Origin of the sequence: Streptomyces massasporeus (assembly GCF_014648995.1) — a bacterium.
Lineage (GTDB): Bacteria > Actinomycetota > Actinomycetes > Streptomycetales > Streptomycetaceae > Streptomyces > Streptomyces massasporeus.
Map to the genome: position 1 here is coordinate 171,618 of NZ_BMSE01000004.1, position 56,334 is coordinate 227,951.

Annotated in this window: 51 protein-coding genes, 1 tRNA gene and 1 pseudogene (2 of these 53 running past the window's edge); 28 read left to right on the forward strand and 25 right to left on the reverse strand. The window is 71.6% G+C overall.

Going from position 1 to position 56,334, the window contains the following annotated elements; all coding sequences use genetic code 11:
* Together IE153_RS12335 and IE153_RS12340 are read left to right on the forward strand one after the other, a co-directional pair.
* Positions 1-302, forward strand: the 3' portion of a protein-coding gene (locus tag IE153_RS12335; RefSeq protein WP_189589757.1) for a pyridoxal phosphate-dependent decarboxylase family protein. 1,090 nt of this gene lie to the left of the window's left edge; 302 of the gene's 1,392 nt are visible here — the last part of the coding sequence; its start codon lies off the left edge, out of view; it ends in the stop codon at positions 300-302.
* Entirely contained in the window at positions 299-1,711 is a 1,413-nt protein-coding gene (locus IE153_RS12340) for a lysine N(6)-hydroxylase/L-ornithine N(5)-oxygenase family protein (RefSeq protein ID WP_189589758.1), read from the forward strand. The genes IE153_RS12335 and IE153_RS12340 overlap by 4 nt, the downstream gene beginning before the upstream one ends.
* Before the next feature lie 13 nt (positions 1,712-1,724).
* Here IE153_RS12340 and IE153_RS12345 read toward each other — a convergent pair whose 3' ends face one another.
* Entirely contained in the window at positions 1,725-3,509 is a 1,785-nt protein-coding gene (locus IE153_RS12345) for a bifunctional metallophosphatase/5'-nucleotidase (protein WP_189589759.1), read from the reverse strand.
* 162 nt (positions 3,510-3,671) lie between these two features.
* Between IE153_RS12345 and IE153_RS12350 the strand changes: the two genes are divergently transcribed.
* Together IE153_RS12350 and pyk are read left to right on the forward strand one after the other, a co-directional pair.
* Positions 3,672-4,388, forward strand: coding sequence for an SIMPL domain-containing protein (locus IE153_RS12350; protein ID WP_189589760.1), 717 nt, complete (start codon positions 3,672-3,674; stop codon positions 4,386-4,388).
* Positions 4,389-4,554: 166 nt separating this feature from the next.
* Positions 4,555-5,976 carry a pyruvate kinase gene (gene pyk / locus IE153_RS12355; protein ID WP_189589761.1) on the forward strand — a complete coding sequence of 474 codons (1,422 nt, stop codon included), beginning with the start codon at positions 4,555-4,557 and terminating at the stop codon, positions 5,974-5,976.
* A 5-nt stretch (positions 5,977-5,981) separates the two neighbouring features.
* Here the strand turns inward: pyk and IE153_RS12360 are convergent, their stop codons facing one another.
* Positions 5,982-6,725 (reverse strand): helix-turn-helix domain-containing protein, encoded by a 744-nt coding sequence (locus IE153_RS12360; protein ID WP_189589762.1) that lies wholly within the window; start codon positions 6,723-6,725, stop codon positions 5,982-5,984.
* 106 nt (positions 6,726-6,831) lie between these two features.
* A tRNA-Leu gene (locus IE153_RS12365) sits at positions 6,832-6,906 on the reverse strand.
* 102 nt (positions 6,907-7,008) lie between these two features.
* Between IE153_RS12365 and IE153_RS12370 the strand changes: the two genes are divergently transcribed.
* Positions 7,009-7,665 carry an ANTAR domain-containing response regulator gene (locus tag IE153_RS12370; RefSeq protein WP_189589763.1) on the forward strand — a complete coding sequence of 219 codons (657 nt, stop codon included), beginning with the start codon at positions 7,009-7,011 and terminating at the stop codon, positions 7,663-7,665.
* Between the two features lie 82 nt (positions 7,666-7,747).
* On the opposite strand, the gene IE153_RS12375 is transcribed toward IE153_RS12370, so the two are convergent.
* The 9 genes from IE153_RS12375 to IE153_RS12415 form a co-directional block, all read right to left on the reverse strand.
* Positions 7,748-8,464: an ABC transporter ATP-binding protein gene (locus tag IE153_RS12375; RefSeq protein ID WP_189589764.1), complete on the reverse strand. Its 717-nt coding sequence runs from the start codon at positions 8,462-8,464 to the stop codon at positions 7,748-7,750.
* Positions 8,461-9,324, reverse strand: coding sequence for an ABC transporter ATP-binding protein (locus tag IE153_RS12380; RefSeq protein WP_189589765.1), 864 nt, complete (start codon positions 9,322-9,324; stop codon positions 8,461-8,463). Before IE153_RS12380 ends, IE153_RS12375 begins: the two co-directional genes overlap by 4 nt.
* Positions 9,325-9,328: 4 nt before the next feature.
* Positions 9,329-11,143 carry a branched-chain amino acid ABC transporter permease gene (locus IE153_RS12385; protein WP_189589766.1) on the reverse strand — a complete coding sequence of 605 codons (1,815 nt, stop codon included), beginning with the start codon at positions 11,141-11,143 and terminating at the stop codon, positions 9,329-9,331.
* A gap of 4 nt (positions 11,144-11,147) precedes the next feature.
* Entirely contained in the window at positions 11,148-12,077 is a 930-nt protein-coding gene (locus tag IE153_RS12390) for a branched-chain amino acid ABC transporter permease (protein ID WP_189589767.1), read from the reverse strand.
* A 138-nt stretch (positions 12,078-12,215) separates the two neighbouring features.
* Positions 12,216-13,445, reverse strand: a complete 1,230-nt coding sequence (locus tag IE153_RS12395; protein WP_189589995.1) for a branched-chain amino acid ABC transporter substrate-binding protein — start codon at positions 13,443-13,445, stop codon at positions 12,216-12,218.
* Positions 13,446-13,553: 108 nt separating this feature from the next.
* A complete protein-coding gene (locus IE153_RS12400) occupies positions 13,554-14,378 on the reverse strand; it encodes a hypothetical protein (RefSeq protein ID WP_189589768.1) in 825 nt (274 codons plus the stop codon).
* Between the two features lie 402 nt (positions 14,379-14,780).
* Entirely contained in the window at positions 14,781-15,653 is an 873-nt protein-coding gene (locus IE153_RS12405; protein WP_189589769.1) for a trypsin-like serine protease, read from the reverse strand.
* 132 nt (positions 15,654-15,785) lie between these two features.
* A complete protein-coding gene (locus IE153_RS12410) occupies positions 15,786-16,274 on the reverse strand; it encodes a PaaI family thioesterase (RefSeq protein WP_189589770.1) in 489 nt (162 codons plus the stop codon).
* Positions 16,275-16,330: 56 nt separating this feature from the next.
* Positions 16,331-18,622 (reverse strand): FdhF/YdeP family oxidoreductase, encoded by a 2,292-nt coding sequence (locus tag IE153_RS12415; protein WP_189589771.1) that lies wholly within the window; start codon positions 18,620-18,622, stop codon positions 16,331-16,333.
* 289 nt (positions 18,623-18,911) lie between these two features.
* On the opposite strand from IE153_RS12415, the gene polA reads away from it, so the two are divergent.
* Together polA and IE153_RS12425 are read left to right on the forward strand one after the other, a co-directional pair.
* Positions 18,912-21,638 (forward strand): DNA polymerase I, encoded by a 2,727-nt coding sequence (gene polA, locus IE153_RS12420; protein ID WP_189589772.1) that lies wholly within the window; start codon positions 18,912-18,914, stop codon positions 21,636-21,638.
* A gap of 451 nt (positions 21,639-22,089) precedes the next feature.
* Complete coding sequence (locus IE153_RS12425; protein WP_189589773.1) at positions 22,090-22,791, forward strand: hypothetical protein; 702 nt, start codon at positions 22,090-22,092, stop codon at positions 22,789-22,791.
* On the opposite strand, the gene IE153_RS12430 is transcribed toward IE153_RS12425, so the two are convergent.
* Positions 22,709-23,566, reverse strand: a complete 858-nt coding sequence (locus IE153_RS12430; protein WP_189589774.1) for a DUF4184 family protein — start codon at positions 23,564-23,566, stop codon at positions 22,709-22,711. The two genes, IE153_RS12425 and IE153_RS12430, sit on opposite strands and share 83 nt — an antisense overlap.
* A gap of 341 nt (positions 23,567-23,907) precedes the next feature.
* Here IE153_RS12430 and IE153_RS12435 point away from each other — a divergent pair, with 341 nt between their 5' ends.
* The 3 genes from IE153_RS12435 to pgfA all read left to right on the forward strand — a co-directional run bounded on the left by IE153_RS12435 (position 23,908) and on the right by pgfA (position 26,960).
* Complete coding sequence (locus IE153_RS12435; protein WP_189589775.1) at positions 23,908-25,656, forward strand: lytic transglycosylase domain-containing protein; 1,749 nt, start codon at positions 23,908-23,910, stop codon at positions 25,654-25,656.
* A gap of 150 nt (positions 25,657-25,806) precedes the next feature.
* On the forward strand, positions 25,807-25,941 hold the full coding sequence (locus IE153_RS12440) for an SPW_0924 family protein (protein ID WP_107057886.1): 135 nt from the start codon (positions 25,807-25,809) through the stop codon (positions 25,939-25,941).
* Positions 25,942-25,967: 26 nt separating this feature from the next.
* The gene (gene pgfA, locus IE153_RS12445) at positions 25,968-26,960 is read left to right on the forward strand and encodes a cell envelope lipid trafficking protein PgfA (RefSeq protein WP_189589776.1); all 993 of its coding nucleotides are present in this window, start codon (positions 25,968-25,970) and stop codon (positions 26,958-26,960) included.
* Here the strand turns inward: pgfA and hrpB are convergent.
* The gene (hrpB, locus tag IE153_RS12450) at positions 26,950-29,472 is read right to left on the reverse strand and encodes an ATP-dependent helicase HrpB (protein ID WP_189589777.1); all 2,523 of its coding nucleotides are present in this window, start codon (positions 29,470-29,472) and stop codon (positions 26,950-26,952) included. The genes pgfA and hrpB overlap by 11 nt on opposite strands.
* A 45-nt stretch (positions 29,473-29,517) precedes the next feature.
* Positions 29,518-30,378, reverse strand: a complete 861-nt coding sequence (locus tag IE153_RS12455; protein WP_189589778.1) for a class I SAM-dependent methyltransferase — start codon at positions 30,376-30,378, stop codon at positions 29,518-29,520.
* A 316-nt stretch (positions 30,379-30,694) separates the two neighbouring features.
* Between IE153_RS12455 and rpsA the strand changes: the two genes are divergently transcribed.
* The 4 genes from rpsA to IE153_RS12475 all read left to right on the forward strand — a co-directional run bounded on the left by rpsA (position 30,695) and on the right by IE153_RS12475 (position 34,466).
* The gene (rpsA, locus tag IE153_RS12460) at positions 30,695-32,191 is read left to right on the forward strand and encodes a 30S ribosomal protein S1 (protein ID WP_142164567.1); all 1,497 of its coding nucleotides are present in this window, start codon (positions 30,695-30,697) and stop codon (positions 32,189-32,191) included.
* 227 nt (positions 32,192-32,418) lie between these two features.
* Entirely contained in the window at positions 32,419-33,357 is a 939-nt protein-coding gene (locus tag IE153_RS12465; RefSeq protein ID WP_189589779.1) for a PAC2 family protein, read from the forward strand.
* A gap of 57 nt (positions 33,358-33,414) precedes the next feature.
* Complete coding sequence (gene coaE / locus IE153_RS12470) at positions 33,415-34,035, forward strand: dephospho-CoA kinase (protein ID WP_189589780.1); 621 nt, start codon at positions 33,415-33,417, stop codon at positions 34,033-34,035.
* Positions 34,036-34,085: 50 nt separating this feature from the next.
* Positions 34,086-34,466 (forward strand): tetratricopeptide repeat protein, encoded by a 381-nt coding sequence (locus IE153_RS12475; RefSeq protein ID WP_031105981.1) that lies wholly within the window; start codon positions 34,086-34,088, stop codon positions 34,464-34,466.
* 19 nt (positions 34,467-34,485) lie between these two features.
* Here IE153_RS12475 and IE153_RS12480 read toward each other — a convergent pair whose 3' ends face one another.
* On the reverse strand, positions 34,486-34,749 hold the full coding sequence (locus IE153_RS12480) for a DUF6343 family protein (protein WP_189589781.1): 264 nt from the start codon (positions 34,747-34,749) through the stop codon (positions 34,486-34,488).
* 73 nt (positions 34,750-34,822) lie between these two features.
* Between IE153_RS12480 and IE153_RS12485 the strand changes: the two genes are divergently transcribed.
* The 4 genes and pseudogenes from IE153_RS12485 (at position 34,823) to IE153_RS12500 (ending at position 37,965) form a co-directional block, all read left to right on the forward strand.
* Positions 34,823-35,734: an acyltransferase domain-containing protein gene (locus IE153_RS12485; protein WP_189589782.1), complete on the forward strand. Its 912-nt coding sequence runs from the start codon at positions 34,823-34,825 to the stop codon at positions 35,732-35,734.
* Positions 35,735-35,891: 157 nt separating this feature from the next.
* The gene (locus IE153_RS12490) at positions 35,892-36,569 is read left to right on the forward strand and encodes a class I SAM-dependent methyltransferase (protein WP_229828974.1); all 678 of its coding nucleotides are present in this window, start codon (positions 35,892-35,894) and stop codon (positions 36,567-36,569) included.
* Positions 36,545-37,376, forward strand: a pseudogene (locus IE153_RS12495) (hypothetical protein). Before IE153_RS12490 ends, IE153_RS12495 begins: the two are co-directional and overlap by 25 nt.
* 127 nt (positions 37,377-37,503) lie before the next feature.
* Positions 37,504-37,965: a DoxX family protein gene (locus IE153_RS12500; protein WP_189589784.1), complete on the forward strand. Its 462-nt coding sequence runs from the start codon at positions 37,504-37,506 to the stop codon at positions 37,963-37,965.
* 106 nt (positions 37,966-38,071) lie between these two features.
* Here the strand turns inward: IE153_RS12500 and IE153_RS12505 are convergent, their stop codons facing one another.
* Complete coding sequence (locus IE153_RS12505; RefSeq protein WP_229828975.1) at positions 38,072-38,749, reverse strand: RNA-binding S4 domain-containing protein; 678 nt, start codon at positions 38,747-38,749, stop codon at positions 38,072-38,074.
* Positions 38,750-38,871: 122 nt separating this feature from the next.
* On the opposite strand from IE153_RS12505, the gene IE153_RS12510 reads away from it, so the two are divergent.
* From IE153_RS12510 to IE153_RS12520, 3 genes are all read left to right on the forward strand, one after another.
* Positions 38,872-39,504, forward strand: a complete 633-nt coding sequence (locus IE153_RS12510; RefSeq protein ID WP_189589785.1) for a winged helix-turn-helix domain-containing protein — start codon at positions 38,872-38,874, stop codon at positions 39,502-39,504.
* 8 nt (positions 39,505-39,512) lie between these two features.
* Positions 39,513-40,808: an MFS transporter gene (locus tag IE153_RS12515; RefSeq protein WP_189589997.1), complete on the forward strand. Its 1,296-nt coding sequence runs from the start codon at positions 39,513-39,515 to the stop codon at positions 40,806-40,808.
* Positions 40,809-40,921: 113 nt separating this feature from the next.
* The gene (locus IE153_RS12520) at positions 40,922-41,626 is read left to right on the forward strand and encodes a uracil-DNA glycosylase (protein ID WP_189589786.1); all 705 of its coding nucleotides are present in this window, start codon (positions 40,922-40,924) and stop codon (positions 41,624-41,626) included.
* A 43-nt stretch (positions 41,627-41,669) separates the two neighbouring features.
* On the opposite strand, the gene IE153_RS12525 is transcribed toward IE153_RS12520, so the two are convergent.
* Positions 41,670-42,323: a GntR family transcriptional regulator gene (locus IE153_RS12525; protein ID WP_189589787.1), complete on the reverse strand. Its 654-nt coding sequence runs from the start codon at positions 42,321-42,323 to the stop codon at positions 41,670-41,672.
* A 176-nt stretch (positions 42,324-42,499) separates the two neighbouring features.
* On the opposite strand from IE153_RS12525, the gene IE153_RS12530 reads away from it, so the two are divergent.
* Both IE153_RS12530 and IE153_RS12535 read left to right on the forward strand, forming a co-directional pair.
* Entirely contained in the window at positions 42,500-43,951 is a 1,452-nt protein-coding gene (locus tag IE153_RS12530) for an NCS1 family nucleobase:cation symporter-1 (protein WP_189589788.1), read from the forward strand.
* Between the two features lie 5 nt (positions 43,952-43,956).
* Positions 43,957-44,679, forward strand: a complete 723-nt coding sequence (locus IE153_RS12535; RefSeq protein WP_189589789.1) for an aspartate/glutamate racemase family protein — start codon at positions 43,957-43,959, stop codon at positions 44,677-44,679.
* 1 nt (position 44,680) lies between these two features.
* On the opposite strand, the gene IE153_RS12540 is transcribed toward IE153_RS12535, so the two are convergent.
* Together IE153_RS12540 and IE153_RS12545 are read right to left on the reverse strand one after the other, a co-directional pair.
* Complete coding sequence (locus IE153_RS12540) at positions 44,681-45,286, reverse strand: gamma carbonic anhydrase family protein (protein ID WP_189589790.1); 606 nt, start codon at positions 45,284-45,286, stop codon at positions 44,681-44,683.
* A 9-nt stretch (positions 45,287-45,295) separates the two neighbouring features.
* Positions 45,296-45,724: a RidA family protein gene (locus IE153_RS12545; protein ID WP_189589791.1), complete on the reverse strand. Its 429-nt coding sequence runs from the start codon at positions 45,722-45,724 to the stop codon at positions 45,296-45,298.
* 150 nt (positions 45,725-45,874) lie between these two features.
* Here IE153_RS12545 and IE153_RS12550 point away from each other — a divergent pair, with 150 nt between their 5' ends.
* On the forward strand, positions 45,875-46,639 hold the full coding sequence (locus IE153_RS12550; protein WP_229828976.1) for a nucleotidyltransferase domain-containing protein: 765 nt from the start codon (positions 45,875-45,877) through the stop codon (positions 46,637-46,639).
* Here the strand turns inward: IE153_RS12550 and IE153_RS12555 are convergent.
* A complete protein-coding gene (locus IE153_RS12555; protein WP_189589793.1) occupies positions 46,626-47,585 on the reverse strand; it encodes an expansin EXLX1 family cellulose-binding protein in 960 nt (319 codons plus the stop codon). The two genes, IE153_RS12550 and IE153_RS12555, sit on opposite strands and share 14 nt — an antisense overlap.
* Positions 47,586-47,853: 268 nt before the next feature.
* Here IE153_RS12555 and IE153_RS12560 point away from each other — a divergent pair, with 268 nt between their 5' ends.
* A complete protein-coding gene (locus IE153_RS12560; RefSeq protein ID WP_189589794.1) occupies positions 47,854-49,746 on the forward strand; it encodes an FUSC family protein in 1,893 nt (630 codons plus the stop codon).
* Positions 49,747-49,813: 67 nt separating this feature from the next.
* On the opposite strand, the gene IE153_RS12565 is transcribed toward IE153_RS12560, so the two are convergent.
* Complete coding sequence (locus IE153_RS12565) at positions 49,814-50,767, reverse strand: endonuclease/exonuclease/phosphatase family protein (protein WP_189589795.1); 954 nt, start codon at positions 50,765-50,767, stop codon at positions 49,814-49,816.
* A 134-nt stretch (positions 50,768-50,901) separates the two neighbouring features.
* Between IE153_RS12565 and IE153_RS12570 the strand changes: the two genes are divergently transcribed.
* The 3 genes from IE153_RS12570 to IE153_RS12580 all read left to right on the forward strand — a co-directional run bounded on the left by IE153_RS12570 (position 50,902) and on the right by IE153_RS12580 (position 53,510).
* Positions 50,902-52,266, forward strand: a complete 1,365-nt coding sequence (locus IE153_RS12570) for an amidohydrolase (RefSeq protein WP_189589796.1) — start codon at positions 50,902-50,904, stop codon at positions 52,264-52,266.
* Between the two features lie 216 nt (positions 52,267-52,482).
* Positions 52,483-53,172: a DUF899 domain-containing protein gene (locus IE153_RS12575; protein ID WP_189589797.1), complete on the forward strand. Its 690-nt coding sequence runs from the start codon at positions 52,483-52,485 to the stop codon at positions 53,170-53,172.
* 155 nt (positions 53,173-53,327) lie between these two features.
* The gene (locus IE153_RS12580; RefSeq protein WP_142164584.1) at positions 53,328-53,510 is read left to right on the forward strand and encodes a DUF8839 family protein; all 183 of its coding nucleotides are present in this window, start codon (positions 53,328-53,330) and stop codon (positions 53,508-53,510) included.
* Between the two features lie 9 nt (positions 53,511-53,519).
* On the opposite strand, the gene IE153_RS12585 is transcribed toward IE153_RS12580, so the two are convergent.
* The 3 genes from IE153_RS12585 to IE153_RS12595 form a co-directional block, all read right to left on the reverse strand.
* Positions 53,520-55,475, reverse strand: a complete 1,956-nt coding sequence (locus IE153_RS12585) for an ABC transporter ATP-binding protein (protein WP_189589798.1) — start codon at positions 55,473-55,475, stop codon at positions 53,520-53,522.
* Between the two features lie 257 nt (positions 55,476-55,732).
* Entirely contained in the window at positions 55,733-56,167 is a 435-nt protein-coding gene (locus tag IE153_RS12590; protein ID WP_189589799.1) for a hypothetical protein, read from the reverse strand.
* Positions 56,164-56,334: the final stretch of an ATP-binding protein gene (locus IE153_RS12595; RefSeq protein ID WP_189589800.1), read on the reverse strand. It continues 519 nt past the right edge of the window; the window shows 171 of its 690 coding nt (coding positions 520-690); its start codon lies beyond the right edge, outside the window — the gene reads right to left on this strand; it ends in the stop codon at positions 56,164-56,166. Before IE153_RS12595 ends, IE153_RS12590 begins: the two co-directional genes overlap by 4 nt.

Consider the following 56,334-nt stretch of genomic DNA (forward strand, 5'->3'; position numbering starts at 1 on the left):
CCCACGCCCGGCAGTTCGCCGCCCTCGTCGACGCGCACCCCGACTTCGAACTGCACGCCCCGCCCGTCATCAGCACCGTGCTGTTCCGCCCCACCGGCGCCACCGACACCACCGTCGCCGCCGTACGCCGCGCGCTGCTCACCGACGGCTCCGCCGTCCTCGGCCGGGCCCGCCTCGACGGCCGGCTCTGGCTCAAGGCCACCCTCCTCAACCCCGCCACCGGGCCCGACGACCTGGCCGCCCTGCTGCACCTCGCGGCAACGAGCCGAGCCACCCTCGTGGAAGGACACACCCCCCGATGAACCCCGCCCCGACCCCCGAACCCGACGCCCCCCGCGACCTCGTCGGCATCGGCATCGGCCCCGTCAACCTCTCCCTCGCCGCGCTCGCCCACCCGCTCGACGGCCTCGACACCGTCTTCTACGACCAGCGCCCCGCCTTCGGCTGGCACCCCGGCCTGCTCCTCGAAGGCGCCACCATCCAGGTCCCGTTCCTCGCCGACCTGGTGTCCCTCGCCGACCCCACCAGCCCCTGGACCTTCCTCAACTACCTCAGGTCCCGCGAGCGGCTGTTCCCCTTCTACTTCGCCGAGCGCTTCCACATCCAGCGCGCCGAATACGACGCCTACTGCCGCTGGGTCTGCGAGAACCTCCCCGGCCTGCACTTCGGCCACCAGGTCGACGCCGTCCGCTGGAACCCCGAACGCGACGTCTTCGAGGTCGACTACACCCAGCTCGACACCGACGGAGAAGCCGAGGCCCTCGGCCGCACCTACACCCGCAACATCGTCCTCGGCATCGGCACCGAGCCCTACGTCCCCGACCCCCTCAAGCCCCTCGTCGAGGCCCCCGGAGTACCCGTCGTCCACGCCGCCGACTACCTCGACCACCGCGCCACCCTGCTCGCAGCCGAGCACGTCACCGTCGTGGGCATCGGACAGTCCGGCGCCGAGATCTTCCTCGACCTGCTCCGCAACAGGCCCGCCGGACGCGAGAAACTGCACTGGCTGGGCCGCACGGAGGCCTTCGCCCCCATGGAGTACTCCAAGCTCGGCCTGGAGCACTTCACCCCCGACCACACCCGCTACTTCCACGCCCTGCCCGAATCCACCCGCGACCGGCTCGTCGAGGGCCAGTGGCAGCTGCACAAGGGCATCGACGCCGCCACCATCGCCGCCGTCCACGACGAGCTCTATCGCCGCACCCTGCACGGCGGCTGGCCCGACGCCGTCCTCACCCCCGGCGTCCGCGTCCGCACCGCCGGCCGCGTCGCGACGACCAAGGTCGAACTGCACCTGGAACACACCCTCCAGGACAGCCGCTCCCGCCTCACCACCGACGCCGTCGTCCTCGCCACCGGCTACCGCGAGCGCCCCCTCGACCGGATCCTCGCCGGCCTCGACCCCTACATGCGCCGCGACAACCAGGAACGACCCCGCATCGACGAGGACCACCGGCTCGTCCTCGACCCGTCCGTCACCGGCACGGTGTACGTCCAGAACGCCGAGACCCACACCCACGGCGTCGGCGCACCCGACCTCGGCCTCGCCGCCTGGCGCAGCGCGATCATCCTCAACTCCCTGACGGGCAGCGAGGCCTACGCCCTTCCGGGCCGCACCGCCTTCACCACCTTCGGCCTCACCCAGCGCCGGCACGTCCCGCCGCCCCGTGAGGCACCGGCACTGACCCCGCTGGTCGACGACCGAAGGTGACGAAGCGCGCGGATCAGAAAACGGGCGTGCCGTTACGGGTGAGCTTCCAGTCGACCCCCGCGAACGCGGCCGGGTCGATCGACCCCTTCGCCTTCACCCAGGCGATCATGGTGTTGCGGATCTCTTCCGAGTTCGACCACAGCACCTGGGCCGCGGCGACGTGCGGGAAGTTGCCGCCGCCGTTGGCCCGGTAGTTGTTCACCGCGAACACGAACTTCGCGTCGTCCGCGAGCGGCTGCCCCTCGAAGCGCACGTTCGTCACCCGTGACCCGGCCGGCTTCGCGATGTCGATCTCGTACGACAGACCGCTCACCACGTCGTAGTTGTAGTCCGGCGTGCCGTTCGCGTTCGTCAGCTTCGCCGGATCCACCGCCGCGTCCGGCGCCGTCTGCACGAAGTAGTTCGCCGAGAACTCCAGGTACGCCTTCATCTGCGCCCCCGTCATCAGACGTGCCTCCAGCGTGTTCTCGAACACGTACAGACCCGCCACGTCCCGGATCGTCACCTGGCCCGCCGGGATCCGGGCACTGCGCGAGAAGCACGCCGCCTGCGACAACACCGGCAGCGACGCGTGCTCCGTGCCCGCCAGCGCCTGCTTCACCGTGTCCGCCTGGATGTGGTTGATCAGATCGATGATCGGCACGTCCTTGTACGGCGCCTGGGCCGACGTCATCTCCGCCGCGTTGGTGCCGATGACCTGGTTGACGTACGCCACGACCTTCTCGTGCTCGTCGACGAGCAGCTTCGTGATCTTCGAGTCCTCCTCCACCGTGTTGGAGTTCAGGACCTTCGCGCCCACCTTCTCGACCTTCCAGCAGCCCTTCTCGAAGACCAGCTCGAAGTCGAACAGCGTCAGCCGCTGCCCCCACTTCAGCGGCTCCGACAGCACGACCTGCTTGCCCGTCTTCTTGTTCGTGACGAAGTACTCCGGGATCTCCGTGTGCGCGTGCCCGACCAGGATCGCGTCGATCCCCGGCACCTGCTCCGCCACCAGAGCCGCCGCGTTCTCGATGTACGGCAGCTGGTCACCGTAGGACGACGTCCCCGACGAACCGCTGTGCGCCGACACGATGACCACGTCCGCGCCCATCGACCGCAGCTTCGGCACCCACTTCGCCGCCTGCTCCTCCAGACCCGGGAACGTCATCTTCCCCTGGACGTTCGCCTTGTCCCAGATCGCGATGCCCGGGTTGGTCAGCCCCAGCACCGCCACCTTCACGTCCCGCCCGTGCGGAGTGCGCAGCCGGTGCATGCTGTACGGCGCGAACGCCGGGCGCAGCGTCTTCGCGTCCAGCGCGTTCGCGCCCAGCAGCGGGAAGTCGCACTGCTGCTCGAACTTGCGCAGCACCGGGATGCCGTAGTTGAACTCGTGGTTGCCCAGCGCCGCCGCGTCGTAGCCCATGGCGTTCATCGCCTGCGCCATCGGGTGCACCGGCCCGCCCTTGGCGGTGATCGGGTCCACCTTGGCGTAGTAGTACGACAGCTGGGTGCCCTGGATGGTGTCGCCCGCGTCGATCAGCAGCGTGTTGCGGCGGCCCTTCTCCGCACGGACCTGGTTGACCAGCGTCGAGACCTTCGCGAGGCCGACGTCGTTGTGGTCCTTGTCGTCGAACTCCTTGTCCGTGAAGTAGTCCCAGTTGAAGACGTTGCCGTGCAGGTCCGTCGTCCCCAGCACGGTGAACGCGTACCGCTTCGCCTCCGCCGCCTGCGCACCCGGCGCCGAGACCGCACCGGCCAGCGCCACCCCCGCCCCGGTCACGGCGGACTTCTCCAGGAACTTCCGGCGGTTCAACGGCATGTCTGGCTCCCCTGCGGAATCTGTGAACGACGCGCGTAGATAACGCGCGTAGATTCTGACCCGCCCACGACCGGCCGCAACAGACCCGGCAGGTTGCGATCTGATGACTCGGCCCCCGAACTCCCGGCCGCCAACCAGCCCAGACATGACAGAGTGGGGCGTATGACCGCGGCCACCCCAGACGCCTCCCAGCCCGCCGTCCCCTACGGCACACCCGAGGCCCCCCGCATCGCCGTCCGCGGCGAAGCCCGCCTCGAAGTCGACCCCGAGATCGCCCGCATCGGCATCACCGTCGCAGCCCGCGGCCGCGACCGCCGCTCCGCCCTCGACGACCTCACCCGCCGCAACGCCGGCCTCCTCGACCTCGTCAAGTCCTACGGCGACGCCGTCGAACGCCTGGAGACCGGCGCCTTCTCCATCACCCCCGAACTCACCAAACACGGCCGCGGCGAACGCGTCCGCACCTACCACGGCAGCGTCCGCGTCACCGCCGAACTCACCGACTTCACCGCCCTCGGCGAACTCACCACCCGCCTCGCCGACCTCGAACTCACCCGCGTCGACGGCCCCTGGTGGGCCCTGCGCCCCGACTCGCCCGCCCACCGCGAGGCCAGGAAGAAGGCCGTGCGCGAAGCCGTCCAGCGCGCCCGCGAGTACGCCGAAGCCCTCGGCACCAGCCTCTCCGCCCTCGTCGAACTCGCCGACATCGGCGCCGAGAGCGCCCCGCCGGCCTACCCCCAGGCCCCCGGCCGCATGCGCTCCGCCGCCTTCGCCGGCGCCGCCGAGGACACCCCCGCCCCCCTCGACCTCGAACCCCAGCGTCAACGCGTCCACGCCCAGATCAACGCCCGCTTCACCATGGTGCCGCCGCAGCTCTAGGCATACCCACGGCCTTCTTTCGAAAATCGGACCGAATTCCTCGAAGTGCTCATCGGAGCGCCCCGCCGCACAATTCGGCACTTGTCAATAACGCTTAAACGCAAAGTCTGTTGAGTGGTCACCCTCGGCCAATTCACTACCAGTCGGTAACTCATAGGCTCGATTCATGCGCCGAGCAAAAATCGTCTGCACCCTGGGGCCCGCCACCGACTCGTACGACCGGATCAAACACCTGGTCGACGCCGGAATGGACGTAGCCCGCTTCAACCTCAGCCACGGCGGCCACGCCGAACACGAGGAGCGCTACCACCGGGTCCGCAAAGCCGCCGACGAGACCGGCCGCAGCGTCGGCCTCCTCGCCGACCTCCAAGGCCCGAAAATCAGACTCGGCCACTTCACCGAAGGACCCGTACTCCTCGAACGCGGCGACACCTTCACCATCACCGTCGAAGAAGGCATCGAAGGCGACGGCCGCATCTGCGGCACCACCTACGCCGGCCTCGCCACCGACGTCACCCCCGGCGAACGCATCCTCATCGACGACGGCAAGGTCTGCCTCGAAGTCACCGCCGTCGACGGCCCCCGCGTCCACACCACCGTCCTCGAAGGCGGAGTGATCTCCGACCACAAAGGCCTCAACCTTCCCGGCGTCGCCGTCTCCGTCCCCGCCCTCTCCAAAAAGGACGAGGACGACCTCCGCTGGGCCCTGCGCACCGGATTCGACGTCATCGCCCTTTCCTTCGTCCGCTCCGGCCGCGACATCCAGGACGTCCACCGCATCATGGACGAGGAAGGCCGCCGCCTCCCCGTCATCGCCAAAATCGAAAAACCCCAGGCCGTCGACACCATCGACGACATCGTCGCCGCATTCGACGGCATCATGGTCGCCCGCGGAGACCTCGGCGTCGAAATGCCACTGGAACACGTCCCGATCGTCCAGAAGCGCGCCATCAAACTCGCCAAACGCAACGCCAAACCGGTCATCGTCGCCACCCAGATGCTCGACTCGATGATCGACAACGCCCGGCCCACCCGGGCCGAGGCCTCCGACGTCGCCAACGCGGTCATCGACGGCACCGACGCGGTGATGCTGTCCGGCGAGACCAGCGTCGGCAAGCACCCGATCGAGACCGTCCGCACGATGGCCCGCATCGTCGAAGCGGCGGAGGAAGACGTCCTGGCGAAGGGCCTCCCGCCGCTGACCGAACGCAACAAACCCCGCACCCAGGGCGGCGCGGTCGCCCGCGCGGCGGCGGAGATCGGCGACTTCCTCGGCGCGAAGTTCCTCGTCGCCTTCACCCAGTCGGGCGACACCGCCCGCCGCCTCTCCCGCTACCGCTCCCCGATCCCCCTCCTCGCCTTCACCCCCGACCAGGCGACCCGCTCCCAACTCAGCCTGACCTGGGGCGTCGAAACCTTCCTCGGCCCGTGCGTCGACTCCACGGACGCGATGGTCGACCAGGTCGACGAACTCCTCCTCCGCTACGGCCGCTGCCGCCCCGGCGACACGGTCGTCATCACGGCGGGCTCCCCACCCGGAGTCTCCGGCTCGACGAACATGGTCCGCGTCCACCACATCGCGGAGTAACCACGTCAGTACTTGGGTCCGACGTGGGCGTCCATGAGAGCGACGGAGGCTTTGCGGGCGACGGAGATGTTGCGCGTGTTCGCCTTCTTCCATTCGACGCCCACCTGGTCGAGCGCCGCGGTGAAGAGGCGGATGATGTCGGCCGAGAGATTGGTGAAGAAGTACCGCGGATACTCGTAGCGCTTTCGCTGCCCGCCGACGATCCGGGTCGTCCAGTTGGTGATCCGGCAGCCGTCGGAGTGGATGAGTCCCTGGATGAACTCCCAGGGATGGCCGTCGACGATGGCCTGCTGCCAGGGCTCCAGTGCGATGTGCCGCTCGTGCTTCTTGCCGGGACCATGCTGCGGAAAGAAGAGCGGCCAGTGCTTGCTGTAACCGACCACGGAAACGTAGCCCTCGGCCTGTACGCGATAACACCGCCCGGTGGGGCTGATGGCGCGCATGGCGGCCTCGCATGCGTCGATCAGGCCGGGCCAGGAGTTCGCGCAGGCGATGCGCAGATAGTGTCCGCCCCTGGGGTGAGCGCTGATGCAGCCGTCGCCGAGGTAGAGGCCGAGCAGGTACGCGTATGCGCGCTGATCGGCGGGCGGGCCGGGAGCCGGAGGCGCGATGCGTGGGAGCGGTTCGAGGCGGCTCTGCCAAGAGCGGATGGCGGCTCGTGAAACGCCTGTCTCACGGCTCACCGAGTTCAGGCTGCGGCCCTGGGCCACCAGTGCGAGTGCTCGCTCGCGTGTGCCGACGTCGTACATACGGCCACTGTGAGAGCGCCCTCATGGCGATACGCAGCGAAAAGCGGATGTTCACGAGAACGTGGACATCCGCTTCGAATGAGTGACCTTGGAAAACAAGGAAAAGTGCCCCGGGTCGGACTCGAACCGACACTGTATGGGTTTTGAATCCATTGCCTGCTGCCAATTGGGCTACCGGGGCCCGGTGAATCCAAGGTTGACCTCGACCCACTGCCTGACCACCATACCGCAGCTAGGTACGCTCTTGGGAGCAGTACCGGCCTGCCCCTACCAAGGAGCCCACGTGAGTGCCCCCGAGTCGCCCCAGCCTGTTGACGTGCCTGATGAGGACAAGTCGCACGTGCCTCCGATGACGACGCGGGTCGTCATCGCCGAGGACGAGGCGCTGATCCGGCTCGATCTCAAAGAGATGCTGGAGGAGGAGGGGTACAGCGTCGTCGGTGAGGCCGGTGACGGTGAGCAGGCGGTGGAGCTGGCTCGTGAGCACCGGCCCGATCTGGTGATCCTGGACGTGAAGATGCCGAAGATGGACGGCATCTCCGCGGCGGAGAAGATCGCGGAGGAGAGCATCGCGCCGGTGCTGATGCTGACCGCGTTCTCGCAGCGGGATCTGGTGGAGCGTGCTCGGGACGCCGGCGCGATGGCGTATCTCGTGAAGCCGTTCAGCAAGACCGATGTCGTGCCGGCGATCGAGATGGCCGTGTCGCGGTTCACGGAGCTGAAGGAGCTGGAGAAGGAGGTCGCCGACCTCACCCTCCGGCTGGAGACGCGCAAGCTGGTGGACCGGGCGAAGTCGATTCTGCAGACGGAGTACGGGCTGTCGGAGCCGGCGGCCTTCCGCTGGATCCAGAAGACGTCGATGGACCGTCGGATGTCGATGCAGCAGGTGGCTGAGGCGGTCATTCAGGACGCCGACGAGAAGAAGGCCGACAAGGGCTGAGTCACAGACGTCGCAGACGTAAGAGGCCCGCTCCCCCTTCGACCGAAGGGGGAGCGGGCCTCTCGGCGTACAGGCCGGGACCTCAGTCCTCGCCCAGGTACGCCTTGCGTACCGACTCGTCGTGCAGCAGGTCCTGCCCGGTTCCGGAGAGGACGACGTTGCCGACCTCCATGACGTGGCCTTGGTCGGCGAGGGAGAGCGCGGCCTGGGCGTTCTGTTCGACGAGGAGGATCGTCGTGCCCTGGGACTTGAGCTCCGAGATGGTCGCCATGATCTTCTGCATCATGATCGGGGAGAGGCCCATGGAGGGCTCGTCGAGCATGAGCAGCTTGGGCTGGGACATCAGGGCGCGTCCCATGGCGAGCATCTGCTGTTCGCCGCCCGAGAGGGTTCCGGCGGCCTGCTTGCGGCGTTCCCCGAGGATGGGGAAGAGGTCGTAGGCGCGCTGGATGTCCTTCTCGATGCCGTCCTTGTCCTTGCGGAGGAAGGCTCCGAGCTGGAGGTTCTCGGCGATGGTGAGGCGGGGGAAGATGTGCCGGCCCTCGGGGGAGTGGGCGAGGCCGAGGGCGACGATCTTGTGGGCGGCGACGCCGTTGAGCGGCTTGCCGTCGAAGAGGATCTTCCCGGAGGTGGGCTTGAGCAGGCCCGACAGGGTGCGCAGGGTCGTGGTCTTGCCGGCGCCGTTGGTGCCGATGAGGGTGACGACCTGGCCGGCTTCGACGCTGAAGGAGATGCCTTTGACGGCTTCGATCTTGCCGTAGGAGACCCGGAGGTCCTCGACCTCGAGGAGTGCGGTCACTGGGCTTCTCCCTTGGTGCTGCTGGTGGTGCTGGTCGCGTCGGCGGCGGCTTCGGCGGCCTCGACCTCGGCGGCTTCGGCCTCGCCGGGGTCGCCTTCGAAGGGTTCGCCCAGGTAGGCGGCGACGACGCGCTCGTCGGCCTGGACGACTTCGGCGGTTCCCTCGACGAGCTTCTCGCCCTGGACGAGGACGGCGACGCGGTCGGAGAGGTTGAAGACGAAGCGCATGTCGTGCTCGATGAGGAGGACGGCGATGCCCTTGTCGCGGATGGCGAAGACGAGTTCCTCGGTGGCGCGCGTCTCCTGGGGGTTCATGCCGGCGGTGGGCTCGTCGAGGAGCAGCAGGCCGGGCTCGGAGGCCATGGCGCGGGCGATCTCGAGCTTGCGCTGTTCGCCGTAGGGGAGGTTGCGGGCGAGGTGGTCGCGCTTGTGGGCGAGGCCGATGAACTCGAGGAGTTCCATGGCGCGTTCCTCGCTGGCGCGTTCGGCCTTCTTGAAGCCGGGGCCGCGCAGGAGGGCGGACCAGAGGCCTTCCTTGGTGCGGGTGTGGCGTCCGACGAGGACGTTTTCCAGGACCGTCATGTTGGCGAACAGGCGGATGTTCTGGAAGGTGCGGGCGATGCCGGCCTGGGTGACCAGGTGGGGCTTCGGGGGGAGGACGGTGCCCTTGTAGGAGACGGTGCCCTCGGTGGGGACGTACAGGCCGGTCAGGCAGTTGAAGAAGGTGGTCTTGCCGGCGCCGTTGGGGCCGATGAGGCCGACGATCTCGCCGGCGTTGACCGTGAAGTCGACGGAGCGTACGGCGGTGAGGCCGCCGAAGCGCATCGTGACGTCGCGTGCTTCGAGTACAGGAGTGGTCATGTTCTTACGCCCCCGCCTTGGTGACGGCCGGTTCGTCGGTCAGCGTGGTCTGTTTGGGTACGTCGAGTTGGCCGGTCTCGTGGAATTCGAGCTGGCGCCGGCGGTTGGCGATGATGCCTTCGGGGCGGAAGCGCATCAGGAGGATGAGCGCGATGCCGAAGGCGAGGAGCGACTTGTCCTGGAGGAAGACCAGCTTCTCGGGGAGCAGGTAGAGCAGGGCCGCGCCGAGGAGCGGTCCGGCCACGGTGCCCATGCCGCCGAGGACGACCGCGGCCAGGAGGAACGCGGAGTTGGGCGGGGTGGAGCCGGCGAACTGGTACGGCGTGGGGACGACGCTGTAGGTGACGTGGGCGCTGACGGTGCCGGCGAGGCCGGCGAGGGAGGCGCCGAGGGCGAAGGCGACGAGCTTGACGCGGAAGCCGTTGATGCCCATGGCGGTGGCGGCGGTCTCGTCCTCGCGGATGGCGATCCAGGAGCGGCCGATGCGGGAGTCCGCCGCACGCGTGTAGACCAGGACCACGATGGCCATGATGAGGACCATCAGCAGGTAGTAGTTGGCGAAGCGGCCGAGGGTGAATCCGCCGATGTCGTGGGCCTGGCCGAAGTTGAAGCCGAAGAAGTTCAGGTCGGGGATGTTGGCGATGCCGTTCGGGCCGTTGGTGACGTCGGGTCCGGAGTCGCCGTCCATGTTGTTGACGGCGATGCGGAAGATCTCTCCGAAGCCGAGGGTGACGATGGCGAGGTAGTCGCCGCGCAGTCGCAGGGTCGGGGCGCCGATGAGGACGCCGAAGACGAGGGACGCGGCGGCGCCGGCCAGGGCGGAGGCCCAGAAGGGCAGGTGGACGCCGGAGATGGTGGAGAACTCGGAGCCGGAGACGAGGGCGGCGGTGTAGGCGCCGACGCCGAGGAAGGCGACGTATCCGAGGTCGAGGAGTCCGGCGAGGCCGACGACGATGTTGAGGCCGAGGGCGACGGTCCCGAAGATCAGGATGTTGACGCCGATGTTGGCGTAGTGGTCGTCGGTCTGGGTGAAGGGGAAGGCGATGGCCGCGGCGAAGCCCATGGCGAGGGTGAAGCTGCGGTTGGCGGCGACGAGGGCCGAGAAGCGGTCCATGAGGCCGGCGGTGTGCACTGCCCACATCGCGAAGGTGACGACGAAGAGGTAGCCGATGAAGAGTTCGCCGTACTCGGTGTCGATGCCGTAGGTGAAGACGCCGAGGCCGATGATGGTGACCGCGGTGATGACGGCCCGCTGGATCCAGGGCGCGATGGCCTGGGCGGCGGGGATGCGGTCGGGCTTGGCGATGTAGGCCTTGATGGCTTCCTTGGTGCCGTTGGTGCCGGTGCGCTCCTGGGGGAGGGCGAAGGCGCCGAGGACGGGCAGCAGGGAGGCGATGGCCGCGATCCAGCCACCGGGTTCGAGGTTGACGACGCCGCCGAGGTTGGCGCTGATGGCGATGACGGTGAACCAGGTGACGGTGAAGCCGCCGAGTGCGGTGAGGGCGAGCGGCGCGTTGTTGCGGGCGGGCAGCAGCCAGCCGAGGCCGCGGACGCCGTAGGAGGCGAGCGCGAACAGGGCGGTGAGGACGCCGGCGGTGAAGGTCAGCCACTGCAGGCCACCGGGGTAGCCGTTGATGGTGAGGTCGCCGGGGAATTCGGCGGTCCAGGTCCATGCGAGGAACGCGGAGGCGGCGGTGGCGATGCCGCCGGCGAGCAGCAGGGCGCGGGCGGCCGCTTCGGGCAGGGGTATGAGTCCACGCGGTGCGGGCGGCGGGGTGGGGACGGCGTCCGGCACGGGCGTCTTGGTCGTCTCGGTCATGTGATCACGCCCTGTCCGCGACGCGCTCGCCGAGCAGGCCCTGTGGCCTGAAGAGGAGCACGAGGATGAGGAGGCAGAAGGCCCACACGTTGGCCCAGCTCTGGCCGCCGAGCTGCTGCATGCCCGGGATCTCGTCGATGTAGGCGGAGGCGAGGGTTTCGGCGATGCCGAGGACGACGCCGCCGAGCATGGCGCCGTAGATGTTGCCGATGCCGCCGAGGACGGCCGCGGTGAAGGCCTTGAGGCCCATCAGGAAGCCCATGCGGTAGTCGACGTTGCCGTACTTGAGTCCGTAGGCGACGGCGGCGACGGCGGCGAAGAACCCGCCGATGGCGAAGGCGATGACGATGATGCGGTTGGTGTCGATGCCCATCAGCTGCGCGGTGTCCGGGTCCTGCGCGGTGGCCTGCATGGCGCGGCCGGTGCGGCTGCGGCGGACGAAGATCGCGAGGGCGGCCATGCAGAGGATGGCGGCGAGGATGAGGAAGATGTCGGCGTCCTTGATGGTGACGGAGCCGATGTCGTGGGTGGCGTCGAGGCCGGGGAAGGCGCGGGCGCGGTCGGCGCCGGGGTAGAAGTTGCGCACGACCTCCTGGAGGGCCAGCGAGAGGCCGATGGCCGTGATGAGCGGTGCCAGGCGTGGTGCTCCGCGCAGGGGGCGGTAGGCGAACCGTTCCGCTCCGACGGCGATGAGGATGGCCACGATGGCGCCGCCGAGGAGCATGAGGGGTACGGCGAGGGCCATCGAGGTGCCGTCGGGCAGGATGTAGAAGTAGACCGTGAGGGCACCGAAGGCCCCGGTCATGAAGATCTCGCCGTGCGCGAAGTTGATGAGCTGGACGATGCCGTACACCATCGTGTAGCCGATGGCGATCAGCCCGTACATCGAGCCTAGAAGCAGCCCGTTGGCCAGCTGCTGCGGCAGGGTGTTCACCGCATGGCCTCCATGTCGCTGGTGGTCGTGTGCACTGGATGTGTGCGTGGTCGCGTGCTGTGTGGGGGTGTGGAAACGGGCCGCGCGGTCGGGGTCCCCTTCCGCGCGGCCCGTGGTGTGGCGTTGTGGCGGGCCGGACTACTTCAGGTCGGCGGTGCCGGTCTCCACGTCCTTCCAGGCACCCTTCTCGACCTGGTAGACCGTCAGCTGCTTGTTGGTGGTGTCGCCGTACTGGTCGAAGGAGATCTTGCCGGTGAGGCCTTCGAAGTCGGACTTCTGGACACCGTCGACGACCTTGGAGCGCAGGTCGTTGATGTCGGTGGGCACCTTGCCGCCGTTGGCGTCGGCCGCGGCCTTGACGGCCTTGATGATGGCGGTGGTGGCGTCGTAGGCGTAGGCGCCGTACGCGCCGTAGTCGCCCTTGTAACCCTTGTCCTTGTACGTCTGGATGAACGTCTTGGCCGCGGGCAGGGTGTCGGCGGGGACACCGATGGCGGTGGCGAGGTCACCCTCGGAGGACTTGCCGGCGGCCTCGATGTAGGTCGAGGCGAACATGCCGTCGCCGCCGAACAGCGGGATCTTGACGCCGGCGTCCTTGAGCTGCTTGGTGATCAGCGCGGACTCGTCGTACTGGCCGCCGTAGTAGAGCAGGTCGGCGCCGGAGTTCTTGATCTTCGTGACGAGGGAGCCGAAGTCCTTGTCGCCGGTGTTGACGTGGTCGCTGCCGACGACCTTGCCGCCGAGCTTCTTGTACTGCTCGTTGAAGATCTTCGCGAGGCCGGCGCCGTAGGTCTGCTTGTCGTCGACGACGAAGGCCTTCTTCTTCTTGAGGCCGTTGTACGCGTAGCCGGCGGCGAAGCTGCCCTGCAGCTCGTCGGTGGTGGCGGTGCGGAAGTAGGTCTTGAACGGGCGCTTCTTGTCCGTCTGCCAGTTCTTGCCCTGGGTCAGCTCGGGCGCGGTGTTCGCGGGGGAGATCTGGACCATGTTGGCCGAGGCGAACACCTGCTGCATCGTCTGGGCGACGCCGGAGTTCAGCGGGCCGACGGCGCCGACGGCGGTCTTGTCGCCGACGATGCTGGTGGCGTTGGACTGGCCGGTGGCGGGCTGCGCCTTGTCGTCCAGGGCCTTGAGCTTGAACTTCACGCCCGGGACCCAGTTGTTCTTGTTGGCGTCGTCGACGGCTATCTGAGCGCCGTACTGGATGCCGAGGCCGGTGGTCGAGTTCTCACCGGAGAGCGGGGCGTCGACGCCGATGGTCAGCGTGGTGCCGCTCCCGTTGTCTCCGCCCTTGTCACCGCTGTCGTCTCGGGAACCGCAGGCGGTGAGAGTCAGAGCTCCGGTCGTGAGAACGGAGGTAAGAATCACCAAGGAACGCTGTCGCACAATCAGTCCTTTCACAGGCAGGCCCCGCCCTGGTCGGGGGGTGAGTGCCGCGCTGGTACCGAACTCCCGATGGAGCGGTGACTGGCCGTGACTCTAAGCCCGGGGTAAGGGCAGGGTCAGCGGCGCGGGCTCGCTTGTGACTTTCTTGTTATGACGGCGTGGATGCCTGGTCTCGGCCGGTGCCCCTCTCGGCGGGTTTGGTGGATTTTCGCCGAGGTCCGCATTCTGAGAACCCGCACTTCCGGTTGGCCATGGCTGAGATCGTGCGGTCCTCGGGCCGCATGCGGCCCGGAAGAGATCGGAAAGGTCCCGGGCGTAGGCGCGGCCGAAGATGAAGCTGTGGCGTTGTATTGCGCGCGCGTTACGGAGCGTTACGTCGAGAAAAGGGTGATCGACTTCCGGCGGGAGCGCCGAGCAATCGGAAACGGTGATTTCCACGGTGATGCCGCGGGGTGTGCCCGCGGGCACGGTGAAGGCCGGGCCGGGGACGGCGCGGGCGGTGAGCCCCGGGTAGGAGGTGCCGGCGACCCGAAGGGTGACGGCGGGGCCGTGTTCGACCGTGACGGCGAACCGGAACCGTCCTGTCTTTCCGGATGAGTTGAGGGATCCGGCGGGACCGAGGTAGTGCCAGGCGGTGACGGTCGCGGGCCAGGGGGTGGGGGCGGGCACCGGGTCGTACGGCGGGGGGTGCGGGTCGGGCGCGAGGGCTTGGGGGAGCGCGAGGGTCGAGGCTGCGGCGACGGCGATCACGGCCGCCGCGACGACCGCCCTCCTCCGCCCGGCCGGGAGCCCGCTCCAGTGGCCGGCGAGCCGGTCACCAGGACGCGACGCATCGGTGCCGACGACGTCGCAACTGCGTTCCTCGTCCGTCGAGTTGACCGGTTCGTTGGCCGGTTCGACGGGGCCGATGCCGCTCATGGGCGCAGCCTCATGGGGTCACGGTAGGGGAGGGGGGCGGGGTGGGGAAGGCGGCGGTGCGGGGTGCTGGGTGGGGCGGGATGCCGGGTGGCGCGGGGAGGGCGGGTGCGCTGAAGCCGGGCGGCGCGGGGAGGGGTGGGCGGCGAGTGGGGAGTCGGGCGGTGCCCAGCCGCTGTGCGGGGTGCGCGGTGCGGGGTGCGGGGGGCGGGCGGCGGGGGAGTCGGGCGGTGCCCGCCGCTGTGCGGGGTGCGGGGTTGGGGGGTGCGCGGAGTGGTGCGGGGAGCGGGGCGGCGTGGGGAATCCGGCCTGTGGGAAGCCGGCGGTGCAGCGAAAGCGGGCGGTGCCCCGCCGCCGCGCCGGGTGCGTGATGCGGCGGGGCGGTGCGTGTCGCGGTCGTATGGCCTACGGCAGCTTCGTGAACGGCGAGAGGAACGCGCGGGCGCCGGGCGTGTCCAGGCGGTACGTCACGTTGGTCGCGTAGCAGGGGGTGTCGCCGGTGATGGTGGTGGCGGCGAGGATGCTCCGGCCGCCGATCGCCGCGAAGTTGGGGCCGCCCGAGTCGCCGTAGCAGGCGCCTCCGTTGCCCTGCGGTGCAGTCATCGCGAGCCGGGCCCAGGAGCCGTTGAGGGCGTTGAAGGTGACGGGTGCCTTCATCCGGACGCCGCCGCCCGGGTGGGTCTGGCCGCCGGGGCCGTTGACGGCCTCCTGGGTGCCGTATCCGGCGACGAGCCAGTCGGTGGTGTTCAGGCCTTGCGGGCCCAGCCTGCCGAGCTGGTTCGCGGTGGGCAGGGTGGCCGGGGTGAAGCTCCAGCGGGCCTTCATCTCGGTGGCGGGCAACTGGATCACCGCGATGTCGTGGGTGTCGGAGGCGGGCCCCGGGTAGTCGGGGTGCGTGTGGGCGGTGCCCCGGACGGCGACGGCGGCGGCCTGCGCGGCCGGATCGCCCGGGTGCTTCTTCGCGGCCGAGTCGAGCCCGGACTGCACGTCCTGGTCGAGGGAGACGTGGAACCGCACGTTGTCGGGCCAGTCCGAGGTGCAGTGCGCGGCGGTCAGGAAGGTGTCCGCGTCGATCATGGTGCCGGAGCAGACCCAGTCGACCCGGTCGGGGGTCGCGGGGTCGCCGTCGTCGTCCCAGGTGGCCACCAGCGCGCCGACCTCGGTGCGTTCGGGGGCGGGCGCGGCGTTGTAGGAGTTGATGGCGGAGGACGGCAGCGCGGTGGCGAGCACGGTGGCGCAGGCCGCGGCGGTGACGGAGAAGGCGCGTGCGGAGGTCAAGAGAAACCCTTCTGCGGGTGGGACGGGTCTTCTCCTGCGGGGGGTGGCGCAAGTGAAAGGCCAGGGGGGCGGTCGCGACAAGAGCGCGCCCGCCCCTCCAGGGTTTTCCCTACGTCGGCCGGACCGCTGGGGTCAGTTCGCGCCGCGGATGAGTTCCTCGTCGGCCGGCTTCACGTCCCGCAGGAGGCAGGTGAGCCGTGCCGTGCAGACCCTTTTGTCGTTTTCGTCCGTGATGACGATTTCGTACGTGGCGGTCGACCGCCCCCGGTGCACGGGCGTGGCCACGCCCGTGACCAGTCCGGAGCGCACCCCTCGGTGGTGGGTGCAGTTCAGGTCGACACCCACGGCGATCTTGGAGCTGCCGCCGTGCAGCATCGACCCGATCGAGCCGAGGGTCTCGGCCAGCACCGCGGAGGCCCCGCCGTGCAGCAGCCCGTAGGGCTGGGTGTTGCCCTCCACCGGCATCGTGCCGACGACCCGGTCCGCCGACGCCTCGGAGATCTGGACGCCCATCCGGTTCCCGAGGTGGCCCGCGGAGAACAGGGCCAGAAGGTCGACGCCGAGCGCGGCGTACTCGTCGATGACCTCTTGCGGGAACTTCACATGCTGCTGCTCACCCATCGGGCCCGGCTCCGTTCGTCCTCGTCACTCGGCTGCCTGTGTCGCTGAGCAAACGCTCAGTCGGTCGCCGATTGTTCCAGACGCACCACCACGGACTTGCTGGCCGGGGTGTTGCTGGTGTCCGCCGTGGCGTCCAGCGGCACCAGCACGTTGGTCTCCGGGTAGTACGCGGCGGCGCAGCCGCGGGCCGTCGGGTAGTGCACGACGCGGAAACCGGGGGCCCGGCGCTCCACACCGTCCTTCCACTCGCCGACCAGGTCGACGTACGACCCGTCCGCCAGCTTCAGGGCCCGCGCGTCCTCGGGGTGGACCAGTACCACCCGGCGGCCGTTCCTGATGCCCCGGTAGCGGTCGTCGAGGCCGTAGATCGTGGTGTTGTACTGGTCGTGCGAGCGCAGCGTCTGCAGCAGCAGGCGGCCCTCGGGCAGCTCCGGATACTCCACGGGCGCGGCGGTGAAGTTGGCCTTGCCGGTGGCCGTGGGGAAGCGGCGCTCGTCGCGCGGGGCGTGGGGGAGGGCGAAGCCGCCAGGGCGACCAGCAGAACCCGTCACGCGCGCGTTGAAGTCCTCGAAGCCGGGGATCACGCGCGCGATGCGGTCCCGGATCGTCGCGTAGTCCTTCTCGAACTCCTCCCACGGCGTGCGGCTGCCCTCGCCGAGCACGCGGCGGGCGAGCCGGCTGACGATGGCCGGCTCCGACAGCAGGTGCCGGCTCGCGGGCTCCAGGCGGCCCCGGGAGGCGTGCACCATGCCCATCGAGTCCTCGACCGTCACGAACTGCTCGCCGCTGCCCTGGAGATCGCGCTCGGTGCGGCCGAGCGTCGGCAGGATCAGGGCGCGCGCGCCCGTGACCGCGTGCGAACGGTTCAGCTTCGTCGACACGTGCACGGTCAGCCGGGCCCGGCGCATGGCCGCCTCGGTGACGTCCGTGTCGGGGGACGCCGCCACGAAGTTGCCGCCCATGGCGAAGAAGACCTTCGCCTCGCCGTCGCGCAGGGCGCGGATGGCGTGTACGACGTCATAGCCGTGCTCGCGCGGGGGCGCGAAGCCGAACTCCTTCTCCAGGGCGTCCAGGAACGCCGGGGCGGGCCGCTCGAAGATGCCCATCGTGCGGTCGCCCTGCACGTTCGAGTGCCCGCGCACCGGGCACACGCCCGCGCCCGGACGGCCGATGTTGCCGCGCAGCAGGAGGAAGTTGACGACTTCCCTGATCGTGGGGACGGAGTGCTTGTGCTGGGTGAGGCCCATCGCCCAGCACACGATGGTGCGTTCGGAGGCCAGGACCATCCGCAGGGTCTTCTCGACCTCCTCCCGGGTCAGGCCGGTCGCCGTGAGCGTCTCGTCCCAGTCGGCGGCGCGGGCGGCCTCGGTGAACTCCTCGTAGCCGTGCGTGTGCTCCCGCACGAACGCCTCGTCGACCGCGCCGTCCGCCTCCAGGATCAGCTTGTTCAGCAGGCGGAACAGGGCCTGGTCGCCGCCGATGCGGATCTGCAGGAACAGGTCCGTGAGCGCGGCGCCCTTGACCATGCCCTGCGGGGTCTGCGGGTTCTTGAAGCGCTCCAGACCCGCCTCCGGCAGCGGGTTTACGCTGATGATCCTCGCGCCGTTGTCCTTGGCCTTCTCCAGCGCGGACAGCATGCGGGGGTGGTTCGTCCCCGGGTTCTGCCCGGCGACGATGATCAGGTCGGCCTTGTGGAGGTCCTCCAGCAGGACACTGCCCTTGCCGATGCCGATCGTCTCCGACAGGGCCGACCCGGACGACTCGTGGCACATGTTCGAGCAGTCCGGCAGGTTGTTCGTGCCGAGCTCGCGGGCGAACAGCTGGTAGAGGAACGCGGCCTCGTTGCTCGTGCGGCCGGAGGTGTAGAACAGGGCCTCGTCCGGGGACGCGAGCGCGGCGATCTCCTCGGCGATGATGTCGAAGGCGCGCTCCCAGGTGACCGGCTCGTAGTGCGAGCCGCCCTCGGGCAGGTACATGGGGTGGGTCAGCCGGCCCTGCTGCCCCAGCCAGTAGCCGCTGCGGCCGGCCAGATCGGCGACCGGGTGCGCGGCGAAGAACTCGGGCGTGACCCGGCGCAGGGTGGCCTCCTCGGCCACGGCCTTCGCGCCGTTCTCGCAGAACTCCGCCTTGTGCCGATGCTCCGGCTCGGGCCAGGCGCAGCCCGGGCAGTCGAAGCCGTCCTTCTGGTTCACGCTCAGCAGCGTCAGCGCGGTGCGCTTCACGCCCATCTGCCGCTGGGCGATCCGCAGTGTGTGTCCGATGGCCGGGAGCCCCGCGGCCGCGTGCTTCGGCCCGGCGACCTGCGGCGCGTCCTGGACCGGATCGCTCTTGGGCGGCTTCGACGCCATCGCACACTCCCCTTCGACTGCGCTGTGAGGTAGGCCCTCGATCCTCGCACGCGGTGGTGACAGCGGTTGCGGTCGGGCCGGGAGGCGGCGACGGCGGGTGAGGGGGCCCCTGCGGGGCCGCGGTCGGGCCGGGAGGCGGCGACGGCGGGTGAGGGGGGTCCCCCGAGGGGCCGCGGTCGGGCCGGGAGGCGCCGACGGCGGTGTGAGCGGGGCCCCCGAGGGGTGCGCCCGGGCCCGGCACCCGCAGGGGCGGGGCCGAGTGTCAGTGGGGCGTGGCAGGATCGGGGGCGTGGCAGAGACAGCATCGAAGACGACCGACCAGACCTCCGGCGGCAGCCGGCCGCGACTGATGCTCATGGACGGGCACTCGCTGGCCTACCGCGCGTTCTTCGCGCTGCCCGCGGAGAACTTCACCACCGCGACGGGCCAGCCGACGAACGCGATCTACGGCTTCGCGTCGATGCTCGCCAACACGCTGCGCGACGAGGCGCCCACGCACTTCGCGGTGGCCTTCGACGTCTCCCGCAAGACCTGGCGGTCCCAGGAGTTCACGGAGTACAAGGCGAACCGCTCCAAGACCCCGGACGAGTTCAAGGGTCAGGTCGAGCTGATCGGCGAGCTCCTGGACGCGATGGGAGCCCAGCGCTTCGCGGTGGACGGCTTCGAGGCGGACGACGTCATCGCCACGCTCGCCACCCAGGCCGAGGCCGAGGGCTTCGAGGTGCTGATCGTCACCGGCGACCGCGACTCCTTCCAGCTGGTCAGCGAGCACACGACGGTGCTGTACCCGACCAAGGGCGTCTCCGAGCTCACCCGCTTCACCCCGGAGAAGGTGTTCGAGAAGTACGGGTTGACGCCCGCGCAGTACCCCGACTTCGCCGCCCTGCGCGGCGACCCCTCCGACAACCTCCCCGGCATCCCCGGCGTCGGCGAGAAGACCGCCGCGAAGTGGATCAACCAGTTCGGCTCCTTCGCCGAGCTCGTCGAGCGCGTCGAGGAGGTCAAGGGCAAGGCCGGCCAGAACCTCCGCGACCACCTGGAGTCCGTCAAGCTCAACCGCCGGCTCACCGAACTGGAGCGCCGCGTCGAGCTCCCCAGGGGCGTCACCGAGCTGGAGCGCGCGGCCTACGACCGCAAGGCCGTCGCGATGATCCTGGACACCCTGGAGATCCGTAACCCGTCGCTGCGCGAGCGGCTCTTCGCCGTCGACCCGGGCGCCGAGGAGGCCGAGACCACCCCGGTCAGCTCCGAGGGCGTGGAGCTGGACGGCACGGTGCTCGGCACCGGCGAGCTGTCCGCTTGGCTCACCGAGCACGGCACCCAGCCCCTCGGCATCGCCACGGTCGACACCTGGGCGCTCGGCACCGGCTCGGTCGCCGAGGTCGCCCTCGCCGCGCCCGAGGGCCCCGCCGCCTGGTTCGACCCCTCCGAGCTCGACGAGGCCGACGAGCGGGCCTTCGCGTCCTGGCTCGCCGACGCCGCGCGGCCCAAGGTCCTCCACAACGCCAAGGGCGCCATGCGCGTCCTCGCCGAGCACGGCTGGAGCGTCGAGGGCGTGCGCATGGACACCGCGCTCGCCGCCTACCTGGTCAAGCCGGGCCGCCGCTCCTTCGACCTGGACGCGCTGTCCCTGGAGTACCTGCACCGCGAGCTGACGCCCGCCGCCGCGGCCGACGGCCAGCTCGCCTTCGGGGCGGACGACGGCGCCGAGGCCGAGGCCCTGATGATCCAGGCCCGGGCCGTCCTGGACCTGGGCCAGGCCTTCGAGGGCCGCCTGGAGGAGGTCGGCGCCGCCGACCTGCTGCGTGACATGGAGCTGCCCACGTCCGCGCTGCTCGCCCGCATGGAGCGGCACGGCATCGCGGCGGACCGGTCCCACCTGGAGGCCATGGAGCAGATGTTCGCCGGCGCGGTCCAGCAGGCGGTCAAGGAGGCCCATGCGGCGGCCGGGCACGAGTTCAACCTGGGCTCGCCCAAGCAGCTCCAGGAGGTCCTCTTCGGCGAGCTGGCCCTGCCCAAGACCAAGCGGACCAAGACCGGCTACACCACGGACGCCGACGCCCTGGCCTGGCTCGCCGGCCAGACGGACAACGAGCTCCCGGTGATCATGCTCCGTCACCGCGAGCAGGCCAAGCTCCGCGTGACCGTCGAGGGCCTGATCAAGACGATCGCCGCGGACGGCCGCATCCACACCACCTTCAACCAGACGGTCGCCGCCACCGGCCGCCTGTCCTCGACCGACCCGAACCTGCAGAACATCCCGGTCCGCACCGACGAGGGCCGCGCCATCCGCCGCGGCTTCGTCGTCGGCGAGGGCTTCGAGTCGCTGATGACGGCCGACTACAGCCAGATCGAGCTGCGCGTGATGGCGCACCTCTCCGAGGACGAGGGCCTGATCGAGGCCTTCACCTCGGGCGAGGACCTGCACACTACGGCCGCCTCCCAGGTCTTCGCGGTCGAGCCGGCCGGGGTCGACGCCGAGATGCGCCGCAAGATCAAGGCCATGTCGTACGGCCTGGCCTACGGACTGTCCGCCTTCGGCCTCTCCCAGCAGCTGAACATCGAGGCGGCGGAGGCCCGCGCCCTGATGGACGCGTACTTCGAGCGGTTCGGCGGCGTACGGGACTATCTGCGCCGGGCGGTCGACGAGGCCCGGGCCACGGGCTACACGGCGACGCTGTTCGGACGCCGCCGCTACCTCCCCGACCTCAACAGCGACAACCGCCAGCGCCGCGAGGCCGCCGAGCGGATGGCTCTCAACGCGCCCATCCAGGGCACCGCGGCCGACATCGTCAAGATCGCCATGCTCAAGGTCGACGACGCCCTGAAGGAGGCGGGCCTCGCTTCCCGCATGCTCCTCCAGGTCCACGACGAAATCGTGCTGGAGATCGCCCCCGGGGAGCGGTCCGCCGCCGAGGAACTGGTCCGCCGCGAGATGGCGAACGCCGTCCACCTCCGCGTCCCGCTGGGCGTCTCGGTGGGGGCGGGCCCGGACTGGGAGTCGGCGGCGCACTAGCCCGCCGGGCGGATCGGGTGCGGTGGCCCGGGTGGGCGGGGGGTTTCCCGTGGCCCGGGTCCCGCGTCGGCAGGGGGTGCCAGGGTCCGCATGGCCGACCCGGGGGAGACCGTCGCAGCCCGGGTGCCGTCTCTGCCAGGCCGCCGGGGTTCCGCCTCGGCCGGACCCTGTGGCTCGCCTGAGCCGGAGGTGTCGGGCTCACCGCCTTGACCTGGGGTGCCGAGGTCTCGCCCGGGCCCGGGAGCGTCGGCCCGCCTGAGCCGGGGCGCGGGAGTCTTGCCTGAGCCGGGCACCGGCTCGCCCCGGTCACCCGCCCCGCCCCGGCCGGCCCTCCAAGACCCGGGCGCTTGCGGCCTGGACCCGGCCACCGGGCCGCCGCCCTCACTGATCCGTCACTCGCGTGGACCCCGAGAAGGCGCCTCCGCCCACGGTGCTCGCAAAGATGCGGGGCATGGGTATACGCACGCTCCTCAGCCGCACGGCATCAGGCGTGGCACTGCCGCCGGGCCCGGCGTTCGAGGCCGCCGCGAGTACGGTTCGCGTCCCTGTCACTTTCACCTCGGCTCTGCGCCACGCGACGGCAGACCTCCGGCAACGCCTGGCCACCCGCGGACGGCGCCCCACCGGCTCCGCCGACACCAGCGCCCTGACCGCCGCGACGGCTCTTCCGGGTGCGGACGACCTGAGCACCGCTTCTGCCCTCGCCGCCACCGAAGCACTGGCCGCCCTCGCCGGTCTCGCGGACACCGATGCCCTGTCCGCCCTGACGGGTCTCGCCGACACGGAAGCTCTCGCTGCCCTCACCGGCCTCACCGGCAGCGACGCCCTGGCCGTCCTCGCCGGTGTCATCGGCGCCGACAGCACGCTGACCGTTGCCGACCTGACCGCCGTCACCGGCAACGTCCCCGCCGGGGCCCGGCTCCCCTGCACCCCCGAACCACCGGGCAAACCCTCCCGCCCCTGGGCCCGACTGGCCCGCGACTACCTGGCCCTCGTCCTCACCCTGCTCCCACGCCCCCGCCCCGCGCACACCACCATCACCGTGTACATCACGACGACCGACAGCGTCCTCAGCGAGCGGCCGGGCGGCTCGGCTCCGTCTCGGCGACAGGGGCAGGACCGGCGGGGACCGGAACCGGACGCAGCACCCTGACCCCCACGGCGTAGAGCAGCAGCGCCGGGACGAGTCCCGCGCCCGCGCCGAAGCACACCGTCGGAATGATCTCCCAGGGCTTCGCGGCCGAGCCCCAGTACGCCCACCACCGCGACGCCCGCTGCACCACGCCCGCCAGCGCGAAGCCGCCTACGACGGCAGTGGCCGCCAGACGGTCCCGTGCCGCCAGCACGGGAACACCCACCGGCTCGCACACGGGCGTCCGCCGCAGCGCCCGCGCCACGAACACGGTGATCACGACAGCGGCCACAGCCGAACCCCCGTACTGCAGGTACCAGTACAGCGGTGAGCCAGCCACCTCCCGGCCCAGCACCGGAAACAACCGCATGCCCCACCGGTCGAGATGCGTGAACGCGTCCCACACCACATGGGTCAGCGCCCCGAGCGCCGCGGACGCGTACCACCCCGCCACCAGCGACGGCCGCACCCGCGCGCGGGGCGCCCCGCACCGCAGCAGGACCGCCACCCGCCCCTGCCGGGCCCGCGGCAGCAACGCGACGAGCGGCTCACGCATCAGCAGCCACAACCCCACCAGCGCCCAGGCGATGAGCACATCGACCGTGAAGACGCCCGGCACCGAGTGCGTGACATCGCCGAACTCCATCGCCCCGGACAGCGCACTCGCCGCGTAGTAGGTCATGTCGGGCGCGAAGGACCCCGCCACGAGCACGGCGGGCACCAGCGGGCCCCGGCCGGTGCCGTCGGTGCGGACGGCGGGCAGTACGGCTGCCGCATGGCTCAGCGTGAACGGCAACTCGGCTCCTCGCGAGGGTCGTTGCACCAGGCGGGGGAGCCCGGCGGTCAGTCGCCCAGTATGCGGGATGCCACCAGGCCGACGGCGTCACCAGCGGACATGACCAACTGGTGAAAAACGGTCACGAACGGGTGCCCGTGCAAAGGAAGTTGTCGTAGGGTCGCCAGAGTCGCCGCGCGGGGAGCGCGTCGACCACGTGACCGCGGTAAAGAGCAGAGCACGCAAGAGAACAGAGTTGTGACCGTCGGAGGGCAACCCCTCGGGCGGTTGGATCGTCACAACAGGGCGAACACTGCAGACGTAGACCGGACGCTCGGGCGTCCACGGGAGGGGTTCACTCTATGGCGGCGCAATTCGGCAGGAGGCTGCGCAAGGGGGCGGCGACCACCGCCGTGGCCGCGGTAGCGGTCGCGGCCCTGTCCGCCTCCCAGGCTCCGGGCGTGAACGACCACGGCAGACAGACCGCTGCCGACGCCACCCCGTCCCCCGAAGCGAGTGCCTCCGACGGCAGCGCCACCGGCAACTCGCCGTACTACACGGATCTGCCCCCGCTCAAGAGCCCGAACCCGTCCCCGTCCACGGGCCCCGCCCCCGGCGGTACGGGCACCACGGAATCCGGCATCCCCGCGACCGTCCTCGACGCCTACAAGAAGGCCGAGACCACGCTGCGCGAGGCCAAGCCCGGCTGCAACCTGCCCTGGCAACTCCTCGCGGCCATCGGCCGGGTGGAGTCGGGACAGGCCCGCGGCGGCCGGGTCGACGCCGAGGGCACCACCCTCAAGCCGATCCTCGGCCCGCAGCTCGACGGCAACGGCTTCGCCCTCATCAAGGACACCGACGACGGCGCGTACGACGGCAACAGCTCCTACGACCAGGCCGTCGGCCCCATGCAGTTCATCCCCTCCACCTGGGCCTGGGCCGGCCGCGACGGCAACGACGACGGCAAGAAGGACCCCAACAACATCTACGACGCCGCGCTCGCCGCCGGCCACTACCTGTGCCGCAACGACTGGGACCTGTCCCAGCAGGGCGACCTCGACCGGGCGATCCTCAGCTACAACAACTCGCGGGACTACCTGAACCTCGTCATGAGGTGGCTGGAGTACTACCGCAAGGGCACGCACGAGGTCCCGGACGGCACCGGCACGCTCCCCGGCAACCGCAGCGACGACGGCGCGGGCGCCAGCCCGACGCCCACCATCCCGGGTACGACGACTCCGGCAGGCTCGACGCCCAGGCCCGGCCCCAAGCCCGAGAAGCCCGACACACCCCAGAAGCCCGGCGGTGGCGGCACGACGACCCCGAAGCCGCCCACCACCCCGCCCGACACCCCGTCCACGCCGCCCACCACGCCTCCCACCCCCACCGACACGGTGGACCACCTGGAGGACGCCGGAACCGCGAAGCTCACCGCCATGGCCGGCGACGCGTTCGGCCGGCGGATCAGCACCCGCGCCGAGACGGAGGCCGGCAAGGCCGTCGCCAAGGTCAGGGTCCGCTTCACGATCGTCGGCGACACGGACACCACCTTCACCGGCGGCGAGGACGTGGCCACGGTCGCCACCAACAGCTCCGGCGTGGCCGTGGCGCCCGCCCTGCAGGCGGGGGAGAAGACCGGGACCGTCACCGTCCGCGCCACTGTGGTGGGCCGTGCCGTCCCGGGCCTCGACTACAAGGCCACCGTCACCGAGCGCGCCGCCGACGCCCTCGCCCGCACCGGTGACGCCGCGCTGACCTGCGCCCCGGGCGGCACGTTCGCGAACCAGGTCGAGGTGAAGGCCACGTACAAGGGCGCCGTCGCCGACGGTGTCGCGGCCACCGCCACGCTGATCAAGTCGGCGGACGACCCGACCGTCACCGACAAGGGCCCCTACTTCAAGGACGCCGACGGCAAGACCGTCCGAACCCTCACAGGCCTCAAGACGGACGCCAAGGGCCTGCTGAAGCTGCCCAAGCTGTACGCGGACGACACGACCGGCACCTTCCTGCTCCGCGTCACCACGGCAGGCGGCGCGACACTCACCGTCGAACTGACCGTCGCGGCGGCCGAGACGTCCTCGCCGAGCCCGTCGGCCGGCCCGAGCGCGTAGCTCTCAGGTACGACAGACGACGCCCCTCCTTATAAGGAGGGGCGTCGTTGTGTGTGCAACGTGTTCTCATCTCCGCCGCGCGTTGCTACGGTGCCGAACAACCTGACGGTGCATCAGTTCTGGCCGTCACCACCCGTGGGGAGGCTCCGTATGCGCGCCCTCATCGCCGCCGCCGCCGGTCTCGCCCTCGCGTTCGCCGTGGTCCTGACCCTGACCGCCCTCGGCTCCCCCTCGGGCGGGACATCTCCGAAGCCGCTGCTGACGACCGTGCCCGCACACCCCTGACCGCCCCGCCCGGGAGGGAGGCCGAGATGCGCCGCAAGGCCGGCCTGGTCCTGCTCGCCCTCGCCGTGTTCTTCGCGGCCCTGTCCCCGCTGCTGCGCTGGTACGCCTTTCCCCGCCTCGCCAAGGTCCCCGCGAACCAGTACCAGGACATGGTGCTGGAGGCGAAGGACGCCACCCTTCTCGACTACGGCACGATGAAGGCGAAGAAGGTCTCGAAGGTCACCATCGTCCAGACCCTCAAGGGCGACGTGGAGGCCTCCGAGCGGATCGAGGAGTCGGCCGGCCGGGACGTGGTCGTCTGGGACGGCCTGTCCTACGTCGTCGGCCCCGACGGCAAGATGGTCTCCAGGATCCCCGAGCGCTACATCTTCGACGCCCACACCCAGGAACCCGTCCACGCCACCGGCGAGATGGTCGACGGAGACCCGGTGCGCCGCCAGGGCATCGAGTTCAAATGGCCCTTCCTGACCGGGAAGCGGGACTACGAGTACTTCGACGCCCAGGCCCGCGTCACCGCGCCCATCACGTACAAGGGCACCCGGGACTTCCGCGGCCTGGAGGTCTACTACTTCGAGCAGACCATCCCCTGGACCGAGGTCAAGATCCCGAAGACCCTGCCCGTCGAGGGCCTCACCCCCGAGGCGGTGGAACAGACCGGCACGACACGCTGGTACACCACGGTCCGCAAGTTCTGGGTCGAACCCCTCACCGGAGCCCCCGTGTACGGCGAGGAGATCCACAAGGAGGAACTGCGCGGCGGCACCCTCCTCGGCGACCGCGAGAAGGTGACCGCGTTCGCCGGCCACGTGAAGATGCGCGAGGACTACATCACGCACACCGTCGACCTGGTGAAGTCCCAGCGCCTGCTCATCGCGCTGCTGACGTCCTACCTGCCGTGGGGCTTCCTGACCCTCGGCGTCCTCCTGCTCGCCCTCGCGCTGTACGTGGAGGCCCGCGGCCGCCGCCCCGCGGCTTCGGCCCCCTCGGAGGCCGCGGAAGTACCGTCGGTCAGCGCCTGAGCCGCGCGTTGGTGTGCCGGGTCGGCTCGGCGGAGGCCGGGTCCTCGGGCCACGGATGCTTGGGATACCGCCCCCGCAGCTCCGCCCGCACGCCCTTGTAGCCGTCCCGCCAGAACGAGGCGAGGTCGGCGGTGACGGCGGCCGGCCGCCCGGCCGGGGACAGCAGGTGCACGAGCAGCGGCACCCCGGCGACCCGGGGCGACTCGTTCAGCCCGAACATCTCCTGCAACTTCACCGCCAGCACGGGCTGCTCGGGCCGGGAGTAGTCGATCCGGATCCTCGACCCGCTCGGCACGGTCATCCGCTCCGGAGCCAGCTCGTCGAGCCGCCCCGCCGCCCCGGAAGCCCAGGGCAGCAGCCGGGCGAGCGCCTCCCCGGCATCGATCCGCGCCAGATCGGCCCGCCGCCGCGCCCGGCCGAGCTCCGGCTCCAGCCACTCCTCCACGCGCGCGTGCAGCGCGTCATCGGACACGTCCGGCCAGGGCGCACCGAGGTGCAGCCGCAGGAAGCGGAGCCGCTGCCGCAGCGCATCGGCCTCCGCGGACCACCGCAGCAGCCCGAACCCCTCCCGGCGCAGCCCGTCGAGCAACGCGTCGCGCACGAGCCCGGGACCGGCGTCCTTCAGCGCCCGCACCGTCACCTCGACGGCCCCCAGCCGCTCCACCCGCCGCGTCACGACGTCCCCTCCGTCCCAGCGGACCTCGTCCCGCTCCTCCAGCAGGGCCCCCGCCGCGACGCGGGCCGTCTCCTCGTCGACGACCGCCCCGAGCTGCACCCGCGCGTGCCCCCTGCCGACGGGCCGGTCGGCCATGGCGACGGCGATCCAGGGGGAACCGTGCAGCGCGCTGCCGGCACCGACCTCGGCGCGGGTCCCGGACGCCATGAGGTAGGACCCGCCGTCGGCCTTGGCGACCCGCTCGGGAAAGGCGAGAGCGGCCACGAGCCCGGCCTGCTGCTCCTCGGAGAGAGTCGCCCGCGTCTGCGCTTCCGCCGCGCTCTTGTACGACACACCGGAAACGACGGCCCTCAGCCGCCGAACCTCACTCCGCCACCGCGACGCGTAGGCGTCACCCCCACGCCGAGCACGGCGCAACGCGCCCGCCAGGTCGTCCCCGTACTCCCGCGGAGCCTCCTCGCTGAGCAGCGCGATTACCTCGGCGGCCCGCTCCGCCCCGACCGGGCCGGACCCGTCCAGCAGCGCCCGCCCCAGCCGTGGATGCAGTCCCAGCCGGGACAGAGCGACACCCCGCTCCGTGGCCCGCCCGGCGGAGTCCACCGCCCCCACCGCCGTCAGGACCTCCCGCGCCGCCGCCATGGCCCCGCTCGGCGGGCCGTCCAGCAGCGCCAGGCCGGACGCGTCCGGGTCCCCCCAGCACGCCACCTGCAACGCGAACGCCGTCAGGTCGGCCACCTTGATCTCCGGCGACGGATACCGCGGCAGCCGCGTGTCCTCGGCCTCCGCCCAGCAGCGGTACACCGCCCCCGGCGCCTCACGCCCGGCCCGCCCCGCCCGCTGCCGCCCGGCCGCCTGGGAGGCCCGTACCGTCGTCAGCGCGCTCAGCCCGCGCGCGTGGTCCACCCGCGGCTCACGCGCCAGCCCCGCGTCCACGACCACCCGTACCCCGGGCACGGTCAGCGACGACTCCGCGACGGACGTGGCCAGCACGACCCGCCGCCGCTCCCCGGGTGCCAGCACCGCGTCCTGCACGGCCGCCGGCGCCCGCCCGTGCACCTGGAGCACCTCGACGTCGCCGAGTCCGCCGAGCTGCCCGGCGACCCGGGCGATCTCGCCCACGCCCGGCAGGAAACACAGCACGTCCCCGTCCCGCTCGGCCAGCGCCCGCCGCACCACGGACGCCACATGGGTCAGGAGCGCCGGGTCGACCCGCATCCCGTGCGGCGGGCGTACGGGCCGCACCGGTGGGGCCCACACGGCCTCCACCGGATGGGCCGTGCCGCGCGCCTCGACCACCGGCGCCCCGCCCAGCAGCCGCGCCCACCCCTGCGCGTCGGTCGTCGCCGAGGCGGCCACCAGCCGCAGCTCCGGGCGCAGGGTCTGCCGCACGTCCCACAGGAACGCCGCCGCCGTGTCCGCGTCCAGGTGCCGCTCGTGACACTCGTCGAGCACCACCACGTCGGCACCGGAGAGCTCCTGGTCGCGTTGCAGCCGCTGCACCAGCACACCGGTCGTGACGACCTCCACGCGCGTGTGCCGCCCGACGACCCGTTCCCCGCGCACGGTGTAGCCGACGCTCTCACCGGGCTTCTCACCCAGCAGCCACGCCATCCGCCGCGCCGCGGCCCGGGCCGCGATCCGCCGCGGCTCGGCCACGACCACCCGCCGACCGGGCCCCTCCTCGAGCAGTCCCGCCAGCGCGAGCGGCACCAGGGTCGTCTTGCCGGTGCCGGGCGGCGCCACGAGGACGGCGGTGCCGTGCCCCTCCAGGGCGTCGTCCAGGGCGGGCAGGGCACCGCGTACGGGCAGGGACTCCAGGGCGTCGTAACGGATCACGCCCTCAGTGTCGTACGCCCGGGACGAGGTCCCACGCGCGCGTGCTCAGTCGCGCTCGCACACGAAGATCGCCGTACCCGGGATCAGGTTCCCGCGCAGCGGGGACCAGCCGCCCCACTCGGAGGTGTTCCACGCGGGCCACTCCGGCTCGACCAGGTCGACGAGCCGGAAGCCCGACGCGACGACGTCGCGGACGCGGTCGCCCAGCGTGCGGTGGTGCTCGACGTAGACCGCCCGGCCCTCGTCGTCCTGCTCGACATAGGGGGTGCGGTCGAAGTACGAGCCCGACACCGACAGCCCCTCCGGCCCCGGCTCGTCCGGGAAGGCCCAGCGGATCGGATGCGTCACCGAGAAGACGAGACGGCCCCCGGGCCGCAGCACCCGGCGCACCTCGCGCAGGACCAGGCGCGGATCGGCGACGAAGGGCAGCGCCCCGTACGCCGAGCAGACCAGGTCGAAGGAGCCGTCCGCGAAGGGGAGCGCGCCGGCGTCGGCGCACACCAGAGGGAAGGGACCGCCGATGCGCAGCGCGTGCTGCAGCTGCCGGTGCGAGATGTCCAGGGCGACCGGGCGCGCGCCCTGGGCGGTCAGCCAACGCGAGCACTGGGCGGCGCCGGCGCCGATCTCCAGGACGTCCCGGCCCTTCAGCCCCTCCGGCGGGCCGAGCAGTTCGGCCTCCACCTCGTCCAGACCCTCGGGACCCCACACGAAGCGGTCGTCACCGAGGAACGTGCCGTGCTCGACCTGGTACTCGTCCGCGTTGCGGTCCCACCAGCCACGATTGGCCCGGGAGCTTTCCGTGACATCGGCATCGCGCCGGGTGGCCTCGGGTTCGGACGCTTCGGACTCTTGGATGATCGGCTCCCTCGTCGTACTCTTCCGTCCAGCCGGTCCCGGCGGTGGCACAAAGGGGGCGTCGGACGGCCTGCGTGGCCTCGGACGACAGGACTTGTGCCGGGTATGCGGCGATCCGCCCCGCGTGGGCGGCTTCGCGCATTGACCCTGCCCGGCTGCCCCCGTATGCTACAAGTTGCGCTGCGGGCCTGCGCACCTCAGACGTAGCAGGTCGCGCTCGCATCTGTTGTATGTCCCCTCGGTTGTCGAGGCGCCGCCAGTGGTTTTGTGTGGCGCTTCCTTGGCTGTCCGGCTTCTTCAGAGCGAAACGGGCTCCCGGCGTAAGCAGTACCTACGACTCACTGTCCGTACCGGAGCCCTTTCCCACATGACGAGCAGCACCGAGACCACCTCTACCACTCCGCAGGTAGCGGTCAACGACATCGGTAACGAGGAAGCCTTCCTCGCCGCGATCGACGAGACGATCAAGTACTTCAACGACGGCGACATCGTCGACGGCGTCATCGTGAAGGTCGACCGGGACGAGGTCCTGCTCGACATCGGTTACAAGACCGAAGGTGTCATCCCGAGCCGCGAGCTCTCGATCAAGCACGACGTCGACCCCAACGAGGTCGTCGCCGTCGGTGACGAGATCGAAGCCCTTGTTCTCCAGAAGGAGGACAAGGAAGGCCGCCTGATCCTCTCGAAGAAGCGCGCCCAGTACGAGCGCGCCTGGGGCACCATCGAGAAGATCAAGGAAGAGGACGGCATCGTCACCGGTACCGTCATCGAGGTCGTCAAGGGTGGTCTCATCCTCGACATCGGCCTCCGTGGCTTCCTGCCGGCTTCCCTCGTCGAGATGCGCCGTGTCCGCGACCTCCAGCCCTACGTGGGCAAGGAGCTCGAGGCCAAGATCATCGAGCTGGACAAGAACCGCAACAACGTGGTCCTGTCCCGCCGTGCCTGGCTGGAGCAGACCCAGTCCGAGGTCCGCCAGACGTTCCTCACGACCCTCCAGAAGGGTCAGGTCCGTTCCGGCGTCGTCTCCTCGATCGTCAACTTCGGTGCCTTCGTGGACCTGGGTGGCGTCGACGGCCTGGTGCACGTCTCGGAGCTCTCCTGGAAGCACATCGACCACCCCTCCGAGGTTGTCGAGGTCGGCCAGGAAGTCACCGTCGAGGTCCTCGACGTCGACATGGACCGCGAGCGTGTCTCCCTGTCGCTGAAGGCGACCCAGGAAGACCCGTGGCAGCAGTTCGCCCGCACCCACCAGATCGGCCAGGTCGTGCCCGGCAAGGTCACGAAGCTGGTTCCGTTCGGTGCGTTCGTCCGCGTGGACGAGGGCATCGAGGGTCTGGTCCACATCTCCGAGCTGGCCGAGCGCCACGTGGAGATCCCGGAGCAGGTCGTCCAGGTCAACGACGAGATCTTCGTCAAGGTCATCGACATCGACCTCGAGCGCCGTCGCATCAGCCTCTCGCTGAAGCAGGCCAACGAGTCCTTCGGTTCGGACCCGGCCTCGGTCGAGTTCGACCCGACGCTCTACGGCATGGCCGCGTCGTACGACGACCAGGGCAACTACATCTACCCCGAGGGCTTCGACCCCGAGACCAACGACTGGCTCGAGGGCTACGAGACCCAGCGCGAGGCGTGGGAGACCCAGTACGCCGAGGCGCAGCAGCGCTTCGAGCAGCACCAGGCGCAGGTCATCAAGTCCCGCGAGGCGGACGAGAAGGCCGCTGCCGAGGGTGGCGAGGCTGCCGCTCCGGCCGCGTCCGGTGGTGGCGGTTCGTACTCCTCCGAGGGCCCGGACAACTCCGGTGCGCTGGCCTCGGACGAGGCGCTGGCCGCGCTGCGCGAGAAGCTGGCCGGTGGGCAGAGCTGAACGCCCACTGAGCTGTAGCTCCTGATCAAGGGGCCGTACCTTTCGAGGTGCGGCCCCTTGGCGTTTTCGGGCCGTCGTTCGGCTGCGGGCCGTGGGGGTCTGTCGCGCAGTTTGCGCACTCCCGAAAGGGCCTTGCCCACGCCGCCAAGATCATGAATCTCCTCCCGCGGGAATGCCCACGCCCGTAACGGCGTTGTGGACTGTGAACACGAGGAGGAGCGGTCACTGTGCTTGATCCGCAGGGTTTGTACGCCTGGGAGCCGAAGGGGCTGGCCGTCGTCGACATGGCGCTCGCCCAGGAGTCGGCCGGACTTGTCATGCTCTACCACTTCGACGGATACATCGACGCCGGCGAGACGGGCGACCAGATCGTCGACCGGGTGCTCGACTCCCTGCCCCACCAGGTCGTCGCCCGCTTCGACCACGACCGGCTCGTGGACTACCGCGCCCGCCGCCCGCTGCTGACCTTCAAGCGCGACCGCTGGACCGACTACGAGGACCCCGCCCTCGAGGTGCGGCTCGTGCAGGACGCCACCGGCGCGCCCTTCCTGCTGCTGTCCGGCCCCGAGCCGGACGTGGAGTGGGAGCGCTTCGCCGCCGCCGTGAAGCAGATCGTGGAGCGGCTCGGCGTCCGGCTCTCCGTCAACTTCCACGGCATCCCCATGGGCGTACCGCACACCCGGCCCGTGGGCCTCACCCCGCACGGCAACCGGACCGACCTCGTCCCGGGCCACCCCAGCCCGTTCGAGGAGGCGCAGGTGCCCGGCAGCGCCGAGTCCCTGGTCGAGTACCGCCTGCTCCAGGCGGGGCACGACGTCCTGGGCGTAGCCGCCCACGTCCCGCACTACATCGCCCGCTCCCCGTACCCGGACGCGGCCCTGACGGTCCTGGAAGCCATCACGGCGGCGACCGGACTGGTCCTGCCCGGCATCGCCCACGCCCTGCGCTCGGACGCCCACCGCACTCAGACGGAGATCGACCGGCAGATCCGCGAGGGCGACGAGGACCTCAGCGCCCTCATCGAGGGCCTGGAGCACCAGTACGACGCCGTCGCGGGCGCCGAGACCCGGGGCAACATGCTCGCCGAGCCGGTGGACATCCCGTCGGCGGACGAGATCGGCCAGGAGTTCGAGAAGTTCCTGGCGGAACGCGAAGGCGACACCTGATCCCGTCCCGCGGCCCGGGCGAGGGCCCTGTCAGTGGCAGGGCCTAAGCTGCGGGACATGCTGAAGGTGGGCCTGACCGGCGGCATCGGTGCCGGCAAGAGTGAGGTGTCACGGCTGCTCGTCGCGTGCGGGGCCGTGCTGATCGACGCGGACCGCATCGCGCGGGAGGTCGTCGCACCGGGGACGCCGGGGCTCGCCTCGGTCGTCGGCGCCTTCGGGGAGGAGATCCTCGCCGCCGACGGCAGCCTGGACCGGCCCCGCCTCGGCGCCATCGTCTTCTCCGACGCGGAGAAGCTCTCCACCCTCAACGCGATCGTGCACCCCCTGGTGGGCGCCCGCTCCCGTGAGCTGGAGGAGGCCGCCGCCGAGGACGCGGTCGTGCTCCACGACGTCCCGCTCCTCACGGAGAACGGCCTGGCGCCGCTGTACGACCTGGTGATCGTCGTCGACGCCGCCCCCGAGACCCAGCTCGACCGGCTCGTACGGCTGCGCGGCATGACCGAGGAGGACGCCCGGGCACGGATGGCCGCCCAGGCGACGCGCGAGCAGCGCCGGGAGATCGCGGACATCGTGATCGACAACGACGTCCCGCTGGAGGAGCTGGAGCAGCGCGTGAAGGACGTGTGGGCCGAGCTGGTGCTCAGGTCGCAGGCGTCCCGGCCGTCTCCCGCGGAATAGCTGTTCTGCGCGGGAGCGTTGAACCTCTGCAGCGAGGGAAGGACTCTGCCGTGCCCGAGACCAGCGGTTCCACCGGACGTACCCCGGAGACGCACGTCATCGACTTCCGTGCCGCCGAGCAACTGCTCGCGGCCCGGGACCCGCGGGGCGCGGTGAAGCTGCTCGACGGCGTCATCGCCACGCACCCGGAGAACACCGCGGCCCGGCTGCTGCGGGCGCGGGCCTTCTTCGCGGCGGCGCAGCTGAGGCCGGCGGAGCTCGAGTTCCAGATCGTCCTGGAGCGGGAGCCGGACAACGCGTTCGCGCACTTCGCGCTCGCCCGCACGTACGAGCGCCAGGGCCGTCCCGACCAGGCGAGGCGCCACTTCCGCCTGGCGGCCGCGCTGGATCCGAACCCGGAATTCCTGAAGGCCGCGCGCTTCGACTCGTGACCAGTCGCTCCCGCCCGCGTCAGGGGCGTCCGTCCGGCGGCCGGTAGGGCGGGATGTCGCGGCCGGGCTGGTAGTGCGGGCCCTGGCGGATGTGCCGCAGGACGACGGCCAGATCGATCGTGACGATCAGCAGCAGCACACCGCAGGCGATGGCCCAGCCGCTTCGCCCGGCGATCGCGAACGCCACCGTCCCGAAGAGCGCCCAGACCAGCCCCCACAGACTCAGCCAGAAGCGCGCCCGCAGGGCACTGCGCGCGGTCCGCGGTTCACTGCCGGTACGCATCGTCGATCGCCACTCCTGCTTGCAACGTACTCTTCGTGGCGGGGGATCACCAAGGTCGACCGGGGAGCCGCGCATGCTGCCGGACGCCGACGCACTGCCCGAGATCCTGCTCGATCTGGCGGTGCCGCACGAGGACATCAACGACCTGGTCGCCCTGCGGCGGACACTCACCGCCGATGTCCGGGCCATGAGGCTCCTGGAGGAGTGCGTCGAGGACCTGGTACGGGACATCGGCGAGGTCGGCGTCGAGGTGCCGCTCGCCGAGCGCGTCGCCGAAGCCCCGGCCGCGCTGGGCCGGTACTTCGCCGTCTTCGTGTTCGTCGCGGCGTTGCCCCATACGCGCGCGTATCACCGCGAGCGGGGCGTCACGGCCGACGTCAGCCGCCGGACCCTCGCCGACCTGGGGCGGAACATGGCGTTCCACCGACGGCGGCGCGGCAGCGGAGGGGTGGAGGTCCCGCACTGGCTCACGCACCACTTCCGCGGTGAGCTGTACCAGCTGGGACGGCTCCAGTTCGAGCGGGCCCGCCTCGGGCAGCGGACGGGGCGGGCGGTGGCGGTGGCCGGGCTGGACGCGGCACCGGGGGAGCCCTGTCTCAACCTGCATATCCCGGACTTCCACGGGGCGCTGTCACCGGCGGCCTGCGACCGTTCCCTGGAACTCGCGCGGGAGTTCTTCGCCCGTCATTTTCCGCGGGAGCGACATCGGGTCGCGGTGTGCCACTCCTGGCTGCTCGACCCGCAGCTGAAGCGTCACCTCGATCCCGAGTCCAACATCCTCCGGTTCCAGGGGCGCTTCGAGCCCGGGCGTGACCCCGGCGAAGAGCCGGAACCGGCGGACGGCGAACCGGTCCGCTTCGTCTTCGGGGACCCGGACCTGCCGGTGGCCGGCCTGCCGAGGCGTACGTCCGTGGAGCGGGCGGTGGGGGATCACCTGCGGGCGGGCGGCCACTGGTACATGGGGCACGGCTGGTTTCGGCTGTAGCCGACGGGGTCCGCTGCGGTCTTCGCTGCGGGGCCGCCTCCTCGGCGATGTGCCTCAACTCCCCGCCCGCGGCGCCTCGTTCACTCGGACGGGTGAAGATGGGCGTTGCGGGAACGGGTGTGCGGATGCGGTCCGTTGGGCGGGCATGGAGATGAAAATGCGTGAGGGGTACGAGGGGACGGGACCCGGGGCCATCACCCCGGACGGCTGCGCGGTGGAGCTCTACTCACGGTTGCCCGTCGGGGACGAACCGGAGGTCATCGCCGCCGCGGTCCCCGAGGGCGGGCGCATCCTGGAGCTCGGCAGCGGGGTGGGCCGCATGACCCACGCACTGCTGGAGCGCGGGTTCACGGTCACGGCGGTGGACGAGTCCGCACCGATGCTGGAGCGCGTGCGCGGCGCGCGGACGATCTGCAGCCCGATCGAGGACCTCGACCTGGGGGAGACGTTCGACGTGGTGCTGCTCGCGTCCTTCCTCGTGCACACGGGGGACGTCGAGGTGCGGCGGGGCCTGCTGCGCACCTGCGCGCGCCATGTCGCGGAGGGCGGCTGCGTGCTGATCCAGCGGGAGGGCGAGGACTACCACGACAACGTGCCGCGCGAGCGCAAGGACCCCAGCGGCTTCACCGTGCGGATCGCGTCCGCGGAGCCGCTCGGCGACGGGGTCAACTCGGTCCGCGCGGAGTACGAGTTCCCGGACGCGGTCTGGACCCATACGTTCCGGGCACGACCACTGACCAAGGAGCAGTTCGAGGAGGCCCTGGCGGAGGCGGGCCTGAGGGTGGACCGCTACCTGACGGAGGACCGGATATGGGTGCGGGCGGTGGCGGTCTAGGCGGGCCGGATGCGCGGGATCCCTTCCGCGGAAGGGAGCCGGGGCGTCTGAGCGATTACGACACGGTCGCGACCTCCCTGGCTCTGCTCGGGGACGCCGAGCTGCGCGAACTGGTGGACAGCGCTGTGCCGTTGGGTGCGGGCATCGGAGGAACCTCTGCCCGGCTGGATGTGTCCGGCACGCCGGTCTTCGTGAAGCGCGTGCCCCTCACGGACCTGGAACAGCGGCCGGAGCGCCGCCGGTCCACGGCCAACGTGTTCGGACTGCCCATGATCTGCCAGTACGGCATCGGCGGGCCCTCGTTCGGGGCATGGCGGGAGGTCGCCGCCCACGCCATGACCACGAACTGGGTGCTCTCCGGGCAGTTCCAGGGTGTTCCGCTGATGTACCACTGGCGGGTGCTGCCGGACGAGGTACCCCATGCCCACTTCGAGAACATCCTGACCGACGGACGGCGCCTGTACTTCACCGACTTCGGCCTCGCCCTGTCCACCCGCTTCGCCCTCACGCCCACCGAGGCCGACTTCTACGACCGGCATCGCGGCTACGACCGCTGCTACACCGCCAGCTGGCACGTGAACTGGCTGATCAGCGCACTGTACGGAGAGGACTGGGAGGTACGTGGAGAACTGATACGAGCATGGGCCCAGGGAAGGCGACTCGCCGGGGGCGCCACCGGGGACAGCGGAGATCCTCACTCGCAACGCCCCGGTCGCGGCCGTGATGACCGACTTCTACCGCACCCTCCAGAGTGAGAGCCGGACGACTCCCTACCCGGGGGAGAAGCTCCAACGGCTCTGCCCTTGACGGGCGGTGAAGTGAGAGGGGCGGGGTGACATTCCGCTCGACGTCCCCCCGGCAGCGATGAGTTCAGGGACGCGGACCGGTCTACCTCTCCGACACCGACACGGACCGCTTCCCCCAGGAGACCTTCATGTCCGAGACCACCGCCACCGTCACCACCGACCGCACCCCGGCCGGCGTCGTCATCGCCGAGTCCGCTACCGCTCGCGGGCGGCGTGCCCGCATCGCGCTGCGCACGCTGCAGGTGCTGCTCGCCCTCTTCTACGCCATTCCGAGCGCCCTGCCCAAGCTGATCGGGCACCCGTCGGCCGCCGAGTCGTTCGAGCGGCTCGGCTGGGGCAGCGCGGGGATGTACACCATCGGCGCGCTCGAACTGGCCGGGGCGATCGCCCTGTTGATCCCGGTGCTCCAGTCGGTGGCGGCGATGGCGCTGAGCGCGTTGATGGTGGGAGCGTTCGTCGTGCAGATAGCCGTCTTCGACGGGCAGTACGCGGCGACGCCGCTGATCCTGATCGTGCCGCTCGTCCTCATAGCGTGGGCGCGGCGGGGGCACAACGCGGAGCTGCCGGGGCTGCTGCGGCGACGGGCGTGACCGGGTGCGACGGGGGCGCCTCCGAGACTCCGGCTGCGTGCGGAGCGGAGGCGAGGGCCGGTCCCCGGGCGCCGGTCCGAGGGGTGATGTGGGCTCCTCGCCCTGCTCAGGGCCTCGGTTTGCCCGGGGCGCTGCCGAGGCCCTTGCCGGGAACAGGGCCGGGGCCGGACACGCTGCCCGGCCCGGTCACTCCGCGCAGGCGCTCCATCTCGCGGCGGTCGCGCTTCGTCGGACGGCCCGCGCCGCGGTCGCGGATGCCGGCGGGAGCGACGGCCTCGCGGGGCGGGGGCGGCGGGGAGTTGTCGATGTAGCACTGGGTGGCCACGGGAGGTCCGACCCGCTTGCGGATCAGCCTGGTGACGACGACGACCCGCTCTCGGCCCTCGTGCCGCAGACGCACCTCGTCACCGACGCGGACGCCGTGTGCGGGCTTCACGCGCTCGCCGTTGACGCGCACATGGCCGCCCCGGCAGGCGGTGGCGCCCATGGAGCGGGTCTTGACGAGGCGCACGGACCAGATCCAGCTGTCGACGCGCACCGTCGAGGCGCCCTGCGGGCCCGCGGCCTCGGCGGCGGCGATCGCGGCGGCGACCTTCGGATCCAGGGACTTCGGATCCGATGACCTCGAATCCAAGGACTTGGCATCGCCGTTCCCGGAGCCGCCCGTGGCCTCGGGGGACTCGGGCGCCGCGTCGGGGGACTCGGGTGCCGCGTCGGCGGTCCCGTCTGTGGTTCCGTCCGTGGTCCCGTCCGTCCCCTCGTACTGCGCACCGTGAGAAGCCATGTCCCGACCTTAGTCCTCCGAGTCGCCCCGCCGGGCGGAGTATCGGCCTCTCGGCCAACTCTGCCAAAGTAGTTTTGCAAAAACTCTTTTGCCAATGGGTCGGGGCGGCCTAACCTCCCGGCATGGACAGCGACGAGCACAAGCGCGTACTCGATCCCGAGCACGACACCGCCGCCCTGAAGGCACTCACCCACCCCCTGCGCATCCAACTGCTCGGGCTGCTGCGTCAGGACGGCCCCGCCACGGCGAGTGAGCTGGCCGCACGGACGGGGGAGTCGTCGGCGTCGGCCAGCTACCACCTGCGGGTGCTGGCGAAATACGCGTTCATCGCCGAGGCCGAGCACCGCGACGGGCGGGAGCGGCGCTGGCGGGCGCTGCACACCGTCACGTCCTGGAGCAACGAGACGATGGAGTCCACCGCGGCGGGCCGGGCCTTCGTCAGCCTGGCGCGGCGACGTCAGATCGAGCACCTGGAGAGGTCCCTGGCCCGGCACGAGGCGGACATGGCCGCCGGCCGGCTCGGCGAGGAGTGGGTGGAGCCGTCGGGCATCAGCGATCTCATGCCCCGGCTGACGGCCGAGTCGCTCACCGAGCTCTTCGACACGGTCGCCGCGAAGCTGGACGAGCTGACCGTCCGGGACGCGGATGATCCGCGCGCCGAACACGTCGTGTTCCTCGCCGCCGGGCTGCCGCTCGCCCCGCACGAACCCGCCCCCGGCGCCCACACCATCGATCGCAAAGACCTCAATCCGTGACGCGACTCATGACCGGTCCGCCCGGGGAGTGGACCGCTCGGCACCGGTACGTCACCGTCTGCGCGCTCCTCTGGCTGCCGCCGGGCCTGGGCCTGGCCACGATGGTCCTGCTGTTCAGCGAGCGCGGCATGTCCCTCGCCGCGATCGCCGGGCTGTTCGCCGCGCACTCACTGACCGTGGCCGCGCTGGAACTGCCCACAGGAGGGCTCTCGGACGTCCTCGGGCGCCGGCCGGTCCTGGCCGCGGCAGGTGTGCTCAACGTCGTCGCCTTCTCGTTGATCGGCGTCGGCACCACCGCCTGGCTGCTCACCGCGGGCATGGTCCTCATGGGTGCGGCCCGTGCCCTGGCCAGCGGTACCGCCGAGGCCTGGTACGTCGACACCGTCCAGGCGTGCTCCGGCCCGGACGCCGAGCTGCGCACGGGCCTGGCCCGGGGCGGCACCGCGACCTCCGCCGCGCTCGCGGCCGGCATTCTGCTCGGCGGCGCCCTGCCGTGGCTGCTCGGTCTGGGACCCGACCTCGGTACCCGGCTGAGCGAGGCGACCTCCGGGGCGGTGCTGCCCCTGTCCGTCCCGTTGCTGCTGGGGGCCGCGCTGCGGATCGTCCTCGTCGCCTATGTGCTGGCCGCCCTGCGGGAGCCCCCGCGAGCACCTGCGACCCTGCGATCCGTGCTGCGCGGCGTCCCCGGCACCGTGCTCGACGGACTTCGGCTGGGCGGCCGGGACACGGTCGTGCGCCGGGTCCTCCTCGGCGCCGCGGCGTCCGGAAGCGCCCTGGCCGCGATCGAACTGCTCGTACCGGGCCGCACCGCCGCACTGACCGGCGCGACCGGCTCCGGAGCGATGGTCTACGCCGCCCTGTCCTGCGCGGGCTTCGTCTGCTCCGGCGTCGGCAGCCACCTCGCGCCGCTCACCGCCCGGGCGGCGGGCAGCGGCGAACGGGCGGTGCTGGTCAGCCTCGCGGCCGGTGCGGGCGGCCTGTTGCTGCTCGGGATCACCGCGTCCTCCGCCCACCCGGCGGCCACGGCCCTCGCGGTCGTCGGTTTCGGCCTGGTCTACCTCGGTCTCGGCGCGGCGGCCCCGAACGAGAACGACCTGCTGCACCGCAGGGTCGCCGGCGCGGGCCGCGCCACCGCCCTGTCCGTCCAGTCCCTCGCCCAGCAACTGGTCGGCGCGCTCACGGGTCTGGCCGTCGGGGCGCTGCGCCCGGGCCCCCTGCCCTGGCTGCTGACGAGCGCCGTACTGCTGTCCGGCGCTCTGCTCTGGAGGCGCCGGGGCTCTGCTCTGGCGGCGCCGGGGCGATGAGCGGGCCGTGCGGGTCACCGGCGTCTGATCCCACGGGAGGGGCGGTCCGGACCGGTCCCCGCGGATCTCGCCCCCGTGACGACGGTGACCTCACCTGCGCCTACGGTGGAGTGATGGACGCCAGCGGTCTTCCTCTCCTCGACCGGCGCATCACGGACTGCCGGGCCTGCCCGCGGCTGGTCTCCTGGCGCGAGGAGACGGCCCGCGCCAAGCGAGCGGCCTTCGCGGACTGGACGTACTGGGCCCGGCCGGTCCCCGGTTTCGGGCCGGCGGACGCCCGGCTGCTGATCGTGGGACTCGCCCCCGCCGCCCACGGGGGCAACCGCACCGGCCGGATGTTCACCGGCGACCGCTCCGGCGACGTCCTCTACGAGGCGTTGTACGACGTGGGCCTCGCCTCCCAGCCGACCGCCGAGCACGCGCACGACGGCCTGGAGCTGTACGGCGTGCGCGTCACCTCGCCCGTGCACTGCGCCCCGCCCGCCAACAAGCCCACCCCCGAGGAGCGGGACACCTGCCGTCCCTGGCTCGTGCAGGAACTGCGGCTACTGCGCCCGACCCTGCGGGCCGTGGTTGTGCTCGGCGCCTTCGGGTGGCAGGCCGCGCTGCCCGCGTTCGCCGAGGCCGGCTGGCTCGTGCCCCGGCCGCGCCCCGCCTTCTCGCACGGCGCCCGCTCCCGCCTCGACGGCCTGGAGCTCTACGGCTGCTACCACGTCAGCCAGCGCAACACCTTCACCGGCCGGCTCACGCCCACCATGCTGCGTGACGTCCTGCGGACGGCCGGGCGGGCGGCGGGCCTGGCCACCCGAAGCGGCTGAGGCCTGTCGTTCGGACCATGTCGGCGTCGCAGAACGACAGACCCTAGGGAGCCTCCTCGCCGAACAGGTGGCGGACCGTGGAGCGGTAGTTGGTCCGCACGTGCGTCAGCGCGTGCGCGCGGGCCCGGTCCGGGTCGCCCGAGGCGATCGCCTCGTACAGCTCGCGGTGCTCCACGAGGAGCTGGGGCCACTCCTCGTTGCGCCGGGTCATCCAGCGCAGCCGCCCGGCGACCGGTTCCAGGGCCTCGGTCAGCAGGCTGTTGCCCGCCATCGCGATGATGCGGTCGTGCAGGCGGCTGTTGACGTCGGTGATCGCCTCGGCGTCCCCGGCCTCGGTCGCGGCGGCCGCGCGGTCGATGAGTTCCTGGACCTCCGCCAGGTCCTCCGGTGTCGCGCGGGACGCGGCGAGGCCGGCGGCGTAGACCTCCAGGGCTTCTCGCAGTTCGAACAGTTCCTTGACGTCGGTCGGGGTGAGGCGGCGTACCACCGTGCGACGGGGTGTCTCGAAGTGGACGAAACCCTCCGCCACGAGTGCCCGGATCGCCTCCCGGACCGGCACGCGCGACACGCCGAAACGCTCCGCCAGTTCGCGTTCGACCAGGCGGTCTCCAGGGCGGAGGCTGCCCGCGATGATCTCCTGGCGCAGATCGGCCGTGACGCGTTCGCGTACCGCTCCGAGGGGTTCGATCTTCGTCATGCAGCCCATCTTCGTCGACGCGAGATGTCTTTTACGGAGCGTTAACAGGAGCGACATCGGTCAGAACGGTTGACGGCGGGACCATGACCGCAGTTTGGTATACCAAACACCTCGTGGGGCAGCCGTCCGCAGTCCTGCCGAGCAGTCCTCCGTCGTCCCCTTGCTCTGGAGGCCCCGTGTCCCTCGCCGACCGTGCCGCGACCACCGGCACCCCAGCGTTCGTCCCCGATCCCAGGCTCACCAACGAAGACCTCGCGCCCGCCAAGAAGCGCAACTGGAAGGTCTTCGACCTCTTCGCCATGTGGATGTCCGACGTCCACAACCTCGGCAACTACACGTTCGCCGCCGGACTGCTCTTCCTCGGCATGAACGTCTGGCAGATCTTCACGTCCCTGCTCGTCGGGTTCGTGATCATCTACATCGGCATGAACTGGATGGGGAAGATCGGCCAGCGCCACGGCGTGCCCTTCCCGGTGGTCAGCCGCATCGCCTTCGGCATCTGGGGCGCCAACATCCCGGCGCTGATCAGGGCCGTGATCGCCATCATGTGGTACGGCATCCAGACCTACCTCGCCTCCGTCGCCGTCAACGTGATGCTGCTGGCGGCCTGGCCCGGCCTTGAGTCGTGGACGCACAACTCGTTCCTGGGCCTTGACGCGCTCGGCTGGGTCTCCTTCATCGCCCTGTGGCTGGTCCAGGCGGCGATCATCAGCCGGGGCATGGAATCGGTCCGCAAGTTCCAGGACTTCTGCGGCCCGGCGATCTGGCTCGTGATGATCGCGCTGGCCGTGTGGATCCTCTACAAGGCCGGCTGGACGATCTCCCTCACCTCCACCCCGCACCCGGTCTCGGTCGGCGAGCAGTGGCGCCAGTGGTTCGGCGCCATCGGCCTGGTCCTCGCCACGTACGGCACCCTGATGCTCAACTTCTGCGACTTCTCCCGCTTCGCCCCCGACTACAAGTCGGTCAGGCGCGGCAACTTCTGGGGCCTGCCCGTCAACTCCACGGCCTTCGTGATCGTCTCGGTCATCGTCACCGCGGGCGCCTTCGAGGTCTTCGGCAAGGAGATCACCGACCCCGCCTACCTGGTCGCCGAGATCGGCAACACCTGGGTGCTGGTGGTGGGCGCGCTGACCTTCGCCATCGCCACCATGGGCGTCAACATCGTCGCCAACTTCGTCTCGCCGGCGTACGACCTGGCCAACGTCTGGCCGCAGAAGATCACCTTCAAGGTCGGCGGCATGATCAGCACCGTAGCGGCGCTGCTCGTCACCCCCTGGAACCTCTTCTCCAACCCGACCGTCGTCAACTACTTCCTCGGCGGCCTCGGCGCCTTCCTCGGCCCGCTGTTCGGCGTGATCATGGTCGACTACTACTGGGTCAAGCGCGGCCGCGTGAACGTGGACGAACTGTTCGACGCCTCTCCCGACGCCCGCTACCACTACCGCAAGGGTTTCAACCCCAAGGCGCTGTGGGCCTTCCTGCCGGCGGCCGGTGTCGCGGCGGTGCTCGCGCTGGTGACGACCTTCAGTGACGTCGCCCCGTACTCCTGGTTCATCGGCACGGCGCTCGCCGCCGGCCTGTACGCGGCCCTGTGCCGTCCCGAGCGCGCCACCGCGGAGGTCTGAGAGACGTGCGGATCGTCGTCACCAACTGCAACACCACGCAGGAGATGACCGAGGAGATCGCGCGAGGTGCCCGGGCCGCCGCAGGTCCGGGCACCACCGTCGAAGGACTGACTCCGGCCTGGGGGCCGGCGTCCGCGGAGGGCTGGCTCGACAGCTACCTGTCCGCCGCGGCCGTCCTGGACACGCTGCGGACCTACGACGGACCGCCGTACGACGCCGTGGTCATGGCCGGATTCGGGGAACACGGGAGGGAGGGCGTACGGGAACTGGTCGACGCGCCGGTCGTCGACATCACCGAGGCCGCCGCGCATCTGGCCTGCCTCCTGGGCCGCCGCTACGGCGTGGTGACCACGCTGGAGCGCTCGCGCGGCCAGATCGAGGACAGCCTGGAGACGGCGGGCGTGGCGCGGAACTGCGCCGCGATCGTCGGCACGGGCCTGAACGTGCTCGACCTCGGCGACGAGGAACGGACCGAGACGGCGTTCCTGGCCGCCGCCGAACGCGCCTGCGCCGCCGGCGCGGAGGTCCTCGTCCTGGGCTGCGCCGGCATGACCGGCCTGCAACGGGTCGTCGGGGAGAAGCTGGGCCTGCCGGTCGTCGACGGGGTCGCCGCGGCCGTCAAACTGGCGGAGTCGCTGGTGGCGCTGGGCCTCACGACCAGCAGGACCGGGACCTACGCCGAGCCGCTGCCCAAACGGCGGGTGTGGGGGAGGCCCGGACGGCGGTGACTCAGGCCGGGCCGTCGAGGGTGACGTCGTCGTGATGGGCCCCGTAGAGCCTCGTCTGCAGGGCCATCACCTCCCGCATCGGCGTGCCGCGCGGGATGCCGTACACCGTCCCCGGGAAGTCCAGCGCCTCCTGGATCTGCCAGAGTTCGTCGTGCTCCCCGGGAGCGAAGAGCCGGGCCCGGGGCGCGCCCGCCGCGATCCAGCCGATGGGCAGGACGGTGCCGGGCGGCAGCACCGAGTTGACGTGCAGCACGCTGTGGATCCGCAGCTCCGAACCGGCGCCCGCGACGGCCCCCGGGAAGACGCAGGCGCCGGTGGCCACGAAGACCTCGTCCTCCAGGGTCGCCCCGTTGACATGGGCGTGCGGGCCGACGAGCACCGCGTCCCCGATCACGGCGGGGTGCGCGGACCGCCCCCGCACCAGCGCGTTCTCCATGACGACGACGTCCGACCCGACCCGCACCTCCCCGTCCTCCGCCGTGAGCACGGCGCCGTGCAGCACCCGGCTGCGCTCACCGAGGACGACGGCCCCGCACAGGACGGCCGTAGGGGCGACGTACGCGGTCTCGGGGACGACGGGACGCCGCCCGCGGTGCTCGATCAGCATGGATTCTCCTCAGGCGGACGACCCCTCGGCGGCGGACCCCTCGGGTACGACGGCTGTCGCCGTAATCTCCACCAGTTGTCCCGTGTACCCGAGACACGCCACGCCGATCAGCGTCGACGAGTGCGGACCCGCACTGAGACCGGACGCCTCCACCACACTCCAGACGGCGGACAGCACGGCGGGCTCGCCGCTCACGACGTACACCTCGGTCGCCACGACGTGGGCCAGACCGCTTCCCACGGCCCTCAGTTGTTCCTCCAGGTTGGCGATCACCTGCTCGGCCTGCCGCACCGGATCCCCGGGACCGACCAGCTCGCCGGCGGCGTCCAGCGGCACGGACCCGGCGAGGAAGGCCAGCCTGGTGCCCGCTTCGACGACGGAGGCGTGCGCGTAGGTGGGAGGCGGGAAGAGGCTCGGGACAGTGACACGGCGGATCACGCGAGGTCTCCGATCTGCGGGCGGCTACAGGGCAACCCACCGATCATGCGAGGCCCGGCGCACGGGCGCACCCGTATTTCGTTTCACGGCGGTCGAGCCCTCCCTTTACGCTGCCCGGGCCCTCACCGTCCGTCTGCCCGGGAGCCCACCGTGCCCGCCTTCCTCGACACCGTCGCAGACCGCCTCGCCCTGCTCCCCGCCGTCGAGGCCGTCACCCTCGGCGGCTCCCGGGCCCAGGGCACCGAACGGCCCGACAGCGACTGGGACCTGGCGGTCTACTACCGCGGCGCCTTCGACCCGGCCGATCTGCGCGCGGTCGGCTGGGAGGGCGAGGTCTGCGAGATCGGGGCGTGGGGCGGTGGCGTCTTCAACGGAGGGGCCTGGCTGACGATCGAGGGCCGTCGCGTGGACGTCCACTACCGCGATCTGGACGTCGTCGAGCACGAACTGGCGGAAGCGGAGGCCGGCCGCTTCCGTGTCGAGCCCCTCATGTTCCACCTGGCGGGCATCCCGACCTACCTGCTCGTCGCCGAACTCGCGATCAACAAGGTGCTGCGGGGCGAACTGCCGCGCCCGGACGCCTATCCGCGGGCCCTGCGCGAGAGCGCCCCGGCGCACTGGCACGGCATGGCCGCGGCCACCCTCGCCTACGCCAGGGCCGGCCACGCCCCGAAGAACGCCGCCACCCAGGTCGCCGGGGCGATCGCCCTCGCCGCGACACAGACCGCGCACGCGGTGCTCGCGGCGCGCGGGGAGTGGGTCACCAATGAGAAGGGGCTGGTGGCGCGGGCGGGTCTGGCGGAAGTGGACGCGGCCGTACGCGACCTGACGGACGGTCCGGCCGCGCTCGCCCGGGCCGTCACCGACGTGGAGACGCTCCTCGCGCGGGCCGTGGCGGCCGTCACCGCCGGGTGAACTGGACGCGGGTCGGCTGGACGGTGTCCGGACGGATCGTGATGCCGTCGACGGTGAGCTGTTCGCCGTAGATGTCGGTGAGCCTGAGGGAACCGCCGCAGCCGGTGCCGTCGGGGGAGAGGAAGTAGTTGTACTCGGTGCGCGTCAGCCGGCTCCAGCCGCTGCCCGTCCTGACCTCCAGCCGGGCCAGCGGGTTGCGGTGGCCGAGGGCCTGGATGCCGCACCAGTGGCGGCTGGAGCCGGTCTTGTAGCGGACCGAGACCGTGTCGGACGTGCTGGGGCTCAGCAGGCTCCAGGTGACCGGTATCCGCCCCGCGGAGAGGCCCGCGAGCTTCGCGAAGGCCTCCTTGCTCAGGTCGAGTTGCCCCGGGGCGCAGGGCAGCGGGCACTCGTTGGTGATCCGGACGGTGACGGAGGCGCCGCTCGCCGCGCGGACCAGGATGTACGCCCCGCACGCCTGGGACGTCTCGTAGTCGGTGTGGTTCATGGCCGCGACCATGAGGTCGGGGCTCGGGCCGTACAGGCAGGCGCCGTCACCGTCCTTGGCGTCGTAGTGGGTGGCGACGCCGTCGTAGGTGGTCCCGGGCTTGATCCGGCCCGCCAGGGGCGCCGCGCCGGACGCCGGACGCGGTGCGGACGCCCGGGGGGCGGCGGGCGAGGGCCGCGCCGGCGGGGTGGTAGCGGAGACCGCGGCGGCCGGGGTGCGCCTCGGAGTCGGGGACGCCGTGGAGGGCTTCGGTGCCGGCGTCGGCTTGCGTGTCGTCGGCGAGGCGCTCGGGCCGGCGCCGGCCGCCGTACCGGCCGCCGTCCGTACCGTGTCCGGTTCGCCGCCGGGGCGCAGGACGATCACGAGGGAGACGAGCAGTCCCACCGCTGTCACGGCGACGGCCCAGACGAGGGCCGCGCGCCGCTTGCGGAGGGGACGACGGTGGGATGCGGATGCCACGGATGAGTCCTTCGGGTCCTTGCGTGGTTCAGGAGAACGCGCGCTCACACCCACCAGTGGTCACCGGGGCCGGGAAAGGTTGCCGCGGCCCGGTTCTCGATCGCCCCGGTTCTCGATTGCGTACATAAAGAACGCCGGTTCCGAGCCGTCCGACACGTTCCGGAAACCTATCCTCCAGGAACCCCGCCTACCGTGGGCAGTCACACCCCGCCCCGGCCACCGTCGCCCGAAGGCTCACCCCTGCCCTCGTCGAGACGACAGGAGCCCCGTGTCCCGCCGCATCGCCCCCCACCTTCCGCCCTGGCTCGCGCACGCCCTGCACGCCCAGCGGGGGCCGGTGCCCTGGAGCGCGGTGACGCGGGGGGCCCTGTCCGCCGGGCCCTTGCTGCTCATGGCCGTACAGACCGGACTCACCTCCCTCGGCGTCGTCGCCGCCATCGCCGCCATGCTCGCCGGGATCAACGACCGGCCCGGGAGCCGGCGCGTCTCCGTCAAGCGGATCGGCGTGCCCGCCCTGGGCGGTGCGGCCGGGCTCGTGGTCGGGACGTACACCGGGCAGGGCACCGGGGCGGTCGTGCTCACCCTGGTGCTCACGGCCGTCGGGCTCGTCGCCGGGGGGATGAGCGCCATCGGGCCCGTCGCGTCCGCCGTCGGCACGCAGTTGCTCGTCGGCGCGGCGATCGGCGCCGGGATGCCCCTGCCGGAACCGGGGTGGGAGCGGGCGCTCGCCTTTCTCGCCGGGGCGGGGTGGCTGCTCGTGCTGCGGCTCGCCCTGCCCACGCCCGGTTCCCTCGCCGGTGACTTCCGGTTCGACGGGGAGCGGCATGCCGTGGCCGGCGTGTACGAGGCCGTCGCCGAGTTGCTCGACGCCGTCGGCGGGCCGGACGCCATCCGCCGCCGGGCCGCGCTGACCGCCGCCCTCGACCACGCCCAGGACGCCCTCGCCGGGCCCCGGCTGCGCAGGTACGCCTCCTCCTCCACCGAGCGGAGGCTGCACGCGCAGTACGCCGCGGCCCTGCCCCTCGCCGAGGCGGCCACCGCCCTCGCCTGGGCCGAGGAGGCCGTCCCCGAGCGGGCCTCCGAAGGCCCCCGGCGGCTCGCCGCGGCCGTACGGGGCAACACCCACACCGGGCCGCTGCCCGCACCGTCCCGTTCGGCGCCGGCCCTGCGCGCCCTCGACGACGCCCTCCTGCACGCCGCCGAGGTGTTCGACCAGGGCCGGGGCGGGGATCTGCACACCCGACCGCGCGGCGCCGGGGACCGGCTGCGCGCCGCCTTCGGAACCGCCGGACGCGAGTACGGGCTCCGTGTCGCCCTCTGCTTCGGCGCCGCCTCCGCGGTCGCCCAGGCCCTGCACCAGAGCCAGTGGTACGGGCAGCACGAGCACTGGTACTGGCTGCCCGCCACCGCCGTGTTCCTCGTCAAGCCCGACCTCGGGCCGCTCGTCTCGCGCGTGCTGAACCGGGCCGCCGGGACCGTCCTCGGGGCGCTCCTCTTCGCCGGGCTCGCCGCCGTCCTGCCCCGCCCGGAAGGCCTCGTCGCGCTCGTCGCCCTCAGCGGGGCGCTCATACCCGTCGCCACCCGGCACTTCGCCGCCCAGACGGCCGTCGTCACCGTCCTCGTCCTCGCGCTCGTCATGGTCGGCGGCGAACCCCAGGCCTCCGCGGGGCGGATCGGCGAGACGCTGCTGGCCTGCGCGATCGTGCTGATCACGGGGCACCTGCCGATGCCCGGACAGCGCGGCGGGACCGTGCGCGCCCGGCTCGCGGCCGCGGGCGACGCCGCGTACGCCTACCTCACGCACGTGCTCGATGAGGCCGACGCCCCGCGCATCGGGAACTCCGGCACCCCCTCCGACCACCGCGCCACCCGCTGGACCCTGCGCCGCGAGGCCTACCGCACCCTGGCCGAGGCCCGTTCGGCCATCTCCCTCGCCGCGCACGAACTGCCCGCCCTCGCCCGGCACACCGAGGGCGCGGACGAGGTGGCCGACCTCCTCGAACGCCTCGTCGACACCACGACCGCCTGCGCCGTGCACCTCGACGACGCCGGCCGGATCGGGCCCCGTCACAAGGAACGCCTCACGGTCGTCCTCGCCGAACTCGCCGGACGCGGAGAACGGGTGGGACTACGGCCGCCCCGGACACCCCTCGCCGGCTAGCACGCCCGGCGCCGCCGCCGGTTGGCCGCCCGCACGGTCGCGACAGATCCGGCGAGGCCGCCGGGCCTCAGCCGTCGACCCGCACCCACACCGGAGCGTGGTCCGAGCCGGGTTCGCCCCGGCGCTCCGAGGGGTCCGGGCCGACCGACGGCAGGCCGGGCGGACCCTCGGCGGGCAGGCCCGAGCCCGCCTGCGTCGCCCGGTGCACCAGGCGGTGGCTCAGCAGCACGTGGTCGATCAGCTCGCGTCGCCCGGAGTTCACCCGGGACCAGCGCTGCCCGGGCGGGATGAGCGGGGCCACGTCCCACAGTCGCGTCGCATCGCCCCGGTCGGGCCGGTCGTAACCCGTGGTGCCGATCTCCGAGCCGGGCGGGCCGAGCAGGATCTGCGTGGTCGCCGCCTGCACCTCGTCGTTCAGGTCGCCCAGGACGGCGACGTCCCGCGCCCGCCCGTCACCGGCCAGCAGCTCGTCCGCGAGTGCGCGCAGCGCCGTCGCCTCGGCCGCCCGGCGGTACAGGGCGTAGGCGCCGTAGCGGGCCCGTTCGCCCTCGTCGCGCGGCTGGAACCGGCCGTCCGGAAACGACAGCAGCTTCGACTTCAGATGACAGACCGCCACCCGCAGCGGCCCGTCCCCGCCCTCGACCTCCACGGCCAGGACGCCCCGCCCCGCCTGTCCCGCCGTCAGCCCCGAGTCGTCCCCCTGGACGGGACGCAACTCCGCCGGGAACGCCCGCGAGTCGGCCACCACCGTCATGGCCGTACGGCTCAGGAACCCGACCCGTATGCCCCGGCTGTCCGCATGCTCCGACAGGGCGACGTGCCAGTCGTCGTCGAGCATCCCGGCCAGGTCCTTCAGGGCCTCCGGGTCGCCCACCTCCTGTACGCCGAGCAGGGTCGGATCGAGCTCGGTGATCGCGGCGGCGAGCGCGGCGAGCTTCGCCTCGTACCCGGCCTCGTCGTGCGGGCCGTACGGGCCTCCGGGCCGGTAGAGATTCTCCAGATTCCAGGTGCCGAGGAGCATGCCGGGCTCCTTTCAGAAGCCGACAGTCGGGGTGGTGAGGCCAGGGTGCGCGCCCGGCCCGCCCCGCGACAGAGCCGTGACGGGAAGTGCGGTTCGGCTCATGCCGCCCTACGACGCCGTCGTACGTTGGCGTGATGACGCCTTCTGCCGCGGACAGTCCCGTCGACCTCATCATCAGCGCATGTACCGTCCTCGTGCACGACGATCAAGAGCGGATCGGGTTCGCGGAGGACGCAGCGATCGTCGTACGGGGCGGGATCGTCGAGGCCGTCACGACCACCGCGGAAGCCGCTGACCTGACCGCCGCCGAGCGGATCGACGCCCGCGGCCAGGTCGCCCTGCCCGGCCTGATCAACTGTCACACGCACGCGCCGATGGTCGCGCTGCGCGGCCTCGCCGAGGACCTCCCGACCGAGGAGTGGTTCAACGACGTCGTCTGGCCCGTCGAGTCCAACCTGACGGAGCGGGACGTCGAGCTGGGGGCGCGGCTCGCCTGCGCCGAGATGATCCGCGCGGGCGTCACCTGCTTCGCCGACCACTACTTCGCCATGGACGCGGTGGCGCGGGTGGTCGCGGACTGCGGCATGCGGGCGCTGCTCGGCGAGGCCTTCTTCTCCTCGCAGGGCCCCGAAGGCCTGGAGCGGTCAGTGGAGTTCGCGCTGCGGCACCGCGGAGCGGCCGGCGGCCGGATCACCACCGCGCTCGCCCCGCACGCCCCCTACACGGTCGACGACACCGACCTCGCCCGCATCGCCGAACTCGCCCGCACGCACGGCCTGCCCGTGCACCTGCACGCCGCCGAGAACCGCGACCAGACCGAGACCAGCCTGGCCCGCCACGGCGTCACCCCGATCGAGGTCCTGGAACGCACCGGCATCCTCCACACGGACCTGCTCCTCGCCCACGGCACCGGCATCGTCGACAGCGACCTCCCCCTCCTGGAGCGGGCCGACGGCCGGACGGCCGTCGCCACCGCGCCCCGCGGCTACCTCAAGTTCGCCTGGCCCGACACCACACCGGTCCGCGCCCTGCGCGACATCGGCGTCGACGTCGGACTCGCCACCGACGGCGCCGCGTCCAACAACTCCCTCGACGTGTGGGAGTCCATGGCCCTCACCTCACTGGTCCAGAAGTCGGCCGAGGGCGACCCCCGCCGGCTGACCTCCCGCCAGGCCCTGCACCACGCCACCCTGCAGAGCGCGCGGGCCGTGGGCCTCGGTGACAGCGCCGGCAGCATCGCGCCCGGCCGGCGGGCCGACATCATCCTGGTCGACCTCACCGGGCCGCACACCCGGCCCGTCCACGACCTCGCCGCCACCCTCGTGCACAGCGCCCGCTCGGCCGACGTCCGCACCACGATCGTCGACGGACGGATCCTCATGCGCGACCGGGAACTGCTGACCATCGACGTGCCGGAGGTGGCACGGGAACTGGAGGAGCGCCTGCCCGCCCTCGTCGACCGCGGCCATGGCCGCCGCATCCAGCGGTACGACACCTGACGACCGCCGCATCCAGCGGTACGACACCTGACGACCGCCGCATCCAGCGGTACGACACCTGACGACCGCCGGCATCCGCGGGAGGGCGTCCGACGACATCCGCCGGAGAGCGTCCGGCGGCACGCGAAGAACTTCCGGAAATTCTCCCGGGCAGCGATGAGTTCCGCGTCTCCCGCCGGTCACCACCCCGGACGGACCGTTGTCACAGGAGGGCCCATGTCGCTTCCGGAGATCGTCTCGCGCGGCGAGTGGCGCGCGGCGCGCGCGGAACTGCTGCTCAAGGAGAAGGCCGCCACCCGCGCGCGGGACGCGCTCAACGCCGAGCGGCGCGGACTGCCCATGGTGGAGGTCGACGAGGAGTACGTGTTCGAGGGCGGGGACGGCAAGGCCACCCTGCTCGACCTGTTCGAGGGCCGGCGCCAGCTCGTCGTCTACCACTTCATGTTCGCGCCCGAGTGGGACGCGGGCTGCCGCAGCTGCTCCGGATTCCTGGACCAAGTGGGGCATCTCGCCCATCTCCACGCCCGTGACACGTCGTTCGCCGCCGTGTCCCGCGCGCCCTATCCGAAGATCCTTCCGTTCAAGGCGCGGATGGGCTGGACGCTTCCCTGGTACTCGTCGTACGGCGGTGACTTCAACCGCGACTTCGAGGTGACCCTGCAGCGGGAGGGCGAGCTCGTCGAGCGGCCCGGCCTCAGCTGCTTCCTGCGGGACCGCGACCGGGTCTTCCACACGTACACGACGTACGAGCGCGGCCTCGACGGCCTGGGCTCGACCACCAGCCTGCTGGACCTCACCGCACTCGGCCGGCAGGAGGAGTGGGAGGAGCCCAAGGGGCGCGCGTCGGCCTATGGGGCGCCTGCGGGCAGTGAGCGCATCCGGTATCACGACGAGTACGACGACTGATACGCAAAGTGAACACATCCGCCAAGAGGCTGAGAGGTTGGTCACACTTGGCGGTGAACGCGTGTCAACTACGTCTCAGAACCGTCACTTCGCGAGCCGTTCACCCCATCGTTGGCGTTTAACTCTACGAGTACAGCGCTACATGGAGGTGCAGGGTGAACGGGCGAACGGTGCTCGAGCGCTTTCCCGCCGGTGGGCCGCGTGGCTCCTGGCCTGCGGAGGAGTTCGCGCAGGCGCGGCGAAGCGAAGGCCTGCCCGCCGAGGTCGTCATGGACCTCGCCACGGACATGTTCCTGGTGATCGTGCGCAGCGGGGACGTGGCCGACGTCACCGCCTGACGTGTGCCGTCAGCCCGCCTTCGGCGCCGGCACCTTCCGGATCGGCGCGGGTGACGGGGCGAACTGCTCCGCCTGGAGCGCGTACAGCTCGGCGTAGAGCCCGCCGGTCGCCAGCAGCTCGTCCGGCGTGCCGGACTCCACGAGCCGGCCCTGGTCCAGGACGTGCACCAGATCCGCGTGCCGTACGGACGCCAGCCGGTGTGTGATCAGCACGACCGTCTGGCCGCTGTCGGCCAGGGCGCGGATCCGCTCGAATACCTCCAGCTCGGCCCGGGCGTCCAGGGCCGCCGTCGGCTCGTCCACGATCAGGATGCGGCCCCTGCGGTAGGCCGCCCGGGCGATGCCGAGCCGCTGCCACTGGCCGCCCGACAGCTCGTGCCCGCCGCTGAAGTTGCGGGCGAGCAGCGTGTCCAGTCCACGCGGCAGGTCCGCGATGACCGTCTCCGCCCCGGCCTCGGCGACCGACGCGGCCAGCCGGTCCTCGCACAGGGGCACCGAGGGACGGCCCAGGGCGACGTTCACCCGGGCCGTGAACGGCCACCGCTTGAAGTCCTGCGCCACCATGGCGATCCGCTCGGCCAGCCGGTGCCGGTCGGCGGTCGCCGCGTCCACGCCGTCCCACAGGATCCGTCCCCGCTCCGGCCTGTAGAGCCCGGCGAGCAGCTTGACCAGGGTGGTCTTGCCGGAGCCGTTCTCCCCGACCAGCGCGACGATGCGGCCGAGCGGCAGGCTCAGCGTCACGTCGTCGAGGGCGGGCCGGGCCGAGTCGCCCGGGTAGCGGAACGTGACGTTCTCGAAGCGGATCTCGCGCGGGTCCTCCGGCAGCGGCGCGCCTCCCGCCGGGATCGCCCACTGGTCGGCCTCGGTGTACAGCCGCTGCAGATCGCCGACGAAGAGCGCCTCCTCGTGCAGCGCGTTGACCTCCACCACGAGCGTGTCGAGGCTCTGCGACCCGGTCCGGATCGCGATCACGGCCGTACCCGCCACCGACAGGGCCATCGCGCCAACCAGCAGCAGCCCGCCCAGCGTCGCGTACGTCGCCACCGTCGCCAGGCCCGTCCACGCCGCCGCGATCAGGCCCGTGCGGGCGGCGAGCCCGGCCAGGCGGGCCTGCTCGGCCTCGGCCGTCTCGGACATCGCGCGGAAATGCCGCAGCAGGAAGGAGCCCACCCCGTGCACCCGGATCTCGGGGGCCGCCTCGGGCTCGATCAGCAGGTTGCCGAGCAGCCGGCCCGCGCGGGCGTGCTGCACCCAGGCGTGGAAGGACTCGTAGCGCCGCCGGGCGACGGTCAGCGCGCTCCAGGCGCTCGGCAGGGTCATCGTGACCAGCAGCGGCAGCAGGGCCGGGTGCAGCACGGTCAGCACGCCCGCCGCCGCGACCAGGGAGATCATCGCGTTGATCACGCGCGTGCCGTAGGAGATCATCCGGCGCGCGGAGGCGGCGCCGTACTGCGCGGTGTCGAGCAGCTTGTGGAAGGCGTGGTCCTCGATCGCGGCCAGCTCCACGGCCGCGGCCCGCTCCAGGTACCGCTCGGTCGCCACCCGCTCGACCTTGGGCTCCAGCCGGCCGGTGGCGTAGGTGCTCGCGGCCCGCAGCAGGGCGGCGAGGAACATCACGGCGGCCACCGTGACCAGGGCGGGGACGGCTCCGCGCAGCCGGTCGTCGATCGGGCCGCCGCTCATCAGCCCGGCCAGCACGCTGTTGACGGCGAGCAGGGCCACCGCCTGCGCCACGCCCCGGCCGGCCTCGGCGGCCAGCACGATCCGCGCGGCTGCCCGGTCGGCCTGCCGGGCCAGCTCGAGGCTGGACGCGAGCAGGGACGGCAGCCGGGTGATCATGGCGCGGAAGTTCAGTTCCAGGAACGCGTCGGCGTGCTGGTTCCAGCCCATGTCGTAGCGCAGCGGCCCGCCGAAGAGCAGCCGCTCCGACTCGGACACCTCCGGCGCGGTCCGCTTCTTCCCCACGTTGACCGACCTCCCCGTTCGGGCCCGCACATGAACGAACGGCCACTATCGCGGGGCGGGCGTCCGCCGGGCAGGGCGCGGACCGGGGCGCCGGATGCGCGCGGGCGCACGACCTGGCCGGGGGAGGTGCGGGGCGGCGCGGGCGTGTGGGGTGGTGCGGGAGTGGAGGGCCGCGCCGGGGGTGGATGCGGCTTTCGGGGCGGGGTGATGAGGGCCCGGGTGTGCGAAGGCCGGTGGCACGAGGGGGCGTGTGCCGCCTACGCGCTGACGGGGCGTGACCAGGACGGGGCCGTTCCCGTCACGCGGCACAGCGCCAGATAGAGGGGGATCGGCGGGGTGTACGGAAGCGTGCCGTCCGGGCGGTGGATCAGTTCGGGGATCTCCAGCAGGTCCGGGACGACCGCGCCGGTGACGTACCGCGCCGGGGCGGGCCATTCCAGGGCGTGGTCGGAATCGGCCGGCACCAGCCACCACCAGTGCGCGTCGTCGGCGTAGACGCAGCCCACCCGGGGCAGCCGCGGCATGACCAGCGGGCCGACGCGGGCGGGGACGGCGATCGCGTCGCAGCCGAGCGGGGCGGTCATGCCGTCGGGCACGGGCAGGCGCAGGGCGGGGCCCGGCGTGTGCAGTCCGCGCCGGACGCGCACCAGCGTGTCCAGGCTCAGCACGCGGCCTCCCCGTACCGGGCTCATGCGGGCCTCCGCTCTCGGTGGTGTCCCTGCGGGGGAACCTCCGGGGCGCCGCGCAGGTGGCGCGCCTGATGGGTCTCGTCCCCGTCGCCCGAGTCGTCGGACGGACCCCGCTTGGGGCGGGCTCCCCACCCCAGGTCGCTCCGGGGTCCGGCCGGACACTCCGCGGT

Excerpts from the sequence above, each read along its gene's own strand:
- IE153_RS12340 (WP_189589758.1), top strand. The coding sequence starts at position 299 with ATGAACCCCGCCCCGACCCCCGAACCCGACGCCCCCCGCGACCTCGTC.
- IE153_RS12345 (WP_189589759.1), bottom strand. The coding sequence starts at position 3,509 with ATGCCGTTGAACCGCCGGAAGTTCCTGGAGAAGTCCGCCGTGACCGGG.
- IE153_RS12350 (WP_189589760.1), top strand. The coding sequence starts at position 3,672 with ATGACCGCGGCCACCCCAGACGCCTCCCAGCCCGCCGTCCCCTACGGC.
- pyk (WP_189589761.1), top strand. The coding sequence starts at position 4,555 with ATGCGCCGAGCAAAAATCGTCTGCACCCTGGGGCCCGCCACCGACTCG.
- IE153_RS12360 (WP_189589762.1), bottom strand. The coding sequence starts at position 6,725 with ATGTACGACGTCGGCACACGCGAGCGAGCACTCGCACTGGTGGCCCAG.
- IE153_RS12380 (WP_189589765.1), bottom strand. The coding sequence starts at position 9,324 with ATGACCACTCCTGTACTCGAAGCACGCGACGTCACGATGCGCTTCGGC.
- IE153_RS12385 (WP_189589766.1), bottom strand. The coding sequence starts at position 11,143 with ATGACCGAGACGACCAAGACGCCCGTGCCGGACGCCGTCCCCACCCCG.
- IE153_RS12400 (WP_189589768.1), bottom strand. The coding sequence starts at position 14,378 with ATGAGCGGCATCGGCCCCGTCGAACCGGCCAACGAACCGGTCAACTCG.
- IE153_RS12410 (WP_189589770.1), bottom strand. The coding sequence starts at position 16,274 with ATGGGTGAGCAGCAGCATGTGAAGTTCCCGCAAGAGGTCATCGACGAG.
- IE153_RS12415 (WP_189589771.1), bottom strand. The coding sequence starts at position 18,622 with ATGGCGTCGAAGCCGCCCAAGAGCGATCCGGTCCAGGACGCGCCGCAG.
- IE153_RS12425 (WP_189589773.1), top strand. The coding sequence starts at position 22,090 with ATGGGTATACGCACGCTCCTCAGCCGCACGGCATCAGGCGTGGCACTG.
- IE153_RS12435 (WP_189589775.1), top strand. The coding sequence starts at position 23,908 with ATGGCGGCGCAATTCGGCAGGAGGCTGCGCAAGGGGGCGGCGACCACC.
- IE153_RS12440 (WP_107057886.1), top strand. The coding sequence starts at position 25,807 with ATGCGCGCCCTCATCGCCGCCGCCGCCGGTCTCGCCCTCGCGTTCGCC.
- pgfA (WP_189589776.1), top strand. The coding sequence starts at position 25,968 with ATGCGCCGCAAGGCCGGCCTGGTCCTGCTCGCCCTCGCCGTGTTCTTC.
- rpsA (WP_142164567.1), top strand. The coding sequence starts at position 30,695 with ATGACGAGCAGCACCGAGACCACCTCTACCACTCCGCAGGTAGCGGTC.
- coaE (WP_189589780.1), top strand. The coding sequence starts at position 33,415 with ATGCTGAAGGTGGGCCTGACCGGCGGCATCGGTGCCGGCAAGAGTGAG.
- IE153_RS12480 (WP_189589781.1), bottom strand. The coding sequence starts at position 34,749 with ATGCGTACCGGCAGTGAACCGCGGACCGCGCGCAGTGCCCTGCGGGCG.
- IE153_RS12485 (WP_189589782.1), top strand. The coding sequence starts at position 34,823 with ATGCTGCCGGACGCCGACGCACTGCCCGAGATCCTGCTCGATCTGGCG.
- IE153_RS12490 (WP_229828974.1), top strand. The coding sequence starts at position 35,892 with ATGCGTGAGGGGTACGAGGGGACGGGACCCGGGGCCATCACCCCGGAC.
- IE153_RS12500 (WP_189589784.1), top strand. The coding sequence starts at position 37,504 with ATGTCCGAGACCACCGCCACCGTCACCACCGACCGCACCCCGGCCGGC.
- IE153_RS12505 (WP_229828975.1), bottom strand. The coding sequence starts at position 38,749 with ATGGCTTCTCACGGTGCGCAGTACGAGGGGACGGACGGGACCACGGAC.
- IE153_RS12510 (WP_189589785.1), top strand. The coding sequence starts at position 38,872 with ATGGACAGCGACGAGCACAAGCGCGTACTCGATCCCGAGCACGACACC.
- IE153_RS12515 (WP_189589997.1), top strand. The coding sequence starts at position 39,513 with ATGACCGGTCCGCCCGGGGAGTGGACCGCTCGGCACCGGTACGTCACC.
- IE153_RS12520 (WP_189589786.1), top strand. The coding sequence starts at position 40,922 with ATGGACGCCAGCGGTCTTCCTCTCCTCGACCGGCGCATCACGGACTGC.
- IE153_RS12525 (WP_189589787.1), bottom strand. The coding sequence starts at position 42,323 with ATGACGAAGATCGAACCCCTCGGAGCGGTACGCGAACGCGTCACGGCC.
- IE153_RS12540 (WP_189589790.1), bottom strand. The coding sequence starts at position 45,286 with ATGCTGATCGAGCACCGCGGGCGGCGTCCCGTCGTCCCCGAGACCGCG.
- IE153_RS12565 (WP_189589795.1), bottom strand. The coding sequence starts at position 50,767 with ATGCTCCTCGGCACCTGGAATCTGGAGAATCTCTACCGGCCCGGAGGC.
- IE153_RS12570 (WP_189589796.1), top strand. The coding sequence starts at position 50,902 with ATGACGCCTTCTGCCGCGGACAGTCCCGTCGACCTCATCATCAGCGCA.
- IE153_RS12575 (WP_189589797.1), top strand. The coding sequence starts at position 52,483 with ATGTCGCTTCCGGAGATCGTCTCGCGCGGCGAGTGGCGCGCGGCGCGC.
- IE153_RS12590 (WP_189589799.1), bottom strand. The coding sequence starts at position 56,167 with ATGAGCCCGGTACGGGGAGGCCGCGTGCTGAGCCTGGACACGCTGGTG.